The organism is Comamonas sp. UBA7528, from assembly GCF_002479375.1.
Taxonomy (GTDB): domain Bacteria; phylum Pseudomonadota; class Gammaproteobacteria; order Burkholderiales; family Burkholderiaceae_C; genus Comamonas.
Map to the genome: position 1 here is coordinate 1 of NZ_DLMU01000015.1, position 55,746 is coordinate 55,746.

The 55,746-nt window shown below is 64.4% G+C and carries 53 protein-coding genes and 1 tRNA gene (1 of these 54 only partly in view); 33 read left to right on the forward strand and 21 right to left on the reverse strand.

Features of this window, described 5'->3' with window-relative positions:
* Positions 1 to 230: 230 nt before the first annotated feature.
* The 8 genes from fusA to B3349_RS18410 all read right to left on the reverse strand — a co-directional run bounded on the left by fusA (position 231) and on the right by B3349_RS18410 (position 7,644).
* Positions 231 to 2,339, reverse strand: coding sequence for an elongation factor G (fusA, locus tag B3349_RS18375; RefSeq protein WP_291590916.1), 2,109 nt, complete (start codon positions 2,337 to 2,339; stop codon positions 231 to 233).
* 146 nt (positions 2,340 to 2,485) lie between these two features.
* Positions 2,486 to 2,959, reverse strand: coding sequence for a 30S ribosomal protein S7 (gene rpsG / locus B3349_RS18380; protein ID WP_066538882.1), 474 nt, complete (start codon positions 2,957 to 2,959; stop codon positions 2,486 to 2,488).
* A gap of 168 nt (positions 2,960 to 3,127) precedes the next feature.
* The gene (gene rpsL, locus B3349_RS18385; protein ID WP_003059441.1) at positions 3,128 to 3,505 is read right to left on the reverse strand and encodes a 30S ribosomal protein S12; all 378 of its coding nucleotides are present in this window, start codon (positions 3,503 to 3,505) and stop codon (positions 3,128 to 3,130) included.
* Positions 3,506 to 3,716: 211 nt separating this feature from the next.
* Complete coding sequence (locus B3349_RS18390) at positions 3,717 to 4,886, reverse strand: D-alanyl-D-alanine carboxypeptidase family protein (RefSeq protein WP_291590921.1); 1,170 nt, start codon at positions 4,884 to 4,886, stop codon at positions 3,717 to 3,719.
* A 66-nt stretch (positions 4,887 to 4,952) separates the two neighbouring features.
* Positions 4,953 to 5,597 carry an alpha/beta hydrolase gene (locus tag B3349_RS18395; RefSeq protein ID WP_291590922.1) on the reverse strand — a complete coding sequence of 215 codons (645 nt, stop codon included), beginning with the start codon at positions 5,595 to 5,597 and terminating at the stop codon, positions 4,953 to 4,955.
* Between the two features lie 84 nt (positions 5,598 to 5,681).
* Positions 5,682 to 6,041: a (2Fe-2S) ferredoxin domain-containing protein gene (locus tag B3349_RS18400; protein WP_291590924.1), complete on the reverse strand. Its 360-nt coding sequence runs from the start codon at positions 6,039 to 6,041 to the stop codon at positions 5,682 to 5,684.
* Complete coding sequence (locus tag B3349_RS18405; protein ID WP_291590926.1) at positions 6,038 to 7,153, reverse strand: VanZ family protein; 1,116 nt, start codon at positions 7,151 to 7,153, stop codon at positions 6,038 to 6,040. Before B3349_RS18405 ends, B3349_RS18400 begins: the two co-directional genes overlap by 4 nt.
* Before the next feature lie 74 nt (positions 7,154 to 7,227).
* Positions 7,228 to 7,644 (reverse strand): CopD family protein, encoded by a 417-nt coding sequence (locus B3349_RS18410; RefSeq protein ID WP_291590927.1) that lies wholly within the window; start codon positions 7,642 to 7,644, stop codon positions 7,228 to 7,230.
* 319 nt (positions 7,645 to 7,963) lie between these two features.
* On the opposite strand from B3349_RS18410, the gene hemB reads away from it, so the two are divergent.
* Positions 7,964 to 8,977, forward strand: a complete 1,014-nt coding sequence (hemB, locus tag B3349_RS18415) for a porphobilinogen synthase (protein ID WP_066538930.1) — start codon at positions 7,964 to 7,966, stop codon at positions 8,975 to 8,977.
* Between the two features lie 136 nt (positions 8,978 to 9,113).
* Positions 9,114 to 10,238 (forward strand): magnesium transporter CorA family protein, encoded by a 1,125-nt coding sequence (locus tag B3349_RS18420; RefSeq protein WP_291590929.1) that lies wholly within the window; start codon positions 9,114 to 9,116, stop codon positions 10,236 to 10,238.
* Positions 10,239 to 10,385: 147 nt separating this feature from the next.
* Here the strand turns inward: B3349_RS18420 and B3349_RS18425 are convergent, their stop codons facing one another.
* Positions 10,386 to 11,099 carry a dienelactone hydrolase family protein gene (locus B3349_RS18425; RefSeq protein WP_291590931.1) on the reverse strand — a complete coding sequence of 238 codons (714 nt, stop codon included), beginning with the start codon at positions 11,097 to 11,099 and terminating at the stop codon, positions 10,386 to 10,388.
* Positions 11,100 to 11,229: 130 nt separating this feature from the next.
* On the opposite strand from B3349_RS18425, the gene B3349_RS18430 reads away from it, so the two are divergent.
* Both B3349_RS18430 and B3349_RS18435 read left to right on the forward strand, forming a co-directional pair.
* Positions 11,230 to 11,988, forward strand: coding sequence for an SDR family oxidoreductase (locus B3349_RS18430; RefSeq protein WP_291590933.1), 759 nt, complete (start codon positions 11,230 to 11,232; stop codon positions 11,986 to 11,988).
* Between the two features lie 9 nt (positions 11,989 to 11,997).
* A complete protein-coding gene (locus tag B3349_RS18435; RefSeq protein WP_291590935.1) occupies positions 11,998 to 12,633 on the forward strand; it encodes a MarC family protein in 636 nt (211 codons plus the stop codon).
* Positions 12,634 to 12,757: 124 nt separating this feature from the next.
* On the opposite strand, the gene B3349_RS18440 is transcribed toward B3349_RS18435, so the two are convergent.
* The 5 genes from B3349_RS18440 to B3349_RS18460 form a co-directional block, all read right to left on the reverse strand.
* Positions 12,758 to 13,282, reverse strand: coding sequence for a hemerythrin domain-containing protein (locus B3349_RS18440; protein ID WP_291590936.1), 525 nt, complete (start codon positions 13,280 to 13,282; stop codon positions 12,758 to 12,760).
* Positions 13,283 to 13,436: 154 nt separating this feature from the next.
* Positions 13,437 to 14,084, reverse strand: coding sequence for an ABC-type transport auxiliary lipoprotein family protein (locus B3349_RS18445; protein ID WP_291590937.1), 648 nt, complete (start codon positions 14,082 to 14,084; stop codon positions 13,437 to 13,439).
* A gap of 16 nt (positions 14,085 to 14,100) precedes the next feature.
* The gene (locus tag B3349_RS18450) at positions 14,101 to 15,084 is read right to left on the reverse strand and encodes an MlaD family protein (protein ID WP_291590939.1); all 984 of its coding nucleotides are present in this window, start codon (positions 15,082 to 15,084) and stop codon (positions 14,101 to 14,103) included.
* Positions 15,084 to 15,932: an ABC transporter ATP-binding protein gene (locus B3349_RS18455; protein ID WP_291590941.1), complete on the reverse strand. Its 849-nt coding sequence runs from the start codon at positions 15,930 to 15,932 to the stop codon at positions 15,084 to 15,086. Before B3349_RS18455 ends, B3349_RS18450 begins: the two co-directional genes overlap by 1 nt.
* On the reverse strand, positions 15,932 to 17,059 hold the full coding sequence (locus B3349_RS18460) for an MlaE family ABC transporter permease (RefSeq protein ID WP_291590942.1): 1,128 nt from the start codon (positions 17,057 to 17,059) through the stop codon (positions 15,932 to 15,934). The genes B3349_RS18455 and B3349_RS18460 overlap by 1 nt, the downstream gene beginning before the upstream one ends.
* A 294-nt stretch (positions 17,060 to 17,353) precedes the next feature.
* Between B3349_RS18460 and B3349_RS18465 the strand changes: the two genes are divergently transcribed.
* The 7 genes from B3349_RS18465 to B3349_RS18495 all read left to right on the forward strand — a co-directional run bounded on the left by B3349_RS18465 (position 17,354) and on the right by B3349_RS18495 (position 25,284).
* Complete coding sequence (locus tag B3349_RS18465; RefSeq protein ID WP_291590944.1) at positions 17,354 to 19,090, forward strand: GMC family oxidoreductase; 1,737 nt, start codon at positions 17,354 to 17,356, stop codon at positions 19,088 to 19,090.
* 575 nt (positions 19,091 to 19,665) lie between these two features.
* Positions 19,666 to 20,427 carry a sulfite exporter TauE/SafE family protein gene (locus B3349_RS18470; RefSeq protein ID WP_272971780.1) on the forward strand — a complete coding sequence of 254 codons (762 nt, stop codon included), beginning with the start codon at positions 19,666 to 19,668 and terminating at the stop codon, positions 20,425 to 20,427.
* A gap of 298 nt (positions 20,428 to 20,725) precedes the next feature.
* Entirely contained in the window at positions 20,726 to 21,496 is a 771-nt protein-coding gene (locus B3349_RS18475) for an ABC transporter substrate-binding protein (RefSeq protein ID WP_291590947.1), read from the forward strand.
* A gap of 360 nt (positions 21,497 to 21,856) precedes the next feature.
* Complete coding sequence (locus B3349_RS18480; protein ID WP_291590950.1) at positions 21,857 to 22,618, forward strand: ABC transporter substrate-binding protein; 762 nt, start codon at positions 21,857 to 21,859, stop codon at positions 22,616 to 22,618.
* Positions 22,619 to 22,675: 57 nt separating this feature from the next.
* Entirely contained in the window at positions 22,676 to 23,458 is a 783-nt protein-coding gene (locus B3349_RS18485) for an amino acid ABC transporter permease (protein WP_291590952.1), read from the forward strand.
* The gene (locus B3349_RS18490; RefSeq protein WP_291590954.1) at positions 23,455 to 24,207 is read left to right on the forward strand and encodes an amino acid ABC transporter ATP-binding protein; all 753 of its coding nucleotides are present in this window, start codon (positions 23,455 to 23,457) and stop codon (positions 24,205 to 24,207) included. Before B3349_RS18485 ends, B3349_RS18490 begins: the two co-directional genes overlap by 4 nt.
* A gap of 153 nt (positions 24,208 to 24,360) precedes the next feature.
* Positions 24,361 to 25,284: a DMT family transporter gene (locus B3349_RS18495; protein ID WP_291590956.1), complete on the forward strand. Its 924-nt coding sequence runs from the start codon at positions 24,361 to 24,363 to the stop codon at positions 25,282 to 25,284.
* Between the two features lie 104 nt (positions 25,285 to 25,388).
* Here B3349_RS18495 and mrdA read toward each other — a convergent pair whose 3' ends face one another.
* The 4 genes from mrdA to B3349_RS18515 form a co-directional block, all read right to left on the reverse strand.
* Entirely contained in the window at positions 25,389 to 27,437 is a 2,049-nt protein-coding gene (gene mrdA / locus B3349_RS18500; protein ID WP_291590958.1) for a penicillin-binding protein 2, read from the reverse strand.
* Between the two features lie 58 nt (positions 27,438 to 27,495).
* Entirely contained in the window at positions 27,496 to 28,014 is a 519-nt protein-coding gene (mreD, locus tag B3349_RS18505; protein WP_066538841.1) for a rod shape-determining protein MreD, read from the reverse strand.
* Positions 28,011 to 28,985, reverse strand: coding sequence for a rod shape-determining protein MreC (gene mreC, locus B3349_RS18510; RefSeq protein WP_291590960.1), 975 nt, complete (start codon positions 28,983 to 28,985; stop codon positions 28,011 to 28,013). Before mreC ends, mreD begins: the two co-directional genes overlap by 4 nt.
* Positions 28,986 to 29,122: 137 nt before the next feature.
* Positions 29,123 to 30,166: a rod shape-determining protein gene (locus B3349_RS18515; protein ID WP_066538840.1), complete on the reverse strand. Its 1,044-nt coding sequence runs from the start codon at positions 30,164 to 30,166 to the stop codon at positions 29,123 to 29,125.
* A gap of 216 nt (positions 30,167 to 30,382) precedes the next feature.
* Here B3349_RS18515 and gatC point away from each other — a divergent pair, with 216 nt between their 5' ends.
* The 9 genes from gatC (at position 30,383) to B3349_RS18560 (ending at position 40,820) form a co-directional block, all read left to right on the forward strand.
* Complete coding sequence (gene gatC, locus B3349_RS18520; RefSeq protein ID WP_280012206.1) at positions 30,383 to 30,682, forward strand: Asp-tRNA(Asn)/Glu-tRNA(Gln) amidotransferase subunit GatC; 300 nt, start codon at positions 30,383 to 30,385, stop codon at positions 30,680 to 30,682.
* A 20-nt stretch (positions 30,683 to 30,702) separates the two neighbouring features.
* Complete coding sequence (gene gatA, locus B3349_RS18525) at positions 30,703 to 32,193, forward strand: Asp-tRNA(Asn)/Glu-tRNA(Gln) amidotransferase subunit GatA (protein ID WP_291590962.1); 1,491 nt, start codon at positions 30,703 to 30,705, stop codon at positions 32,191 to 32,193.
* Positions 32,194 to 32,218: 25 nt separating this feature from the next.
* Positions 32,219 to 33,676 carry an Asp-tRNA(Asn)/Glu-tRNA(Gln) amidotransferase subunit GatB gene (gatB, locus tag B3349_RS18530; RefSeq protein WP_291590964.1) on the forward strand — a complete coding sequence of 486 codons (1,458 nt, stop codon included), beginning with the start codon at positions 32,219 to 32,221 and terminating at the stop codon, positions 33,674 to 33,676.
* A gap of 255 nt (positions 33,677 to 33,931) precedes the next feature.
* Positions 33,932 to 34,795: a pyridoxal kinase PdxY gene (gene pdxY / locus B3349_RS18535; protein ID WP_291590966.1), complete on the forward strand. Its 864-nt coding sequence runs from the start codon at positions 33,932 to 33,934 to the stop codon at positions 34,793 to 34,795.
* Between the two features lie 405 nt (positions 34,796 to 35,200).
* On the forward strand, positions 35,201 to 36,016 hold the full coding sequence (locus tag B3349_RS18540; RefSeq protein WP_291591224.1) for a DUF817 domain-containing protein: 816 nt from the start codon (positions 35,201 to 35,203) through the stop codon (positions 36,014 to 36,016).
* 115 nt (positions 36,017 to 36,131) lie between these two features.
* Positions 36,132 to 37,673, forward strand: coding sequence for a sulfatase-like hydrolase/transferase (locus tag B3349_RS18545; protein ID WP_291590968.1), 1,542 nt, complete (start codon positions 36,132 to 36,134; stop codon positions 37,671 to 37,673).
* A 101-nt stretch (positions 37,674 to 37,774) separates the two neighbouring features.
* Positions 37,775 to 39,040, forward strand: coding sequence for a serine hydrolase domain-containing protein (locus B3349_RS18550; protein WP_291590970.1), 1,266 nt, complete (start codon positions 37,775 to 37,777; stop codon positions 39,038 to 39,040).
* 135 nt (positions 39,041 to 39,175) lie between these two features.
* Complete coding sequence (locus B3349_RS18555) at positions 39,176 to 40,624, forward strand: sulfatase-like hydrolase/transferase (protein WP_291590971.1); 1,449 nt, start codon at positions 39,176 to 39,178, stop codon at positions 40,622 to 40,624.
* A 121-nt stretch (positions 40,625 to 40,745) separates the two neighbouring features.
* Positions 40,746 to 40,820 (forward strand) — tRNA-Thr (locus B3349_RS18560).
* A gap of 178 nt (positions 40,821 to 40,998) precedes the next feature.
* Here the strand turns inward: B3349_RS18560 and serA are convergent.
* A complete protein-coding gene (serA, locus tag B3349_RS18565; protein ID WP_272971981.1) occupies positions 40,999 to 42,228 on the reverse strand; it encodes a phosphoglycerate dehydrogenase in 1,230 nt (409 codons plus the stop codon).
* 274 nt (positions 42,229 to 42,502) lie between these two features.
* On the opposite strand from serA, the gene B3349_RS18570 reads away from it, so the two are divergent.
* The 3 genes from B3349_RS18570 (at position 42,503) to B3349_RS18580 (ending at position 44,722) form a co-directional block, all read left to right on the forward strand.
* Positions 42,503 to 43,474 carry a hypothetical protein gene (locus B3349_RS18570; protein ID WP_291590975.1) on the forward strand — a complete coding sequence of 324 codons (972 nt, stop codon included), beginning with the start codon at positions 42,503 to 42,505 and terminating at the stop codon, positions 43,472 to 43,474.
* Between the two features lie 206 nt (positions 43,475 to 43,680).
* Complete coding sequence (locus B3349_RS18575; RefSeq protein WP_291590976.1) at positions 43,681 to 44,250, forward strand: nitroreductase family protein; 570 nt, start codon at positions 43,681 to 43,683, stop codon at positions 44,248 to 44,250.
* Positions 44,251 to 44,269: 19 nt separating this feature from the next.
* On the forward strand, positions 44,270 to 44,722 hold the full coding sequence (locus B3349_RS18580) for an IrmA family protein (RefSeq protein WP_291590978.1): 453 nt from the start codon (positions 44,270 to 44,272) through the stop codon (positions 44,720 to 44,722).
* Positions 44,723 to 44,865: 143 nt separating this feature from the next.
* Here B3349_RS18580 and B3349_RS18585 read toward each other — a convergent pair whose 3' ends face one another.
* A complete protein-coding gene (locus B3349_RS18585) occupies positions 44,866 to 46,254 on the reverse strand; it encodes an APC family permease (protein WP_291590980.1) in 1,389 nt (462 codons plus the stop codon).
* Positions 46,255 to 46,776: 522 nt separating this feature from the next.
* Here B3349_RS18585 and B3349_RS18590 point away from each other — a divergent pair.
* The 3 genes from B3349_RS18590 (at position 46,777) to B3349_RS18600 (ending at position 48,828) form a co-directional block, all read left to right on the forward strand.
* Positions 46,777 to 47,007 (forward strand): hypothetical protein, encoded by a 231-nt coding sequence (locus B3349_RS18590; RefSeq protein ID WP_291590982.1) that lies wholly within the window; start codon positions 46,777 to 46,779, stop codon positions 47,005 to 47,007.
* A gap of 264 nt (positions 47,008 to 47,271) precedes the next feature.
* Positions 47,272 to 48,219 (forward strand): DHH family phosphoesterase, encoded by a 948-nt coding sequence (locus B3349_RS18595; protein WP_291590985.1) that lies wholly within the window; start codon positions 47,272 to 47,274, stop codon positions 48,217 to 48,219.
* Between the two features lie 258 nt (positions 48,220 to 48,477).
* The gene (locus tag B3349_RS18600; protein ID WP_291590986.1) at positions 48,478 to 48,828 is read left to right on the forward strand and encodes a hypothetical protein; all 351 of its coding nucleotides are present in this window, start codon (positions 48,478 to 48,480) and stop codon (positions 48,826 to 48,828) included.
* Positions 48,829 to 48,943: 115 nt separating this feature from the next.
* Here B3349_RS18600 and pyrE read toward each other — a convergent pair whose 3' ends face one another.
* A complete protein-coding gene (gene pyrE, locus B3349_RS18605; protein ID WP_291590988.1) occupies positions 48,944 to 49,648 on the reverse strand; it encodes an orotate phosphoribosyltransferase in 705 nt (234 codons plus the stop codon).
* Between pyrE and B3349_RS18610 the strand changes: the two genes are divergently transcribed.
* From B3349_RS18610 to B3349_RS18640, 7 genes are all read left to right on the forward strand, one after another.
* The gene (locus B3349_RS18610; RefSeq protein ID WP_291590989.1) at positions 49,647 to 50,465 is read left to right on the forward strand and encodes an exodeoxyribonuclease III; all 819 of its coding nucleotides are present in this window, start codon (positions 49,647 to 49,649) and stop codon (positions 50,463 to 50,465) included. The two genes, pyrE and B3349_RS18610, sit on opposite strands and share 2 nt — an antisense overlap.
* Positions 50,466 to 50,866: 401 nt before the next feature.
* Positions 50,867 to 51,319, forward strand: coding sequence for an azurin (gene azu, locus B3349_RS18615; protein WP_066538922.1), 453 nt, complete (start codon positions 50,867 to 50,869; stop codon positions 51,317 to 51,319).
* 486 nt (positions 51,320 to 51,805) lie between these two features.
* Positions 51,806 to 51,997 (forward strand): hypothetical protein, encoded by a 192-nt coding sequence (locus tag B3349_RS18620; protein ID WP_291590990.1) that lies wholly within the window; start codon positions 51,806 to 51,808, stop codon positions 51,995 to 51,997.
* Positions 51,998 to 52,063: 66 nt separating this feature from the next.
* The gene (locus tag B3349_RS18625; protein ID WP_291590991.1) at positions 52,064 to 52,702 is read left to right on the forward strand and encodes an MBL fold metallo-hydrolase; all 639 of its coding nucleotides are present in this window, start codon (positions 52,064 to 52,066) and stop codon (positions 52,700 to 52,702) included.
* Positions 52,702 to 52,935 (forward strand): hypothetical protein, encoded by a 234-nt coding sequence (locus B3349_RS18630; protein WP_291590993.1) that lies wholly within the window; start codon positions 52,702 to 52,704, stop codon positions 52,933 to 52,935. The genes B3349_RS18625 and B3349_RS18630 overlap by 1 nt, the downstream gene beginning before the upstream one ends.
* A gap of 349 nt (positions 52,936 to 53,284) precedes the next feature.
* Positions 53,285 to 54,793 (forward strand): SLC13 family permease, encoded by a 1,509-nt coding sequence (locus B3349_RS18635; protein WP_291590995.1) that lies wholly within the window; start codon positions 53,285 to 53,287, stop codon positions 54,791 to 54,793.
* On the forward strand, positions 54,794 to 55,746 hold the 5' portion of the coding sequence (locus tag B3349_RS18640; RefSeq protein WP_291590997.1) for a lactate/malate family dehydrogenase. It continues 1 nt past the right edge of the window; 953 of the gene's 954 nt are visible here — the first part of the coding sequence; it begins with the start codon at positions 54,794 to 54,796; the stop codon is cut by the window's right edge — 2 of its three bases fall inside, at positions 55,745 to 55,746.

Consider the following 55,746-nt stretch of genomic DNA (forward strand, 5'->3'; position numbering starts at 1 on the left):
CCACGTTCACGTGGGGCTTGGTACGTTCAAATTTTTCTTTTGCCATTGCAAATTCTCCAGAGAAAAGAGCAAACCTGTGTGATGTTTAAGGTCTGCACCGCATTGCTGTTTCGCCCCGCACAGGTGACAGGGCGGCATGCAGTCGCAGACCGGCAACTTGTTTCAATCCGAGTTCGCCCGAAGACAGCGTCAGCTGTCTTCGGGCGAATTTCGGATTATGACCGAAATGCTTACTTAGCGCGAGCGGCCACGATGGCTTCGGCCACGTTACGAGGAGCTTCGGCGTAGTGCTTGAATTCCATCGTGTAGCTGGCGCGACCTTGGGTCATCGAACGCAGCGACGTGGCGTAGCCGAACATTTCCGACAGAGGCACTTCGGCCTTGATGGCCTTGCCGCCACCGACCATGTCGTCCATGCCTTGCACCATACCGCGACGGGAAGACAGGTCACCCATCACCGTACCGGCGTAGTCTTCCGGTGTTTCCACTTCCACAGCCATCATGGGTTCCAGGATGACGGGGTTGGCCTTGCGGGCAGCTTCCTTGAAACCGAAGATGGCGGCCATCTTGAACGCCATTTCGTTCGAGTCCACATCGTGGTACGAGCCGAAGGTCAGACGCACCTTGACGTCCACCACGGGGTAGCCAGCCAGCACGCCGGAAGTCAGGGCTTCGATCACGCCCTTTTCCACCGCAGGGATGTATTCGCGAGGAACCACACCACCCTTGATTTCGTCGACGAACTCGAAGCCCTTGCCGGCCTCTTGAGGCTCCAGCGTCAGAACCACGTGACCGTACTGACCCTTACCACCGGATTGGCGAACGAACTTGCCGTCCACGTCCTTGACCGTGTTGCGGATCGTTTCGCGGTAGGCCACTTGGGGCTTGCCCACGTTGGCTTCCACGTTGAATTCACGCTTCATGCGGTCAACGATGATTTCCAGGTGCAGCTCGCCCATACCGGCGATGATGGTCTGACCGGATTCTTCGTCGGTACGCACGCGGAAGGAAGGATCTTCTGCAGCCAGACGCGACAGAGCGATACCCATCTTTTCCTGGTCGGCCTTGGACTTGGGTTCCACAGCCTGTGCAATCACGGGCTCGGGGAAGACCATGCGTTCCAGCACGATGGGAGCGGCGATGTCGCACAGGGTTTCGCCGGTGGTCACGTCCTTCAGACCCACGCAGGCAGCGATGTCGCCAGCACGGATTTCTTCGACTTCCACGCGGTCGTTGGCCATCATCTGCACGATACGGCCGATACGTTCCTTCTTGCCCTTCACGGCATTCAGAACGGTCTCGCCCTTGCTCAGAACGCCTGAGTACACGCGCACGAAGGTCAGCTGGCCCACGAACGGGTCAGTCATCAGCTTGAAGGCCAGGGCCGAGAACTTCTCAGCATCGTCAGCCTTGCGCGACAGCTTCTTCTCTTCGTCATCGGGATCGGTACCGGTAACGTCAGGAATGTCCACAGGCGCGGGCAGGTAGTCGATCACGGCGTCCAGCATGCGCTGCACACCCTTGTTCTTGAAGGCGGTACCGCACAGCATGGGCTGAATTTCGGTGGCCAGGGTACGGGTACGCACGCCGAGCTTCACTTCTTCTTCAGTCAGAGTACCTTCTTCCAGGTACTTGTTCATCAGCTCTTCCGAAGCTTCGGCAGCGGCTTCCACCAGGTTTTCACGCCACTTGTTGGCGGTCTCCACCAGCTCGGCGGGGATGTCCTGGTATTCGAACTTCATGCCCTGGGAAGCTTCGTCCCAGATGATGGCCTTCATCTTGACCAGATCGACCACGCCCGTGAAGTTGTCTTCAGCGCCGATGGGGATCACCACGGGCACAGGGTTGGCCTTCAGGCGCAGCTTCATCTGGTCGTAGACCTTGAAGAAGTTGGCACCGGTACGGTCCATCTTGTTCACAAAGGCCAGACGAGGCACCTTGTACTTGTTGGCCTGACGCCACACGGTTTCGGACTGGGGCTGCACGCCGCCCACAGCGCAGTACACCATGCAAGCACCGTCCAGCACGCGCATGGAACGCTCCACCTCAATGGTGAAGTCCACGTGGCCGGGGGTGTCGATGATGTTGAAGCGGTGTTCGGGGTAGGACAGGTCCATGCCCTTCCAGAAGCAGGTCACAGCAGCCGAAGTGATCGTGATGCCGCGCTCTTGTTCCTGCTCCATCCAGTCGGTCGTAGCAGCACCATCGTGCACTTCGCCCAGCTTGTGGGTCACGCCTGTGTAGAACAGGATACGTTCGGTCGTGGTGGTTTTGCCTGCGTCGATGTGCGCCGAAATACCGATATTGCGGTAGCGCTCGATGGGGGTCTTGCGAGCCATGATGGATCCTTGATTGATCGTATGGGAGATCTGCTGGACCCCGCCTTGTGTGCAGGACCAGCAGTTCAATATGGGGACGCTCTAAATCGAGACAAGGCCGCAGCAAATTTTTGCGTGCGGCCCCGTTCGCGAGAGCGAAATTCCGATTAGAAGCGGAAGTGGCTGAAAGCCTTGTTGGCTTCGGCCATGCGGTGCACTTCGTCACGGCGCTTCATAGCGCCGCCACGACCTTCGGTGGCTTCCATCAGTTCGTTGGCCAGGCGCTGGGCCATGGACTTTTCACCACGCTTGCGAGCGGCTTCCTTGATCCAGCGCATGGACAGAGCCAGACGACGGACAGGGCGCACTTCCACGGGCACCTGGTAGTTGGCGCCACCCACGCGGCGGGACTTCACTTCCACCATGGGCTTCACGTTGTTGATGGCGGTGGTGAACACTTCCAAAGCGTCCTTCTCGGGCGACTTCTTGGAGATCAGTTCCAGAGCACCGTAGATGATGCGTTCTGCAACAGCCTTCTTGCCGCCTTCCATGATCACGTTCATGAACTTGGACAGCTCGACATTGCCGAACTTGGGATCCGGCAGAATTTCACGTTTGGGGACTTCGCGACGACGTGGCATTTTTTACCTCTATCTTTGCTTCAGTTGGCATCTTTTCAGACACCGCGAGAGCCAAAACTGGACTCCCACTTACTCGACCCACACAAAACATTTGTGCTTCGGGTCACTACGCTGAATCTCGCGCCACGCGGGATACAGCACCTACTTGTCTTTTCAAAAAACCAGGGCTTACTTGGCCTTAGGCTTCTTGGCACCGTACTTGGAACGGGCTTGCTTACGGTCCTTGACGCCTTGCAGGTCAAGCGAACCGCGCACGATGTGGTAACGCACACCAGGCAAGTCCTTCACACGGCCGCCGCGAACCAGCACCACGCTGTGTTCTTGCAGGTTGTGGCCTTCACCGCCGATGTACGAAATGACTTCGAAACCGTTGGTCAGACGCACCTTGGCCACCTTACGCAGAGCCGAGTTAGGCTTCTTGGGCGTGGTGGTGTACACACGGGTGCACACGCCACGGCGTTGGGGGCAGTTTTCCATAGCAGGGCTCTTGGATTTGACAACTTCGACCGTGCGGCCCTGACGCACGAGTTGGTTAATGGTTGGCATTAAAAACGTCCCTAAACGTGAATTTGCTTTTCAAAGCGAAAACGTGAAACCCTTCGGAAATTCCGAAAAGCCCTCAAATGTACCAGCTTGGTCAAGTGCAAGCAAGGGACGCTGCATAACCCCTTGCTAACCACCGGCTGCACAAGCCCCGTGGAATCAAGCACTTGCGCGCCGGCAGCGGCACGGGCCGCCGGCACCCTGCCCGGGTGGTTTACATGATCCAGAGGCGGATGGCATCCCACAGGCGGCCGAAGAAGCCGGCTTCCGGCACATCCTCCAGGGCCACCACAGGCACTTCAGCCACGGTGTCCGCACCCAGCAGCACCTTCAAGGAGCCGACGTTCTGCCCCTTGGCGATGGGTGCCACCAGCGGATCCTTGCGCACCACCTGGGTGGTCAGCTTGCCTGCGCTGCCGGCCGGCACGGTCACCACAATGGCGCTTTCCTGGCCGATCTTCAGCGTGTCCTTCTGGCCCTTCCACAGACGGGCTTCTTCCACGGGCTGGCCGGCATCGAACAGCTTGACGCCGTCGAACGCGGTGTAACCCCAGTTCAGCAGCTTCTGGCTTTCGCCCGAACGCGCGTTCTCGCTGGCCGTGCCCAACACGATGGACAGCAGGCGACGGCTGCCCACATTGGGCATGTCGCGCTTGGCCGTGGCCACCAGGCAGTAGCCGGCAGCAGCGGTGTGGCCGGTCTTCAGACCGTCCACCGAGGGATCACGGAACAACAAAGCGTTGCGATTGTTGCTATTGGATGCAGGCGTACCCGGGTAACGGTATTGCTTGGTCGAGTAGTAATGCATGTACTGCGGGAAGTCATGCATCAGGCGCGTAGCGAGGATGGACAGGTCGCGCGCCGTCGTCAGGTGACCCGGCTCGGTCAGACCTTCGGGGTTCTTGTACGAGGTGTTCTTCATCCCGAGGGCCTTGGCCTGCTCGTTCATGAGGCGCACAAAGTTTTCCTTGCTGCCGCCCACGCCTTCCGCCAGCGCCATGGTGGCATCGTTGCCCGACTGGACGATCATGCCATGCAGCAGGTCATCCACCTTCACCTGCATCTTGGGGTCGATGAACATGCGTGAACCCGGCATCTTCCAGGCCTGCTCGCTCACCGGCAGCGTCTGCTCCAGCGTGATCTTCTTGGTGCGCAGCGCGTCGAACACCAGATAGCCCGTCATCAGCTTGGTCAGCGAGGCTTGCTCGATGGCCACATCCGGCTCCTTGGAGGCCAGGATCTGGTTGGCCGTCACATCGATCAGCAGGTAGTTGCGGGCCGCGATCTCGGGGGGTTGGGGTTGGGCGATCTGCGCCAGACCCCAGACCGGCACCAGGGCCGCACTCAGAACCAGGGCTTGCAGGTGCGTTTTCACAGTTTTCATGGGAACAGAATGCTCAGACAAATAGACAAAACAAAAGAAAAAGGGTGAGTGATGGCCTTCCAGCCATCATGTTGCCGACAGCAGGTGGCGCACCACCAACCCTTTGAGCAACGGCAATTGTCCGTGGAAGAAATGCCCGCCTCCGGGCACGACGGTTACAGGCAGTATCTGTGGCCGCGCCCAGTCCATCACGGCGGACAGGGGCACGGTGTCGTCCTGCTCGCCGTGGACCACCAGCGTGCGCTCATGGGCCTCGGGCGGCACAGGCGCCACCTCGAAGCGGCTGGCCGCCGTCCCCACCAGCACCGCCTTGGCGATGCGGTCTTCGTGCCACAGCGTGGCCAGGGCATGGCTGGCCACAAAGGCGCCAAAGGAGAAGCCGGCCAGCGCCAGCGGCCCCGCAGGTGCCACCTGGCGCACCACGGCCAGCAGGTCATCCAGCTCGCCGCGACCTGCATCGTGCGTGCCGGCGCTGGCGCCCACACCACGGAAATTGAAACGCACCGTGGTCCAGCCGCACTGCACAAACGCACGTGCCAGGGTCTGCACCACCTTGTTGTCCATGGTGCCGCCGAACAGCGGGTGGGGATGTGTGATCACCGCCACGCCGCGCGGGGCAGGCAGCCCCCCGTCCAGGCTCGGCTGGTCACGCAAGGCCTCGATGGCGCCTGCTGCGCCAGTCAGGGTGAATTTTTCAGTCTGCACATTCACGTACTGCTATTCCATCAGGAGCTGCTCGCGCAATCACAGCGCGTCCAGCAGGGTAATTAGGCCAATGAAGCGTGTGAGCGCTTTTCAGCGCCCAAGTTCCGGCGGCACCAGCAGACGTTCCACCACCTGGCCATGTTTCAGGTGGGAATCGACGATTTCATCGATGTCTGCCTCGTCCACAAAGGTGTACCAAGTGCCTTCCGGATAGACCACGGCCACGGGGCCGGCCGCGCAGCGGTCCAGGCAACCGGCCTTGTTCACGCGCACCTGGCCTTTGCCGGCCAGGCCTTCTTCCTTGACCCGCTTCTTGCAATGGTCGAAGCCTTCCTTGGCGCCATGCAGGGCACAGCAGTCTTCGCCATTGGGGCGTTCATTGAGGCAGAAGAAGATGTGGCGGGCGTAGTAGCCGGCTTGCGCCTCGGGCGCGCGGGAGTGATCGCTCATGCCGCCATTCTAGGAGCGGCGGCGCGCTGCGCCACATACCAGCCCACATAGATGAGGGTCGCGTACGGCCACAGCCAGCCCAGCCACTGGGCCAGACCGTAGAAGCGGATGAAGCGCCCCTGCTCCCACACCTGCAGCGTCTGTGCAAAGTAGACATCGGTGGACGCCTGGTTGAGCCAGCTCAGGTGCATGGACAAGGCCACCAGCAGCAGCACGCCGCAGATGCGCCGCGGCACCGGCACCAGGGCCAGCGCCACCAGCCCCCCACCCCAGATGGCTGCACGCCCAGGGGCCTGCAGCCATTCCCAGGCATGGGCCGGCCCATAGGTCAGCGCCGCCGACAAGGCCGTCACCCCCACCCCCGCCAGCACGCTGCAGACCGCAAACACCGCGCGCCGCAGCTTGTGCGTGATGACGCAGTAGCCCAGCAGACAGGGGATCAGCAGGCCCAGCATCACGCACAGCAGCTCGGCGCCGGGCGTCAGCGGCGTCATGGGCGCATCCCACAGCGGCAGCCAGCTCATGAAAGGCGTGTCCTCCAACTGCTCGTCCAGCCACAGATCCAGCCGCTCCAGCACCTGGCCCAGCCCGAATGGCAGGGCCGTGGGGAACAGCAGCGCCGCCGGCCACAGCGCCAGCAAAGCCACCGCACCGCCGGACCCCGGCGCCAGCCAGCGCTCACGGAACTGCGCCCAACGCTGCAGGGCACCCAGGCGCTCCAGCAGCGCCGCCAGCAAAGCCCCCAGCAGCGCGCCGCCGGCGTTCAGCGACAGGTCCATATTCGACGGCACGCGCCGCGGCAGGTAGATCTGCAGGAATTCCATGCCCAGCGACAGCGATGCACCCAGCAGCGCCGCCAGTGGCACGGCCCAGCGTGCACGCCGGCCATCGCGCAGCATGCCCAGCGCCAACAAGAAGCCCAGCGGCACATAGCCGGCGATGTTGGTATTGACGTCGAACCAGGTCCAGTAGGGAGGCGGCAGCTTCGCCGTCAGAAACACCCACGGGTCCACCCCCTGCACGCGCCAGCCTTCGAACGGAAACAGGCTGGCGAACACAATCAGCGCGGCATAGATGGCCGCCAGGGTCCATGCGGAGCTGCGTGGCTGCATAAGGCGAAAGTTCTCCTCCTAGCGGCGCACCAGCGCAGGCACGGCCGCAGTGCTTTCCACGTGGAAAGCGGGGCTTAGAAAGGCTTGACCACCACCAGCACCACCGCCACGATCAGCAGCAGCACCGGAATTTCATTGAACCAGCGGAACCAGCGGTGGCTGTGGCGGCAGTCATCGGCCGCCAGCTGCTGCAGCAGCCGGGCGCACACCCCGTGGTAGACCACCACCAGCACCACCACAGCCAGCTTGGCGTGCAGCCAGCCGCCGGCAAAACCATAACCCAGCCACAGCCACAGACCCAGGCCCACGGCGGGCACCGCCAGCATGGTGGTGAAGCGCAGCAGTTTGCGTGCCATCAACAGCAGGCGCTCGCGCTCGGCCACGGAGCCGGGCGTCACCATGGCCAGATTGACGTAAATGCGTGGCAGATAGAAGAGGCCAGCGAACCAGCTGGCCACGAACACAATGTGAAAAGCTTTGACCCACAACATGGGGTCCAGTGTACGAGCCGTACGCAGCACAAAAAAGCCCGGCCGAAGCCGGGCTGGGAAATTCCTCGAAACGAGGACCTGCTCAGGGAGGTGAAGCAGGGGATCCAGCGAACCGGCTCCGGCATGCAATCTAGCGCTCAGTCATCAGCCAGCGCACACTGTTCGTCAGAAGCTGGCTGTTACACGCTCAATGGTCGTCACCAACGGAAAAACCCGCCGCCAGCGGCAGGACCAGCGGCATCCGATGGCTTGCAGTGCCTGCGGGTGTACCACGGTGGCACTGCATGACAGCACCCGCAGCCAGGGGCACAATGGCAGCATGCATTTGTCCAACCCCACCCCCTTTCCCCAGAACCGCCCCCGTCGCCTGCGCCGCGACGCCTTCACCCGCAATCTGGTGCGCGAGAACCGCCTGTCGGCCCACGACTTCATCTACCCGGTGTTTGTGCACGAAGGCACGAACCGCCGCGAAGCCGTGCCGTCCATGCCCGGTGTGGACCGCCTCAGCCTGGACCTGCTGTTGCCGGTGGCCGAAGAATGCGTGAAGCTGGAAATCCCGGTGCTGGCCCTGTTCCCCAACATCGACGCTGCGCTCAAGACGCCCGATGGCAAGGAGGCCCTGAACCCCGACGGCCTGATCCCCCGCGTGGTGCGTGCCCTGAAAAAGGAGTTCCCCGGCCTGGGCGTGATGACCGATGTGGCGCTGGACCCCTACACCAGCCACGGCCAGGACGGCATCCTGGACGAGACCGGCTATATCCTGAACGATGAAACCGTGGAAGTCCTGGTCGGCCAGGCGCTGAACCACGCCGCTGCCGGCGTGGACATGGTGGCGCCCAGCGACATGATGGACGGCCGCATCGGCGCCATCCGCGAAGCGCTGGAGCTGCAAGGCCATATCCACACCCGGATCATGGCCTACAGCGCCAAGTACGCCAGCGCCTTCTACGGCCCCTTCCGCGACGCCGTGGGCACCCGTGGCGCACTGGGCAAGGCCGACAAGAACGTCTACCAGATGGACCCCGCCAACACCGACGAAGCGCTGCGCGAAGTGGCCCTGGATCTGGCCGAAGGCGCGGACATGGTGATGGTCAAGCCCGGCATGCCGTACCTGGACGTGGTGCGCCGCGTCAAGGACGAGTTCAAGGTGCCCACCTTTGCCTACCAGGTGTCGGGTGAGTACGCCATGCTCAAGGCCGCGGCCGCCAACGGCTGGCTGGACCACGATGCGGTGATGATGGAAGCCCTGCTGGCCTTCAAGCGCGCCGGTGCCGATGGCATCCTGACCTACTTCGCCATCGACGCGGCCAAGAAGCTGCGCCAGCAGGCGTAAGCCGGGGCCACAGCACTCCACCCGGCCCCTGCGGCCACCGCCGCTGACCGGCTCCGCCAGCGCGCTGCACATCCATGGCCCCCATGGCTGCTGCAGCGCCTGCAGGGCCCATCATGCGGCCCTTTCGAGGCACGACATGCACCTGCTGCGCATCCACCCCGCTGCCCACCTGGTGGAAGACCGGGGCACCGCCCTGCCCTCCGCTGCGCCGGAGCCGGGCAGCTTCTGGTGGCTGGCCTGCGAGCGCACCGAGCTCGAGGCCCGGCTGCCGGAAATCCAGGCCATGCTGCAGGCCGTCTGCGGTGCGCCGCTGCTGGACCTGCATGTGTCCGACCTGCTCAACGCCCACATCCCGTCCACCTCGGACTACACCTCCCAGTACGACGTGATGCTGTTCCACCGCCTGGTGGACTCCGGCGCCAGCGACTCGCCCGCCGCCATCCGCGCCGCCGGCAAGGGTGGCACCGCGCCGCCGCCCACCCCGGTGCTGCAGCGCGTACGCACCCAGCCCATCGGCTTTGCGGTGTACGACCAGTTGCTGCTGACCGTGCACCCGCCCGCCTGTCCGCTGCAGCGGCAGTTCCAGCATCGGCTGGAGATGGCCCGCCAGGTACCCGAAGGCCGGCCCGGTGCCGCCAAGCTGCCGCACAGCCCGGCCGACCTGATGCTGCGCATGCTCAACCAGATGGTGGACGGCTACCTGGACCTGCGCCGCGTGATGACGCGCCAGCTGGACCACTGGCAGCTATCGCTGCTGCGCCCACGCGCCAAGTTCCACGACTGGAGCGCGGTGCTGGATGCCCGCCTGGCGCTGCACCAACTGGACGAAATCTGCGAAGACCAGCGCGGTGCCGTGCAGGACTGGATCGAGGCCATGGACAGCTGGCCCGACGACTCCGGCCACGACCGGCGCGAGCACGAACTGCTGCGCGTGCGCTCGCGCGACGTGCTGGAACACATCGAGCGCGTGATCCACCATGTGCGCCGCATCGAGCAGAGCGCCGAAGCGGCCGTGCAGATGCATTTCTCGTCGCAGAGCAACCGCGCCAACGACATCATGCGCACGCTGACCACCCTCACCGCCGTGTTCCTGCCGCTGAACCTGATTGCGGCCATCTTCGGCATGAACTTCGAATTCATTCCCTGGATCCACCAAAGCCATGGCTTCTGGTGGGCCATGGCCAGCATGGGGCTGATCGCCCTGGCGCTGCTGGTGTTCTTCTGGCGCCGGCGCTACCTGGACCGCAACAGCCTGCGCTGATGGCGCGTGGCGCAGGTGACACCGCAGACACCGGGCGCTGGCAGGACCGCTCCCCGGCCTCGCATCGCCGCAGTACCATGGCCCCGGCGCGTGGGGCACGGTCTGCCTGCCCGCGAGCACCCAGCAAGCGGCAGGCGCACACCGTCCTCAGCTTCGCAGCTGCGCATCCAGAAATGCCAGCGTCCTGTCCCGCGCCACCAGGGCCGAGGCATCGTCGTAGCTGGCACGCTGGTCACAGTTGAAGCCGTGGTCGGCGTCATAGACAAACACCTGGGCCTGGGGCTGGACCTGGTCAAAGGCCAGCACCGTGTCGACGGGGATGAAATGGTCGTGGCGACCGAAATGCGCCATCACCGGGCACAGCGGCTGCCGGCTGCGCTCCTCGGGCCCGGTCATGCCTCCGCCGTAGTAGCAGACGGCCGCCGACAGCTGCGGCAGGCTGCAGGCCGCGCGCCAGGCCAGCAGCCCGCCCCAGCAAAAGCCCACGGCACCCACTTTCTGGCCGGTGGTGGTGGCCAGCCAGTCCACGGCGGTGCCGATGTCCTGCGCCATACCGGGGGCGGGCAGGGCTTCGGCCTGGGCCTTGAGCTGGCGCCCCTGCTGCATGTCCGCCTCGCTGTAGCCCAGCTCCACGCCCAGCGTGTCGCCGGGAGCCAGCCGGTAGAACAGCGCCGGCGCCACAGCCGCAAAGCCCCGCGCCGCAAAACGCTCGGTCACGGCGCGGATGTGGCTGTTGACGCCGAAGATTTCCTGCAACACCACCACGGCCCCGCACAACGGGCCCTCGGGAATGGCCGCCCAGGCGGGCAGCACGCGACCGTCGGGGGTCTGCAGATTCAGGAGTTGGCCGGTATGGGGCATGGAGCTTCCTAGGGAGGGCGGGCGCCGAGGTCAAAGCGGGGGCGAAGCCACGGCACCCTGCGGGCAAGGTGCCGTGCTGTAATGCTTGGCGGTATTGCCAGACAACAGAGTAATTTTTACAGGAGACCGCATGTCGCCACCACCCATCGTCCTGATTACCGGTGCCAGCCGTGGTATTGGCGCCGCAACCGCCCGCCTGGCTGCCGCCCGGGGCTGGGCCGTGGCAGTGAACTACCAGCAGCGCCGCGATGCCGCCGATGCCCTGGTGCACGAGATCCAGTGCGCCGGCGGCGAGGCCATGGCCGTGCAAGGCGATGTGGGCGACGAAACCCAGGTGGTGGCGATGTTCGAAGCCATGGACCGCCACTGGGGCCGGCCGCTGTCGGCCCTGGTGAACAACGCCGGCGTGGTGGACCGCCCCAGCAAGGTGGTCGACATGTCCGCTGCGCGGCTGGAACGCATGTTCCGCGTCAATGTGCTGGGCAGCTTCTACTGCGCACGCGAGGCCGTGCGCCGCATGAGCACGGCACACGGCGGCCAGGGTGGCAGCATCGTCAATGTCTCCAGTGCCGCCGCCTTGCTGGGCGCAGCCCACCAGTATGTGGACTATGCCGCCGCCAAGGGTGCGGTGGATGTGATGACGCGGGGCCTGGCCAAGGAGGTGGCGGCCGAGGGCATCCGCGTCAACGCCGTGCGCCCGGGGCTGATCGACACCGAGATCCACGCCAGCGGCGGCCTGCCCGACCGTGTGCGCGAACTGCAACACCAGGTACCCATGCAACGCGGCGGCTCCGCCGACGAGGTGGCAGAAGCTATCCTGTGGCTGATGTCTCCCGCTTCCAGTTACACCACGGCCAGCTTCACCGAAGTCTCCGGTGGCCGGCACTGAAATACACCCATGGACCTCAAACCCCTGATCACGCTGGTGGCCATCGTCAACCCGCTGGCCATCGTCCCTTTTTTCATCCACTACACCCAGGGGTTTGACGAGACCCAGCGCCGCCAGACCATCCGCACCGCCGCCATCAGCACCTGTGTGGTGATCTGCGCCTGTGCACTGATCGGGCTGCAGGTGCTGGATTTCTTCAACATCTCACTGCAGAGCTTTCAGGTCGGCGGCGGCCTGCTGCTGCTGATCAGCGCGATGAACATGCTCAACGCCCGTCCGGCCGAAGACCGGCCCAACACCGGCACGCTGGAGGCAGGGGTTGAAAAAGCGGCCATGGGCAACAGCATCGCGGTCGTCCCCTTGACCATCCCGCTGCTGACCGGGCCGGCCGCCATGTCCACCGTGGTGATCTATGCCGATCAGGCACGCAGCATCTGGCAGCACATTGCACTGCTGGGTTATGGCGTGGTGGTGGCTGCGGCCGTGTGGGCCGCGTTCTCGCTGGCCGACCCCATCAGCCGTGTGCTGGGCAAGACCGGCATCAATGTGATGACCCGCCTGATGGGCCTGATCCTGGCGGCACTGGCCATCGAGGTGATGGCCGGCGGCCTGGTGAAAATCTTCCCGGCACTGGGCGCTCACTGACACCCACTGCCCGCCCGCGGACCGTGCCGCTGGTGGCAAGGCTGCGGGAAGGGCATTCCCCTTCCCGCGCCCGCTTCTTCTTGCTGCTTGCCTCCCTCGCTCCCCCTTGTATGTGCCTGGAAGCCTAGAGACTGCTGGCCACCTGTTCCGTGCGGGCCTGCTGGTCCACATGGTCATCGCCCGTGGAGCAGGCGCCGCCGCAGCCATGGATGGGGGCCTGCGGCAGTGATTGCGGCAGGTAGACCACCCCCGAGGCGGGATCGAAATTCACATCCTGGAGGTGCTTGGCCAGCGCAGCATCCATGGTCTGGGCATGGTGGGTGAACCAGGTCACCAGCTCGGCAGCCATGCCGCGGATCACATGCAGTTCCCCCTGGGCGCCACGCTCCGCACCCTCGCGCATGATCTGCAGCACGACGCGGTGCTGCAGGCTGTGGCAGTTGTCCGGGGCAAAGCCGGTGCTGACCATCCAGCGGTCTTCCTGGCCGAAATGGCCGTCGGTATGCTCCACCAGGGCCTGCCAGGCGGCCGGAAGGTCGGCATCGGGAGCCACTTCCACCAGGGCCAGCAGGTCGACAAACTCCTGGTGCGTGTCATCCATCGCAGCCATATCCAGCGCCAGTTCGTCGCTCCATTCCAGTGTGGCCATGTGCCTGCTCCGCAAATTGCAATGCAGGGCAGCTTACGGCGACACGGCGGCCCTGCAGGTTGAGCCACATCAAGGATTCACTGTCCTGGTGCAACCGCCCGGCGGATCCGGTGCGCGCCCCTGGCACACCGCCGCAGGCGGTGTGAAAACGGGTTCAGGGCGCTTTGGCGGGCAGCTGCGCCAGCCATTGCTGCAGCTGCAGCCCGACCTGGTCCACCGCCTGGGCCAGGGCCTGCGCACCTGCGGCCGCATTGGCGGCACTGGCGGGCTGCTGCAGTGCGAACAGCCGCTGCCCCAGCAGCACATCGCCTCCGCGCCGGGAATCGATCAGGGTGGCCCGCAAGCGCAGCACCCCCACGCTGGCCGTGCTGCCGGTGAACACCTGTTCGAACTCCTCCAGCGCCAACTGCAGCACTGGCGGTGTCTGGCCCTGCACACGCGGCGCCTGGGCCCCGCGCTCGGCGGACAGCACGATCCGGTCCTGGCTCAGGATGTCGCGCAGGCGCTGCTGCACCAGCACTGCTGGCGGCTGGCTCCAGCGGGCATAGGCATAGGCATGCTGGGCATTGGCATCGGCATAGGCCAGGCGGTAGAGCACGGAGGTGCTGTTCTCGTTCTGGGCACGCGCCTGGATATCGGCCAGTGCCAGCACCGGATGGACGCTGGCGGGGGCTGCTGCGGCCACCGCGGGCGCCGGCCCCAGATCGAAACGCGCCGGCTGGCTGGGCGATGAGGGCAGGTTGCTGCAGGCGCTCAACCCCGTCGCCAACAAGGCGGTCCCCAACAAAGTGCTTGCACGCATGGTGTTCTCCTTCTCCTTAGCGGCTGGCCGCAGCCGGTGCGGCAAAGCCCGGCTCGCCCGGTCCTGGCTGGACCCGGCCTTCGCCAAAAATCAGGGACTGGGGGTTGTTGGTAATGCCCGAGGCCGCCGCGCCCATGCCCCGCGCAGCGCGCGAGACATCGCTGGCCGCCTGGGTCACGGCCGGCAAGGTGGTGCGGGACAGCTGCTCTGCCGCCGCGCCCATGGACTGGGCACCGCGCTCCAGTTGGTCCATCGGACCGTCCGGATTCTGCAGGCGCTGCGCCAGCTGGCGCACCTCGGTGGCCAGTTGACCGGCCTCCTGCCCCGCCTTCTCCAGCGCCAGCATGCTGCGCCGGGCGTTCTCCGACAGCTCCGGCAGTTGGGCCGCCGCCGGGTCGATGCGCTCGGTGATGGTGCGGTTCAGGCTGTGGGTCAACTCGTTCACCCCCTTGGCCGCGCCAGCAATGTCACCCAATGCGGCCGAGAAGCGCTGCTGGTTCTCGGTGCCCAGCAGCTCGTTGATGCGGCGGGTCGCTTCGTCCACCCGCCCCATTATGAGCATGCCCTGGTCGGCCAGCACGGTCAGCGGCGAGGAGCGCATGGGCAGACGCTGCAGCCCGCTGGGACCGGTGGCCAGCACGCTTTGCGGTGTGTCGCTGTCGTCCAGCTGGATGTGGGCAATGCCGGTCACCCCCTGGTAACCCAGCTGGGCATAGGTGGTCTGGGGGCTGACCGGGGCATCCGCGTCGACCGCAATGCGGATCAGCACATTGCCGCTGCTTTGCGGATCAAAGCCGATGCGCGTGACCTTGCCCACCGACACGCCCTTGTAGCGCACCGTGGCCTGGGGCTGCAGGCCGCTGATGGCATCCTTGGTGGACATTTCATATTCCACATACTGGTGGCGGTCGCGTGTCAGCCACATGGCCAACCCTGCCAGCAAGCAGACCACGGCCACCACGAACAGGCCTGCGGCCATGGCATGGGACTTGTTTTCCATCATCGACCTCCCTCTGGGCCCGGCCCGGATGGTGCGGGTGCCATGGCCCTGCGGCCACGCTCACCCTGAAAGAATTGCGCAACAAAGGGGTGGGGAAAGACCGCCACCTCCTGCGGGGTGCCGGTGACCAGCACTTTTTTCTCGGCCAGCACGGCCACACGGCTGGACAGTGCGAACAGCGTATCCAGATCGTGGGTGACCATGACCACGGTCAGGTCCAGCTCGGCATGCAGCTCACGCAGCAGGGCGCAGAAATCGTCCGAGCCATTCGGGTCCAGTCCTGCCGTGGGCTCGTCCAGCAGCAGCAGCGGCGGGTCCATGATCAGCGCCCGCGCCAGCGCCACCCGCTTGATCATGCCACCCGACAGATCGGCCGGCATGCGCGTGGCATGCTCAGGCTTGAGACCCACCATCTGCAGCTTGACCAGGGCCGCGGCATCCACCAGCGCGCGCGGGAGCGTCCCCAGCTCGCGCAGCGGGAAGGCTACGTTGTCCAGCACGTTGAACGCCGAATACAGCGCCCCCTGCTGGAACAGCATGCCCACGCGGCTGGCCGCGCCTTCGCCCCCCATGGCCGCCGCCGGCTGGCCCAGCACCTCCACCGTGCCCTTGCCCGGCTCCAGCAGCCCCAGGATCTGGCGCAGCAGCACCGTCTTGCCGGTCCCCGAACCACCGACGATGGACAGCATCTCGCCGCGGTAGATGTCCAGGTCCAGGTCCTGGTGCACGGCGAACTGGCTCTCGCCTTCACCGAAGATGCTCCACAGCTTGTCGATATGCACCACGCGCTCGCCCTGCGCCCAGGGGGCTGCGGCCGCGGAAGAGGGAGAGACTGCGGTATCGGCCATCAGAAACCCACGTTGCGAAACAGAATGGCGAAGACCGCATCCACCACGATCACCATGGTGATGGCCGTGACCACCGAGGCCGTGGTGCCCTGACCCAGGCTCTGGGTGTTGGGCTCCACACGCAGACCCCAGTGGCAGCCAATCAGCGCGATGAACACGCCGAACACCACCGACTTGCCCATGGCCAGCCACAGATTGCCGACGTTGACCGCGTCCGGCAGCGACTGCAGAAAGTACGCGGCCGAGATGCCCATGGTCATGTCCGCAGCCAGCATTCCGCCGGCCAGCGCGGCCAGCGTGGTCCACAGGCTGATCAGGGGCATGGCCAGCGCCAGCGCCAGCGCACGCGGCATCACCAGGCGGTAGCCCTGGGGAATGCCCATGACCTGCATGGCGTCGAGCTCCTCGGTCACCCGCATCACACCGATCTGGGCCGTGATGGCCGAGCCGGTGCGGCCCGCCACCAGAATGGCGCCCAGCAGCGGCCCCAACTCCCGGATCAGCGAAATGCCCAGAATGTTGACGATGAAGGCCTCCGCCCCGAACTGGCGCAGTTGCAGCGACATCAGATAAGCCAGCACCACGCCGATCAGAAAACCCACCAGGGCCGTGATGGGCAGCGCCATGGCGCCCATGTTGTAGAGGTGGCCCGACACATCGCGCCAGGGTCCGCGCAGCGGTGCGCGCAGCAGGCGCAGCACATCCAGCAGCAATTGGCCGATCAGCTGCACCATGGCCAGCAGATGCTCACGCCCCTGGATGACCATGCACCCCAGGGACTCCACGGCCTCGCGCACCGGATGCGCCTTGGGCCTGGGCGCCGGAGGCGCGGTGAAGCGCTCCACCCGCTGCAGCATGGCCTTCTGCCCCGGCGTGGCCTTCAGGCGCGCAGGCCATTGTCCCTGCCAGTGCTGCCACAGCAGCTGGGCACCCACATGGTCCAGCCAGTCCACGCCGTGCAGATCCCAGCCCAGATCGGGCTGCGCCGGCACCGCCTTGAGCTGTGCCTGCACGCGCGCCCAGTGGGCGCGGTCACCGAAATCGGCGGCGCCCCATCGGCCCTGCAGCACGGCCCAGGCCCCTTCCGGGGTGTTCTGGCGTTGCAGCTGCGGCGGCAAGGAAGTCATGGGCAAGGTGATACGGCTACTCCGGCAACAGACAAGGCCACAGGATAACGGCAGCGCCGCGCCCTGGCACGGCCGCCCTGCATCGCAATCCGCTGCATCCGCAGAATGTGGCGCTGCAATATTTATCAAAAACCCGCGGCAAATCAAGTTCTGCGTGCCTATGCAGCTACATCTTTACAAGCAAGCTGCCGTTTTCCCTCTCGACAGTGGCAGGCCATTTCCCACAATCATTGCCATCCCATTGACCCCGGCTTCCAGCGAGCCGGACCTCTTTTCTTGCGGCCTGTGCACCCCATGAGCGACAACCAGTTTGACTACATCATCATCGGCGGCGGCACCGCCGGTGCCCTGCTTGCCAACCGCCTGAGCGCAGACCGCAGCCTGCGTGTGCTGCTGATCGAAGCGGGCCGCAAGGACGACTACCACTGGATCCACATCCCCGTCGGCTACCTGTACTGCATCGGCAATCCGCGCACCGACTGGCTCTACCAGACCGAACCCGACGCCGGCCTGAACGGCCGCCGCCTGCGCTACCCGCGCGGCAAGACGCTGGGAGGGTGCTCCAGCATCAACGGCATGATCTATATGCGCGGCCAGGCCCGCGACTACGACGGCTGGGCACAGATCACCGGCGACGACGCCTGGACCTGGGACAACGTGCTGCCGGCATTCCGCCGCCACGAAGACCACTGGCGCCTGGACCAGCCCGAAGGCGTGAACGAGAACTTCAAGCGCCTGCACGGCAACAAGGCCACCGGCAGCACCGGCGAATGGCGGGTGGAAAAGCAGCGCCTGCGCTGGGACATCCTGGACGCCTTCGCCCAGGCGGCGCAACAGGCCGGCATTCCCGCGACCGATGATTTCAACCGTGGCACCAACGAAGGCGTGGGCTACTTCGAAGTCAACCAGAAAGCCGGGCTGCGCTGGAATACGGCCAAGGCTTTTCTGCGCCCCACCTGCTACGGGCGGCCCAACTTCGAACTGTGGACCTGCGCCCAGGCCACGCGCCTGGTCACCCAGCGCCAGGCAGACGGCAGCCTGCGCTGCACCGGCGTGGAAGTGTGGACGGGCGATGAACGCCTGGTGGCCCATGCCAGCGAGGAAGTCGTGCTCAGCGCCGGCGCCGTGAACTCGCCTCAGCTGCTGCAGCTGTCGGGCATCGGCCCCGGCAGCCTGTTGCAGCAGCATGGCATTCCCACGCTGTGCGATCTGCCCGGGGTGGGAGCCAATCTGCAGGACCACCTGCAGATCCGTGCCGTCTACAAGGTGCGGGGGGCACCCACGCTGAACGTGATGGCCAGCTCCCTGTGGGGCAAGGCCAAGATCGGTATGGAATACGCCTTCAAACGCAGCGGCCCGATGAGCATGGCGCCTTCGCAGCTGGGGGCTTTCACGCGCAGCGACCCCCACCAGCCCCATCCCAATCTGGAATACCACGTGCAGCCCTTGTCGCTGGATGCGTTCGGCGAGCCACTGCACCCGTTTCCGGCCTTCACCGCCAGCGTCTGCAACCTCAACCCCACCAGCCGGGGCACGGTGCAGATCACCAGCGCCCATTTCAAGGATGCGCCGGCGATTGCCCCCAACTACCTGTCCACGCCCGAAGACCGCCAGGTGGCGGCCGACAGCCTGCGCGTGACGCGCCGGATCGCGGCCCAGCCAGCGCTGGCGCCTTACCAGCCCGAAGAATGGAAGCCCGGCCCCCAGTACCAGAGCGATGAAGACCTGGCCCGCCTGGCGGGCGACATTGCCACCACCATCTTCCACCCCGTGGGCACCACCGCCATGGGCCGGGACGACGACCCGAACGCCGTGCTGGACAGCCGCCTGCGCGTGCGCGACGGGCGGGGCGGCCTGGTGGCCGGGCTGCGCGTGGTGGACGCCGGCGCCATGCCCACCATCACCAGCGGCAACACCAACAGCCCCACGCTGATGATGGCCGAGAAGGCGGCCGAATGGATGCGCGCTGACCGGCAGGCGCGCCGCCAGCATGCAGAGGTGGCACCCGTACCGGAAGCGGCTACCGCCTGAGCAGCCCGAACCCGGCCTCTGGGCGCGGGGCGAAGGCGACACAGTCAGCCCGGACATCGGCGGTCCATGACCACCGCCGTCTGCACGGTGTCGGACAGCGTGGCATACGCACCAGTACGGTGCGTATGCCACGCCTCAAAAAATCAGAGCAGCGAGGGCTTATTCCATGCACAACCTGATCTCCATCAAGCCACCACAGCTTGGTGCGTGTAGGCTGTAAGCTCCTATTTTGTAAGTGCGCGCAAGCCGTTGCCTCCTACGCCATGCAGGCCGTGGCCGCCCAAACGGTTGCACCTGCTTGCAGTCGTGACAACCAACGGTCTTCCCGCTGCGGGAAATCCCCGATGCACCGCGTCAGTGCAAGTCTTACAGTAGTCCCACTTCTGAGCGCACCACGGTGCGACACGGAGGAGCCGAGGAGACGACTCGACACAACCAGACCAATATGCATAAAAAGCATCCGACATCGAGATTGCTTTCCCAGCGCCGGCACTGACCGGCGCTTTTTTATGGCCCGCTGATTCGGCCCCTGCAGCACGGCGGCAGCCCATGGCGGTGCGACAATCCGCGCCACTATGGAATGGATACTCGTCTCCCTCGCCTCGGCACTGGCCGGTTTTGTGGATGCCATCGTGGGGGGCGGTGGTCTGATCCTGGTGCCCGCCATGTTTGCGGCCTTTCCCACCACCACCCCTGCCACGCTGTTCGGCACCAACAAAAGCGCAGCCGTCTGGGGCACCGCCATTTCGGCCTGGCAGTACAGCCACCGCGTGCGCATCACCTGGGTCACGCTGGTGCCGGCCATTGGCACCACTTTGGTCGGCGCCTTTCTGGGGGCCTGGGCGGTCACCCTGATCAAGCCCGACTTCCTGCGCATCCTGCTGCCCTTCATCCTGCTGGGCGTGCTGCTGTACACCCTGGCCAAGAAGGAACTGGGCCGCGACCATGCGCCGCGCCTGACCGGCCGGACCGAGATGTGGGCCGCCAGCGCCATCGGCCTGCTGATCGGCTTTTATGACGGCTTCTTCGGGCCCGGCACCGGCAGTTTTTTTGTCTTTCTGTTCGTGCGCCTGCTGGGCTATGACTTCCTGAACGCCTCGGCCAGCGCCAAGCTGCTGAACCTGGCGTCCAACGCGGCAGCGCTGCTGCTGTTCTCGCTCAAGGGCCATGTGTGGTGGCATTTCGCGATCCCGCTGGCCGTGGCCAATGTGCTGGGCAGCATGCTGGGCACCTGGATGGCCCTGCGCCACGGCACGGGCTTTGTGCGCACCATTTTCATCGGCGTGGTGAGCCTGCTGATCCTGAAGACCGGCTGGGACGCTTTCAAGCTGCTCTGAGCCCGCACGCGCCGCAGCAAGCCCTCCCGTGCACGCGGGCTGCGAGGCCCGCCATCTGCGGCCACGGGGCCTCGCTTCTATAATTGCTGCTGCTTTCGCCTTAAAGCCGCGCACAACGCTGGTGCTACCGCACCGCAGCGCGACACAGCCCAGCCCACCGCCTTGCACGATGCCCTTGCGGCATCCCGCGGTCCGGCGGCTGTGGGCCCTCACTGTGGACCTGCTGAGCATGCAGGCGGCCCCGTCCATCCGGGGCCGGGGCACTTGTCCTGCGCGACGGCTGCTGGAACCCATTCCCATGAAACGCATTTCCCTGATTGCCATGGCCACCCTGGCCCTGGTGGGCGCGACCGCTGCCCAAGCCCGTTCGTTCGACGCCATCCAGAAGGACGGCACGCTGCGCCTGGCCACCGAAGGCTATTACGCCCCGTTTGCCTACTTTGAAGGCAAGAAGCTGGTGGGCTTTGAAGTGGATCTGGCCGAATTGATGGCCCAGAAGATGGGCGTGAAGTTCGAGTGGAAGACCATTCCCTTCGATTCCCTGCTGACCGGTCTGTCCCAGGACCGCTGGGATCTGGTGATCTCCTCGCACGGCATCACGCCCGAGCGCGAGAAGGCAGTGACCTTCACCCTGCCCCACTACTGCTCGGGTGCCCAGGTGATTGCCCTGTCCGACAGCATCAAGGGCGGCAAGGACCTGGCCGGCAAGACCGTCTCGGCCCAGACCGGCACCACCTACCTGGACTATGTACAAAAGCATGTGCCCGGCGTGAAGCGCGTGGTGAACTTCCCCACCAACGAAGCCGCCATGCATGCACTGATGTCCAAGCGCGCCGATGCCTGGGTCACCGAGCGCTTCCTGGCCAAGGAAATGCTGGCCAAAAACCCCAACATCCAGTTCAAGCAGGGCGAGATGCTGTTCGTCGAGCGCATTGCCGCGGCCGTGGCCAAGGGCAACCAGAGCCTGGTCGGTGCCTGGAACAAGGCGTTTGCCGAATCGCTGAAGGACGGCAGCTACGCCAAGATTTCGCAAAAGTGGTTCAAGGAGGATATCCGCTGCCCTGAATAAGCCCTGCTGCCAGCAGTTGCCCGCACAAAGCGCTGCTGGCCCGCACCAGCACGCTTTTCCCGTCGCGGGCGAATTTTCTGTGGGGTCTTGCGCACACCCGGCACCCGGGTATTGCCAAACTGTCAGGAATCTTGCGGCACACGGCATGCGTGCACTCACTCTCGCCACCCATGGCATGCAGCCATATTTCGCACGCCTTAGAGGCTGTAGGGCATAAGCATATATCTCCCTATAATTTTGCTAATGTGGGTTTAGGTACTTTGCGCTCTGGCGCCCCTGCTCCCCATAATCAATGACCGGCTGCCCTGCCTGCCGGTTTTTTGTTCAGAACAACATTCCACAAGGAAACGAGGAGTGCGTATGCAAGTGTTGAAGGCCGTTGCCGTGGCTGCCGCTTTGTGCGGTGCCGTTATTGCCCAAGCCCGTCCGCTGGAAGAAATCCAGAAAAGCGGCACCATCGTTCTGGCATCCGAAGGCCAGTACGCTCCCTTCAACTTCTTCAAGGGCAAGCAGCTGACTGGCTACGAAATCGAGGTCGGCGAAGCCGTGGCCAAGAAGATGGGCCTGAAGTTCGAATGGAAGACCGTGGGCTTTGACGCCCTGCTGACCGGCCTGGCCCAGGACCGCTGGGATCTGGTGATCGCCTCGCACGGCGTCACCGAAGAACGCGCCAAGGCCGTGACCTTCACGCTGCCCCACTACTGCTCGGGCGGCCAGATCGTGTCGCTGACACCGTCCATCTCCAAGGCCGGTGATCTGAGCGGCAAGGTTGTGGCCGTGCAGACCGGCACCAGCTACATGGACAACGTGAAGAAAGTGGCCGGCGTCAAGGAAGTGAAGAACTTCCCCACCGACGAAGCCGCACGCAGCGCCCTGGGCTCCAAGCGTGTCGACGCCTGGGTGACCGACCGTTTCGTTGCCAAGGAAATGCTGGCCAAGGCCCCCAAGGCCGGCTTCAAGGCCGGTGACATGCTGTTCATCGAACATATCGCCGCCGCCGTCTCCAAGGGCAACCAAGGCCTGGCCGATGCCTGGAACAAGGCCTTGAAGGAAGCGATTGCCGATGGCACCGTGGGCGCCATCTCCAAGAAGTATTTCCAAGAAGACATCACCTGCAAGTAACCCCCTGACGGCCAGGCCCTCCCCCGGCCTGGTCGTTTGCTTTTTCCCCATTCGCCCATGTTTCTCGCCCTCTGGCCCGCGCACTGGAGCCGCACCCAGCGCAGCAATGCCACGCTGATCGCCGCCCTGCTGCTGATGGTGCTGGTGCTGTCCCTGCTCGGTCAGTTCCTCTCGTATTTCCCTGAACCCATTGGCTCCAATGCCGAACTGTTCGCCGAAGGCGCGCTCACCACGCTGTCCCTGACGCTGGTCTCCGGCGCCGTGGGCCTGCTGCTGGGCACCGGTGCCGCACTGGCCCGCACTTCCCGCCTGGCCTGGCTGCGCTGGATTGCCAGTTTCTATATCTGGGCCATCCGCGGCACGCCGCTGCTGGTGCAGATCCTGTTTGTCTACTTCGCCCTGCCCGTGCTGGTGCCCGGCCTGAACCTGCCGGACTTCGCCGCAGCCGTGGTGGCCCTGGGCCTGAACGCCGGCGCCTACAACGCCGAAGCCATCCGCGCCGGTCTGCTGGCCGTGCCCCGTGGCCAGACCGAAGCCGCCCGAGCACTGGGCCTGCCCAAGACCCGCGTGTTCCTGGATGTGGTGTTCCCCCAGGCATTCAAGATTTCGCTGCCGCCGCTGGTGAGCAACTTTGTGGCGCTGCTCAAGGATTCCTCGCTGGCCTATGCGATTGGCGTGGTGGAGCTGACCAACGTGGGCAACCGCATCCAGTCGGCCACCTTCCAGCCGGTGCAGACACTGGTGACGGTGGCCATCACCTACCTGATTCTGACCACGCTGGTGACCCAGGTGACGCACGCCATCGAGTACCGCTTTGACGTGGAAGGACGCGCCAAATGAGCACCACGCAAACCGGCTCCCCCTATATCGTTGCGCAGAATGTGCGCAAATCCTTTGGCAACCACGAGGTGCTCAAAGGGGTGTCCACGGTGTTTCGCACCGGCGAGGTGACCGTGATCATCGGCGCCTCCGGCTCCGGCAAGAGCACGCTGCTGCGCGCCATCAACCGGCTGGAACCGCATGACAGCGGCTCCATCACCATCGGCGGCACGGAAGTGACCGACGACGAAGCCACGCTGCTCAAGCAGCGCAGCGAAGTCGGCATGGTGTTCCAGCAATTCAACCTGTTCGGCCACATGAGCGTGCTGGACAACGTGACGCTGGCGCCCCGCCGCATCCACAAGCTGCCGCGCGCCCAGGCCAACGAGAAGGCCATGTCCCTGCTCAAGCGCGTGGGCATGGAAGCCCATGCACACAAGTACCCCTGGCAGCTGTCCGGTGGCCAGCAGCAGCGCGTGGCCATCGCCCGTGCGCTGGCCATGGAGCCCAAGGTGATGCTGTTTGACGAACCCACCAGCGCACTTGACCCCGAGATGGTGCAGGAAGTGCTGGACGTGATGCGCCAGCTGGCCAAGGCCGGCATGACCATGATCGTCGTGACCCACGAAATGGGCTTTGCCCGTGAAGTGGCCGACCGCGTGATGTTCTTCGACCAGGGCTGCATTGCCCACGATGCGCCACCCGCCGAGTTCTTCAGCAACCCGGCCAACGACCGTATCCGCGCCTTCATCGGCCGCATGAGCGCCTAAGCGCATCGAAAAAGGGTGCACGCGGTGTGCGTGCAGCATCGGTCTTCTTCTGCAATGCGGGATGGACTGCCGCTGCAAGGGCACGGCTTGCGCCTGTTGGGTTTGGACCGCCTGTGGCCTCGCCTGGCCGCAGGCACTGAAAGTGGGTTGCGTATGCGCACCGAACGCTGGGGCCTGGCGGCCCTGCTGACCGTCACCGTTGTCTGGGGCACAACCTTCCCGGCCATGAAGCTGCTGTCCGGTCACCTGTCGGCACTGGAAATCATCTGGCTGCGCTTCATCATCGCCAGCGCCGTGCTGCTGCCGCTGTGGCGCGGCATGCGCCGCAGCGAACGCCGCTGGGGCCTGCTGCTGGGGGGCTTGATGTTCATCGCCTTCTGGCTGCAGGTGGAGGGCCTGGCCCACACCAGCAGCAACCGCAACGCCTTTGTCACCGGCATGAATGTGCTGGTGGTCCCCATCCTGGCCATGGCCGTGCTGGGGCGGCGCTACGGCTGGCAGCTGTGGGTCGCCTGCGCCATGGCACTGGCCGGCATGTTTTTCATGTTCTTTGAAGACGCGCCCTGGAACTGGGGGGACTCCCTGACCCTGGCCAGCACGCTGTTCTACGCCATCTACATCCTGGCACTGGAAGAAGCCGCACGCCGCACGGCCTCCACACCGCTGCGGGCCACACGCATGGCCGCGGCCCAGGCCACGGTGATGCTGGGCTGCGCCACGGTGGCGCTGGCCGTGCAAGGCGGCTTTGGGGCCCTGTGGGAAGGCGCCGCCGCGCTAGAGCCCCATGCCTGGATCGCCGTGGTCTACCTGGGGCTGATTGCCAGCGTGATCGTGGTGACGCTGCAAGCCTGGGGCCAACAGCGCGTGGATGCCATGCGCAGCGCCATCGTCTTTGGGCTGGAGCCGGTGTTTGCTGCGCTGACGGCCTGGGTGCTGATTGGCGAGCAGATGGGCCCCGTGGCCATGGCCGGTGCGGCCCTGATCGTGGTGGCGCTGATCTTCAGCCAGTGGACGCCAGCCGCGCCGGCCCGGCCGGAGGAGGACGCGGGCGCACTCCCCGACGCTGCCAAGCCCTGAGCGCCCCAGGGCTCTCGGCACATCCCATCAAAAAGGCGCCCTGAGGCGCCTTTTTTCATCTCCGTTCCCGCCTCTGGCGATCCACAGGCCCAGGCCCGCAACGCTCAGTCCTCTTCGACTTCCACCGGCCCGCTCGGTACTGCCACCGCAGCGGCACCGTCGGTGCGGTAGTCGGGCAGCGGATGCACTGGCAGACCCGCCAGCGGCAAGGTCTCGCCCGGCAACGGGATGTCGTTGGCATTGCGCGAAGGACCAATCGGCGTGGAGGCCTGGCCTTTGCGCATGGCGGCAATGTCTTCCTCGCTGGGGTAGCGGCCCAGCAGCCAGTAGTCCATCACGCGGCGGGCGATGGGGGCGGCGGCGGCGGCGCCAAAACCGGCGTTCTCCACGATCACGGCCAGGGCGATGGTGGGGTTGTCCACCGGCGCATAGGCGATATAGAGCGAATGGTCACGCTGGTATTCGGTCAGCCTGGAGGCGTTGTACTTCTCGTTCTGGCGCACGCCCACGGCCTGGGCAGTACCGGTCTTGCCGGCCGACTGGTAGGAAGCACCCATGAACACACCACGCGCCGTGCCCTCCACCGTCACCGCGGCCACCGCGCTGCGCACCGCCTCGACATTGCTGGCCTTGTAACCCATGGGCTGGGCGGCATCGCGCGGCAGGGGCTGGTATTCACGGCTCACCGCGTCCACCCGCCCCAGCCCCAGCTGCGGCTTGTTCTTGACGCCATGGTTGGCCAGCATGGCCATGGCATTGGCGATCTGCAGAATGGTGAAATTGTTGTAGCCCTGGCCAATGCCCAGGGAGATGGTTTCACCGGCGAACCACTTCTTCTGCTCGGGACGCTTGTAGGTGTTGCGCTTCCACTCCTGGTTGGGCAGCACACCGCGCACCTCACCCTTCAGGTCCACCCCCGTCAGCTGGCCAAAGCCCATGGGCGCCAGCCAGTCGTGGATGGACTCCACGCCCATGTCGTTGGCCAGCATGTAGTAGTACACATTGGACGACTTGATGATGGAGCGGCGCAGATTGGTCGGACCGTTCGGGTGGCCGGAACGGAAGGTGTGGCCGCCGAATGTCCAGCTGCCGTTGTCCATGATGGTGGTGTCCGGCGTGCGCTTGCCGCTTTCCAGACCGGCAATCGCCATGAACGGCTTGAAGGTGGAGCCCGGCGGGTAGGTGCCGCGCAGCGCCCGGTTGAGCATCGGCCGGTCGATGGACTCGTTGAGCATGGCCCAGTTCTCCGTGTCGATACCGCCCACAAACAGGTTCAAGTCATAGGTGGGCTTGCTGACCATGGCCAGCACCTCGCCATTGCGCGGATCGATGGCCACCAGCGCGCCACGGCGGTTGCCATACAGCTCTTCCACCATCTTCTGCAGGCGGATGTCCAGCGACAGCACGATGGAATCCCCCGGCGTGGCGGGCCGACTGTTGAGGCGGCGCACGGCATAGCCACCGGCCGAGGTTTCCAGCTGCTCCCAGCCCGTCTGGCCGTGCAGCTCCTTTTCGTAGCTTTGCTCTATACCCAGCTTGCCGATGACTTCGGTGCCACGGTAGTTGGCCGCATCTTCCCACTCCTCAATGGCTTCTTTTTCCCGCTGGTTGATGCGGCCGATGTAGCCTACGATGTGGCTGCCCACGTTCTCCAGCGGATAGGAGCGGAACAGCCGGGCCTGGATGTCCACGCCCGGAAAGCGCCAGCGCTGGGCGGCGAACTTGGCCACTTCCACATCGCTCAGGCGGGTGCGGATGGGAATGGACTCGAAGCTCTTGGAGTCCTCCATCAGCCGTTTGAATTTGCGGCGGTCGCGCTGGCTGATCTCCACCACCTCGGCCAGCTGGTCGATGGTCTCTTCCAGATTCTCGACCTTGGAGCGGGTGATTTCCAGCGTGTAGGCGGAATAATTGGAGGCCAGCACCACGCCGTTGCGGTCCAGGATCTGACCCCGGTTGGGCACGATGGGCACCACCGCCGTGCGGTTGCTTTCCGCACGCTCGGCATAGGCGTCATGGCGCACCACCTGCAAGACCACCAGGCGGGCCCAGACCACCCCCAGCAGCAGCATGACCACCACGCCGATCACCCAGACGCGGACGCGGAAGTCCATCAGCTCGGATTCGGTATTGCGTACGTCCAGGTTCACCATGGTCGTTCCGTCCTTGCATGCGCCCGCACCGGGCTGCGGCTGTGCATGGCGCAGCTCCTCACAGCGGGCGGTTGCTGTCCCGGTCCGGGGGACGGCGTTGCGGTGCCAGCAGAATCCAGCTGGCCACCGGCCACAGCAGGGCTTCGATCAGCGGAGCAATCAGCACCCAGGGGCCGGGGAAGATCCCTCCGGCCACCATGCGGACCACCACTTCCACCGCATGGGTCATCACGAAGACAGGGGCCATGTACATGGCCTGGATCAGCACGTTGAACCACAGCACACGGCGGCTGGCCTGGCGGCAGGCGAACATCAGCAGCACATAGGACAGCGCATGCTGGCCCAGCAGTGCGGACTGGTGCACGTCCATGCTCAGGCCCAGGAAAAAACCGATGCCCATGCCCACTTTGCCGGACTGGTGCACGCCCCAGAAGGCCAGCACCAGCAGCAGCCAGTCCGGCATCCAGACCCAGCCGCCCCAGGGCAGCATGTTCAGGGCCAGCGCCACGACGATGGTCAGCGCGATGAACAGCGGGTTCACCGGCATCATCAGCTCTTGGCCGCGGGGCATGATCATGGCTTGGCCTCCTTCTGTCCCGGCAGGCGCACGTCCGTGGAGCGGCGGCTGGCGGACTTGTCATCGCGCTTGGCGGTGGGAGGCTCGGGCGCATGCGGGGTGTCCGGCAGCACCTTGTCCATGGGTTCCAGAATCATCACGTGGCGCGCGCCTTGCAGGCGGGCCACAGGTTCGCAATAGATGCGGGCAAAGGCCGATTCGGCGCGGCGCTCCACCTTGGAGACCTTGGCCACCGGCAGGCCCGAAGGGTAGACCCCGTCCACACCGCTGGTGGTCAGCAGGTCGCCTTCCTTCACATCGGCATTGCTGGGCATGAAGCGCAGCTCCATGGCGTCACTGCGCAGCGACGACGGATCGCCATAGGCCACGCTGCGTTCGCCGGTGCGCTGGTTCAGCACGGGAATGGCCTGGTCGCGGTCCACCAGCAGGCGCACCTCGCTCAGGAAGGGCTGCACACGCGTCACCTGGCCCAGCACGCCGCGCTCGTCGATGACCGGCGAGCCGGCCAGCACGCCCGCCACCTGGCCTTTGTCGATGACCACGCGGCGCGTGTACGGATCGGGGGTGTCGTAGATCACCTGTGCCGCCTTGGCCGGCACGGTCACGCGGTCCCGCAATGCCAGCAGCTGGCGCAGCTGCTCGTTTTCCTGCAGCAGCTGATCGGACTGGGTCGCGCGCTGTGCCATGGCCAGCATGGCCTGGCGGGCCTCCTGGGCTTCTTGCTGCGCGCTTTCCAGGTCGTCGAAGTACGTCACGCCGCCGCTGAAGAAGCGGATCGGCTGGACCATGGCCCACTGCACCGGATACAGCACGGTGGACACCACCTGGCGCACCGGCTCCACCACTTTGAAGCGGGCATCGGCCACCATCAAAAACAGCGCCAAAGCGCTGTAGGCCACCAGCTGCGACAGGGCGGAAGGCCCCTGCTTGAACATGGAAGGAGCGCTGCGCTCCAGCGTGCCCATGCTCATGCGCGGCCTCCCGGCAGACGAGCGGCCACCTGCGCGGCGTCGGCAACGCCGCACACAGCGGAATCCAGAGCGCGTGTGCTGTTCATGACAGGGTGAGGGCAACGCCAGGACCGGAGGCCCCGGCCATGGCGAAAAGATTACTCGCTGGTAAAGATGCTGCCCTGGCGGTCCATGGACTCCAGAGCCATGCCGCAACCGCGTACCACACAGGTCAGCGGCTCTTCGGCCACCAGCACGGGCAGACCGGTTTCTTCGGCCAGCAGGCGGTCCAGGTCACGCAGCAGCGCACCGCCACCGGTCAGCATCATGCCGCGCTCGGCAATGTCGGCACCCAGCTCCGGAGGGGTCTGTTCCAGCGCGTTCTTCACGGCGGAGACGATCTGGTTGAGCGGATCGGTCAGCGCTTCCAGTACCTCGTTCGAGGAGATGGTGAAGCTGCGCGGCACGCCTTCCGACAGATTGCGGCCCTTGACTTCGATTTCCTTGACTTCGGAGCCGGGGAAAGCGGAGCCGATCTGCTTCTTGATCAGTTCGGCCGTGGGCTCGCCAATCAGCATGCCGTAGTTGCGGCGGATGTAGTTGATGATGGCTTCGTCGAACTTGTCGCCGCCCACGCGGACCGAGCCCTTGTAGACCATGCCGCCCAGCGAGATCACGCCCACTTCGGTCGTGCCGCCGCCGATGTCCACCACCATGGAGCCCGACGCTTCGGACACCGGCAGACCGGCACCGATACCGGCAGCCATCGGCTCTTCAATCAGATAGACCTGGGCGGCGCCGGCCGCTTCGGCCGCATCCTTGATGGCGCGGCGTTCGACCTGGGTGGAGCCGCAGGGCACGCAGATGATGATGCGCGGGTTGGGCGCCAGCACCGAGCGGGGGTGCACCATCTTGATGAACTGCTTGATCATCTGCTCGGTGATCACGAAGTCGGCAATCACGCCGTCCTTCATGGGGCGGATGGCCTCGATATTGCCGGGCACCTTGCCCAGCATGGCCTTGGCCTCGGCGCCGACGGCCTGGATCACTTTCTTGCCGTGCGGACCGCCTTCATGGCGGATGGCGACGACGGAAGGCTCGTCCAGAACAATGCCCTTATCGCGGGCGAAAATCAACGTATTGGCAGTGCCAAGATCGATGGCGAGGTCGGTGGAGAAGTACCGACGGAAGGCTCCGAACATTCAAATTCCTCTCAGGCACAGCATGCGCTTCGGCCTGCCATCGCCGGGATATGTGACTTGCAATCAGGGAAGAACGGGGGTGGATCTTTGCACAATGACGTCTTTGCAGGTGTCATTACGGCAAAGCCGAGATAATACCGTATCCCCTGTGAATAACTTATGTCCGGACGCAGTGCACCACTGCATTGCATCGGGTTTCTGATCGGCATTTTTTCTATGGCACTCACCTCGCACGACATCGACCGCATCGCCAATCTGGCGCGGCTCGAGCTCTCGACCCCTGAAAGTGAGCGCATGCTCACTCAATTGAACGGATTTTTCGGCATCGTCGAGAAAATGCAGGCTGTGGATACCTCCGGCGTCCAGCCCCTGGCACACCCCGTGGCGGCCATCCAGGATGTGGTGCTGCGCCTGCGCGACGACGTGGTGAGCGAGTGCAACAACCGCGAAGCCAATATGCAAAACGCCCCGGCAGCGGACAAGGGTATGTTCCTGGTGCCCAAGGTCATCGAATGAACGCGCACAGCCACACAACCATGAGCAACACCGAACTGCACCACCTCGGCGTCGCCGAGCTGGCCGCCCAGCTGCGCGCCAAGCACGTCTCCGCCACCGAAGCCGCCCAGCACTTTCTGGCCCGCGCCAAGGCCCACCAGAACCTGGGCGCCTTCGTGTCCCTGAATGAAGACGCCACCCTGGCCCAGGCCAAGGCGGCCGACGCCCTGATCGCCGAAGGCCGTGGCGGCAAGCTGGCCGGCGTGCCCATTGCCCACAAGGACATCTTCGTCACCAAGGACTTCCCCACCACCGCCGCCAGCAAGATGCTGGAAGGCTACCGGTCGCCGTTTGACGCCACCGTGGTGCGCAAGCTGGCCGACGCCGGTGTGGTGACCCTGGGCAAGCTGAACTGCGACGAATTCGCCATGGGCGGCGCCAACGAGAACTCGGCCATTGCCCCGGTCGGCTTCGACAGCGCCCAGCCCGTGCGCAACCCCTGGGACACGAACCGCGTGCCCGGTGGCTCGTCCGGCGGCTCGGCTGCGGCCGTGGCCGCCCGCCTGGCGCCCGCCGTGACCGGTACCGACACCGGCGGCTCCATCCGCCAGCCCGCATCGTTCTGCGGCATCACCGGCATCAAGCCCACCTATGGCCGCGCCAGCCGCTACGGCATGATCGCGTTTGCCTCCAGCCTCGACCAGGCGGGCCCCATGGGCCGCAGCGCCGAAGACTGCGCCCTGCTGCTGTCCGAGATGTGCGGCCCCGACCTGGACCGTGACTCGACCAGCCTGGATGTGCCGGCCGAAGACTTCAGCGCCACGCTGGGCGACAGCATCGACGGCCTGCGCATCGGCATTCCCGCCGAGTTCTTTGGCGAAGGCCTGAGCGCCGACGTGCGCACCGCCGTCGACGCCGCCTTGAAGGAATATGAAAAGCTGGGCGCCAAGCTGGTGCCCGTGAGCCTGCCGCGCACCGAGCTGTCCGTGCCCGTGTACTACATCCTGGCACCGGCCGAAGCTTCGTCCAACCTGTCGCGTTTTGACGGCGTGAAGTTCGGCCACCGCGCCAAGGACTACGCCGACCTGAACGATATGTACAAGAAGACCCGCGCCGAAGGTTTTGGCGACGAGGTCAAGCGCCGCATCATGATCGGCGCCTATGTGCTGTCCGAAGGCTATTACGACGCCTATTACCTGCAAGCCCAGAAGATCCGCCGCATGATTGCCGACGACTTCCAGGCCGCCTTCAAGGACTGCGATGTGATCGCCGGCGCCGCGGCGCCCACCACGGCCTGGGCCATTGGTGGCAAGGCCGACCCGGTCAGCAACTACCTGGCCGACATCTTCACCCTGCCCGCTTCGCTGGCCGGCCTGCCCGGCATGAGCCTGCCCGCCGGTTTTGGCGAGGGCGGAATGCCCGTGGGCCTGCAGCTGATCGGCAACTACTTCAGCGAAGCCAGGCTGCTCAACGCGGCCCACCGCTTCCAGCAAGCCACCGATTTCCACCTGCGCACGCCCGCCGGTATTTGAGAAGCGCAGGAAGGACGAGATACATATGACAGTGAAACTGATCAATGGCTACGAGGTCGTCATCGGCTTCGAAACCCACACCCAGCTGGCCACCCACAGCAAAATCTTCAGCCGCGCCAGCACCGCTTTCGGTGCCGAACCCAACACGCAGGCCTGCCCGGTCGATCTGGCCCTGCCCGGCACCCTGCCGGTCATGAACCGCACCGCCGTGGAATGCGCCATCAAGCTCGGCCTGTCGCTGGGTTCGCACATTGCGCCGCGCAGCATCTTTGCCCGCAAGAACTACTTCTACCCCGATCTGCCCAAGGGCTACCAGATCTCGCAGTTCGAGATTCCCGTGGTGCAAGGCGGTGAAGTCAGCTTCTATCTGGAAGAAGGCAAGGAAAACGTCCTCAAGACCGTGCGCCTGGTGCGCGCCCACCTGGAGGAAGACGCTGGCAAGTCAGTGCACGACGAGTTCATCGGCCAGTCCGGCATCGACCTGAACCGCGCCGGCACGCCGCTGCTGGAAATCGTGACCGAGCCCGATATCCGCAGCACCGCAGAGGCCGTGGCCTACGCCAAGGAGCTGCACAAGATCGTCACCTGGATCGGCATCTGCGACGGCAACATGCAGGAAGGCTCGTTCCGCTGCGACGCCAACGTGTCCGTGCGCAAGCCCGGCCAGCCGCTGGGCACGCGCCGCGAGATCAAGAACCTGAACTCGTTCCGCAATATGCAGATCGCCATCGATTACGAAATCCTCTGGCAGATCGAGCAGATTGAAGACGGCCACAAAATCCAGCAGGCCACCGTGCTGTTCAACCCCGACACGGGCGAGACCCGCGCCATGCGCACCAAGGAAGACGCGGCCGACTACCGCTACTTCCCCGACCCCGACCTGCCCCCGCTGGTGGTCGCGCCCGGGTGGGTGGAACAGGTCAAGGCCGGCATGCCCGAGCTGCCCCGCGCCATGGCCGCCCGCTTTGTCGAGCAGTATGGCCTGCCCGCGTACGACGCCACCACGCTGACCCAGAGCCAGGCCATGGCGGCCTACTTTGAAGACGCTGCCAAGGCCTGCGGCCAGCCCAAGCTGGTCAGCAACTGGGTGATGGGCGAAATCTCCCGCCGCCTGAACACCGAGGAAATCGGCATGGACGCGGTGAAGGTGTCCAGCACCCAGCTGGGCGCCATGATCGGCCGCATTTCCGACGGCACCATCAGCAACAACGCTGCCAAGCAGGTGTTTGAAGCGCTGTGGACGGGCGAAGGTTCGGACGTGGATGCCGTCATCGAAGCCAAGGGCCTCAAGCAGATGAACGACACCGGTGCGCTGGAAGCCATCATCGACGAGGTGATCGCCGCCAACCCCGCCAATGTGGAGCAATACCGCGCCGGCAAGGACAAGGCATTCAACGCCCTGGTCGGTCAGGTGATGAAGGCGTCCAAGGGCAAGGCCAATCCGGGACAGGTGAATGAGCTGTTGAAGGCGAAGCTGGCGTAAATATTCGGACCGCTAAGCCGTCCCTGCCATGCAAAAAGCCTCCTTCGGGAGGCTTTTTGCATGGATACATCAGACCCACATCTGCTGGAGCATCGCCCGCTCTGCGGATCTCTTGCCCACGACCTAGTGCGAGAAAGCCTGCCGCAACGCTTTAACGCATTGGCCCACAGCGCTACCATTCCCGCCCATCGCCGCCCAATGTGGCCAGTGCGCGCCCGCCATCCTGGCCACGCGAATGCCCTCTTGCAACCCGCCATGAACATCCTCTCCATCCAATCCCATGTTTCCTACGGCCATGTCGGCAACTCGGCCGCAGTGTTTCCGCTGCAACGCCTGGGGCACGAGGTGTGGCCGGTCTACACCGTCAACTTCTCCAACCACACGGGTTACGGCCAGTGGGGTGGATCGGCCATTCCCGCCAGCGAGGTGACGGCCATCGTGGATGCCATGGAGGCGCGCGGCGCCCTGGCGCAGGTGGATGTGGTGCTCAGCGGCTACCAGGGCGGTGCTGACATTGCCGACGCCATCCTGTCCACCGTGGCGCGGGTGAAGGCGCTCAACCCCCAGGCCACCTACACCTGCGACCCGGTGATGGGCAATGCCAAGTCCGGCTGTTTTGTGAACCCTGCCATTCCGGTGCTGCTGCGCGAACGCGTGGTGCCGGCCGCCGACCTGGTGACGCCCAACCAGTTTGAGCTGGGCTATCTGGCGGGCACCGAGGCCAGCACGCTGGACAGCACCCTGGCGGCGGTGGATACCGTGATGGCCATGGGCCCGCGCGCGGTGCTGGTGACCAGTGTGCACCGGCCCGATGCGGCGTCCGGCAGCATCGAGATGCTGGCGGCCGATGCCACGGGTGCCTGGCTGGTGGCCACACCGCACCTGCCGTTCAAAGCCAATGGCTCGGGCGATGTGACGGCGGCGCTGTTTGCCGCCCACTACAGCCAGCAGTTCGGCGCAACGGGCTCGGCCCGGCAGGCACTGGAGCGGACCACCGCCAGCATGTTCGAGCTGCTGCAGCGCACCCAAGACAGCGGCCAGCGCGAGCTGCAACTGGTGCAATCGCAGGACAGCTATGTGCAGCCCCGGGCCGCATTTGTGGCGCAGCAGGTGCGTTAAAGCCCTGTGTCTGCGGCTGACACGGGTTGCAAGGATTCTTCCAATATCAGCCGCAGCCAAGCGCTGCACAAGCATGTCTGACGCCGCACAGGACCACGGCGCCTGCCCATCGCTTTCCACATCGGCACGACCCGCGGTGGGTGGCGCGGTTGCCGCAGGTGCCCCAGCACCGGTCAGGCCGCCCTGCGCAACGCAGTGCGCAGACCGAGCAAGGCACATGTCTGTGACGGGCCTGGCCCAGCTGCAGCGCCCAGGCATACTCGCAGCGTTCTCATCCCCTTTCCTTGCGCGCGCCAGCGGTGGCGCGGCTCTCCATACCCCATGCCTGCTTCTTCTGCCACGACGGCCGCCGCGCCGCCCTCCCGTTCATCCCTGCAGCGCCTGAACCGACTGGACGCATGGCTGATGCACCGTCCGGTGCCCGATGGCCTTGCGGGGCTGCAGCGCTTTGTGTGGGAGTTCTGGTTCTTCGGCCTGAAGAATGCGCGCAGCTGCCTGTTTGTGGGCCTGTTCTTTGCCGCCGTGTTCGTCACCCCGCGGGCCGGGCTGTGGGGGGTGCCGCGCTATGACCTGCTGCTGATCGCTGCACTGGCCATCCAGATCGCCATGGTGGCGACGCGGCTGGAGAGCTGGGATGAACTCAAGGCCATCAGCCTGTTCCACGTGGTGGGTTTTGCCCTGGAGGTGTTCAAGACCTCCAGCGGCATCAAGTCCTGGGCCTACCCGGACTTTGCCTACACCAAGCTCTGGGGGGTGCCACTGTTTTCCGGCTTCATGTACGCGGCCGTGGGCAGCTACATCATCCAGGCCTGGCGCCTGTTTGACCTGCGCATCCTGCACCACCCGCTCTACCCCATGGCGGCGCTGGTGGCGGTGCTGATCTACGCCAACTTCTTCACCCACCACTACATCGGCGACTACCGCTGGTATCTGGCCGCCTGCGCTCTGGGCCTGTATGCGCGAACCACGGTGGTCTACCGCCCGCTGGACCGGGACCGCCGCATGCCGCTGCTGCTGGCGTTTGTGCTGATCGGCTTTTTCATCTGGCTGGCCGAGAACATCAGCACGTTCGCCGGCGTATGGGCCTACCCCAACCAGCTGGGCGCATGGTCCACGGTGCATGTGGGCAAGTGGAGTTCCTGGTCGATGCTGGTGGTGATGACCTTCACCATCGTCGCCCACCTCAAGCACATCAAGCGGCACATCCACGTGCCGGCGTGAACGCACAGACCGGTGTTGCAGCGCTGACTGCTTTTGCCAGCGTTTTGTAACACCTCTACAATTGAGCAACGTTCTGTAAGACGCCCGTCCACCGGGCGTCTTTGCTTTTTGCGCCATGCTTGCTCGACCCGCCTCTCTCCTTGCTGCGTTCGCAGTCTGGACCATCCTGTTTCTGCCCTCCATGCTGGCAGGAGCATCTCCCCGTGCGGTGTTCCTGCTGGCGCTGTCTGCCCTGCTGTTCTGGCCCTTTGCCGTGTGGCGTCCACTGCGGATCGTGAGTGTCCTGTTTCTGGCCATTCTGGGTGCCGCCAACATCGTGCATGACGGGTTCTTCGGCTATCTGATCGATGAATTCTTCATTGCCTCTTCCTTGCGCACCACCAGCAGCGAAACCCGGGAGTTTCTGACCTCTCTGCCCATGGGGACCATGGTCTGGTGTGCCGTGTGGCTGCTGCTCTGCGCGGGCATCGTACGCTTCATGCTGCGCAAGGCCAATGAACCCTGTCTGCACGGGCGGGCCAGCCAGCGCCTGGCGACAACGGCGCTGCTGGTCTGGGCCGGGTTCCTGGGCTACAGCCACTGGACAGGCCCCCTGGATACCACCACCGCACTGCGCAAGCTGCACATCGTGTACCCCCTGCACATTGCCAATGCCGGCTGGCGCCAGTACCAGATCACTGACGCACTGCTGTACACCCCCCTGCTGCCAGAGCCAACACCGCTGTCCCCGCAATCCCAGGTGGATACCGTGGTCGTGGTGCTGGGTGAAAGCGCATCGGCCCATCGCTGGTCGTTGCTGGGTTACCAGCAGGCTCCGACCAATGCCTCACTGCAGGACATTCCCGGGCTGCAGGTGGCACGCGTGCTGGCCAACGGACTCAATACCGCTGCTGCCTTGCCCTATGTCTTGACGGGGCTGTCCGCGCTCGACAGCGTGACGCACCAGGCTCCCAGCTTCATCGACCTGGCGCAGCACGCAGGGTACAAAACCATCGTGCTCAACAACTCGCGCTATCTGCGCACCGGGGAAGATTTTCTGACCCACGCACTGCGCCGCAGCGCCAATGCCTACCTCAAGGTAGGTGATGGCGATTACGACGAGGTACTGACGCCGGCTTTGCAGACCGCATTGCAAGATCCCGCTCCCCACAAGTTGATCGTGCTGCACACCTACGGCAGCCATGTCACCGCAGCCAGTCGCTATCCCAAGACAGCCCACCAGTTGGCCGACAGCTATGACACCTCCATCCGCTACACCAGTGATTTGCTGGCGCAATGGATCCGGATGCTGGACGCCAGCAGCCCACAGCAGCCCGCCCTGCTGCTCTATGCCAGTGACCATGGTGTGGTGGTGCCGCCCTGCAGCGGCTCCTCGCGCAGCGGAGGCAGTCTCAGCAGCTACGAGATTCCCGCGCTGGCCTGGGCCAACCCGGTGTCCCTGGCACAGAATGCCCAGCTGCTCACACCGCTGCGCCAGCAGGATCCGGCCCAGGTGCACATCAGCAATACGGTGATACCGGAAATGGCCACCCAGGCACTAGGCTACTCCCTGCAGGCCTTGAGCCCGGCACACCGCCCGCGCCAGGTGTTGCTGGATGCCGAAGGCCACCCCTGGGAGCGCAGCAAGGCACAGCTGTGCCAGGGCCAAGGCACATAACGCCCCTTACCCCTGCACCGTTGTCCCGCAAACAACAGCTTGCGGCGCGGTCACTGGCAACAATGGCTGCACCGTTCACCGTTGTTTGCGCAGGAGCCGCCATGTCCGCTACCCCCCGCTTCCATATTCCCGGTCTGCCCTGGGCAGATTCGCCCGAAACGCTGGGACTGGGCAGCAACCGGCTGCAACGCCTGTCCGAGCGCCTGCAGCAGGGCGTGGACCGTGGCGAGATCCCCGGCGCCGTGGCCCTGGTGGCCCGGCGCGGACAACTGGCCTACCTGGAAAGCTTCGGGCACCTGAACCCCACCGAAGGCACGGCCATGCGGCCGGATGCGATTTTTCGCATTGCCTCCATGACCAAGCCCCTCACCTCCCTGGCCATCATGATGCTGCTGGAGCAAGGCCAGCTGGCCCTGCTGGACCCGGTGGCCAAATACCTGCCGGAGCTGGCCCAGCTGAAAGTGGGCCGGGTGCCGCCCGCTGCCGATGGCAGTGCGCCCCAGGTGGTGCTGGAACCCTTGGCCCGCCCCATCACCCTGCACGATCTGCTGCGCCACACGGCGGGCATCACCTATGGGGTGCCAGGCAGTCCCAACCCGCTCAAACAGGCCTATATCAGCGCCAAGCTGGGCCACAGGAACGACAGCAACGCCCAGTTCATCACCAAACTGTCGCAGCTGGCCCTGCTGGACCAGCCCGGCACGGTGTGGGAATACGGCATGAGCACCGATGTGCTGGGGCGCGTGGTGGAAGTGGTCAGCGGCCAGACCCTGGCCGAATTCATGCTGCAGCACATCACCACCCCGCTGCAGCTGCACGACACGGCTTTTCACGCGCCAGACAGCGCAGCCAATCGTGCCGCCTGGCCGCAGCCGGAAGGCCCGCAGATGCAGCTGCCGCCCGTGCCGCCGGTCACGCAGGCCATGGCCTTCCAGTCGGGCGGCGGCGGCATGGTCTCCACCATCAGCGACTACGCCCGCCTGTGCCTGTTCTGGCGCAACGGCGGCAAGCTGGACGGCGTGCGCCTGCTGTCACGCAAGACCGTGGCGCTGATGACGGCCAACCACCTGCCCGCCGGCGTGCGCATGGGCCCGGACATGGCCTACTTCGGCGCCCAGCTGCCCTCGCCCGATGTGGGCCAGGGCTTCGGCCTAGGCTTTGCAGTACGCACGGCATCCGGCCTGAACCCGCTGCCCGGCAGCGTGGGCGATTTCTCGTGGAGTGGCATCTACGGCACGTTCTTCTGGATCGACCCGCAGGAAGACCTGTTCGCCATCCTGATGATGCAGTCCATGGCCCAGCGCATCCCCTACCGCACCGTGATGCGCCAGGGCGTGTACCAGGCTCTGGTGGATACAGCCGCGTAGCGGCCGCAGCGCACTGGATACGTCGGCAGCGCATGGGAAACCCAAAGAAAGCCTGCAAACGCTTGCTGCTTTGATGTGCCACAGTGATTGGCAATTCGCACACGAAATATATATTTCGTGTGCGAATTGATATCATTGGACACATTTGCATCCATTGGTATCAAAGTTGCTGGCAAAAAAATAAATATGCCCCAGGTCTCGGCATTCATTGCCTGGTCTTTTCTCTTCACCCCTGCATTGCTACATTACAGCAGTTGGATCGCCTGGATTCTGGTGCCCGCTTCCGCGCTGCTCATCTGGCCTTTGACAGCGACAAGAATCGTTCTGATTCCTGCAATGTTCACGCTTGGGCTGCTGGGCGCCATCAATATCTTTCATATTGGTTTTTTTGGCTATCTCGCCGATGAATTCTTCATCGCCACCGCACTGCGCTCCAATCAGAACGAGATGAAGGAGTTTTTCCAGACACTCCCCGCTCTCCAAATCGCCCAGGTATTAGCTTGGTGTATGGCTGCATTTTTCGCCAGCAAAACCATCATCCGGGCCCGTTCCCATGGGTCCTATACAGCCCCTCGCACCAGCTATTTCTGTGCCATGCTCATATGGGCCGCATTGGCAGCGTGGGGGGTCAGCAAAAAGATGGATTCCACCACCTTCTTTCAGAAAATGCACCGCGTGTACCCGATGCACCTGGTACAGGCATCATTCCGCCACCATGAAATGGAACAGGGCTTGTTCTACAACCCGCTGATCCCCGTGCAACCACCTGAGCAAGTGCTTGCAAAAACCATCATCGTAGTCCTGGGCGAGAGTGCAACCGCGCAGCGCTGGTCGCTGCTCGGCTACCAGGATGCAGACACCAATGCCCCGCTCAGAAACAAGGCCGGCGTTGCGGTCACTCAGGTGCGTGCGGAAGGGCCCAATACGGCCAGCGCTCTGCCATTCATGTTGACCGGATTTTCTGCCAGCGAGAGTGTTGTACGGCAAGCTGCATCGTTCATTGATCTCGCCCATCATGCTGGGTACAAGACTTTTGTCTTCACCAACTCCCGCTTCAATAATCAACAGGAAGATTTCTATTCCTTGGCCCTGAGGCGTTCGACGGACGTCTATAAAAAAGTGGGCGATGGCGATTTTGACGAGGTACTCACGCCGTTTCTGCACACGGCACTCAGCGATACCGCAGAACACAAGCTGATTGTCTTGCACACGTATGGCAGCCACCCTGGCGTCAATCAGCGCTATCCAGCGACACGCTACCAACTGCCCGACCCCTACGACAATTCGATTCTCTATACCAGTGATCTATTGGAACAATGGATATCCATTGCCCAGCAATCCAACCCGTCCTCGTCTTTGCTGCTGTATGCGAGCGACCACGGGTTGGTCATGCCACCTCTGAGCCAGACCGATGCGCCGAGTACCTATGAAGTACCGCTGCTGCTGTGGAGCGGGGCGCCTGACGCCTCCCCACTCGGGGCCTTGCGCACTTCCCTGCCCACCCTGGGGCCTGGCAGCAACGCCGTGCTGCAACAGCTGGCCGTACGGGCAATGGGCTATGCACCTCCCGATGGGAAGCAGTGAATTCGCCATCGATGACGCTCCTCCAGCTAATGCCCACCACCAGGACGGCGGGGTCTCCTGCGTATGAGCAACTTCGCCGATTCACCTCAGGCTAAAAAAACGTATTAGAATCGCAGGCTTCGCCCATGTGGCTCAGTGGTAGAGCACTCCCTTGGTAAGGGAGAGGTCGGCAGTTCGATCCTGCCCATGGGCACCACACACCAAAGGCCCGCTACCATGTAGCGGGCCTTTTTCATTCCCTGCGGCCAGTCTGACTGCGGCTGCCAGCCGTGGCCCAGAACCCAGGCTTCAGAAACCCATGCGCCGCAGCGACGCACGCCGCCATCAAAAAAGGAGACCCGGGGTCTCCTTTTTTGCATTCCAGCAGATGCCGTTCAGAACAGCACGCGGCAGCGGATGGTGCCCGGAATCTGCGACAGCTTGGCCAGCGCCAGCGCCGACGATTCGGCGTCGATGTCGATCACCACATAGCCCACCTTCTCGTCGGTGCGCAGGTACTGGCCGGCGATGTTGATGCCGTTGTCGGCAAACACCTGGTTGATGGCCGACAGAATGCCGGGGCGGTTTTCGTGGACATGCAGGATGCGGTTCTTGCCTGGGTGCTCGGGCAGCGCCACTTCGGGGAAGTTCACCGCCGAGGTGGTGGTGCCGTTGTCGCTGTACTTGACCAGCTTTTCCGCCACTTCCAGGCCGATGTTGGCCTGGGCCTCCATGGTGGAGCCGCCGATGTGCGGGGTCAGGATCACGTTGTCCATGCCACGCAGCGGCGACTGGAACTCATCCTTGTTGCTCTTGGGCTCGACCGGGAACACGTCAATCGCCGCACCCAGCAGCTTGCGGGCCTGCAGCGCCGCTGCCAGCGCATCGATGTCCACCACCGTCCCGCGCGAGGCATTGATCAGGATGCTGCCCGGCTTCATGGCGGCGATCTGCTCGGCGCCGAGCATGCCGTGGGTGGAGGCCAGCTCGGGCACATGCAGCGTCACGATATCGGCCTGGCCCAGCAGTTCCTGCAGATTGGCGGCCTGGCGCGCATTGCCCAGCGGCAGCTTGGTGACCACGTCGTGGAAGATGACCTGCATGCCCAGGCCTTCGGCCAAGACCGACAGCTGGGTGCCGATGGAGCCATAGCCCACAATGCCCAGGGTCTTGCCACGGATCTCGTAGGAGTTGTCAGCACTCTTCTTCCAGCCGCCGCGGTGGGACACGGCGTTCTTTTCGGGGATGCCGCGCAGCAGCAGAATCGCCTCGGCCAACACCAGCTCGGCCACCGAGCGGGTGTTGGAGAACGGCGCGTTGAACACGGCAATGCCGCGCTCACGCGCTGCGTTCAGGTTGACTTGGTTGGTGCCGATGCAAAAGCAGCCCACGGCCACCAGCTTTTGCGCTGCTGCAAACACGTCCTCGGTCAGCTGGGTGCGCGAGCGGATGCCCACAAAATGCGCGTCGGCGATCTTGGCCTTCAGCTCCTCGCCTTCCAGCGCACCGGCCAATGATTCGACGTTGGTGTAACCCGCGTCCTGCAGCACTTTCAGCGCGGAAGGGTGAATGCCCTCCAGCAGCAGAAACTTGATCTTCGACTTGTCCAGCGATGTTTTGGCCATAGGGCATCCTTCGATCCGTGAATACCCCATTACAGCGGATTGCCCATAGTGCCACACCGGGTGTGTGCTCTCCGTCCAACGCCGGGGCTACCGATTGCAGCCAGATGCCACACGGAATCTGAATTAGCACAGAAGTATGCGCACCCACTCACTTTCTCGTACTTGTAAAAGAGTATGACGCCAAGCCCCCCTGCCTAGAATCCGGCGCCATCCTGCGGCGCTTTCATATTCATAGCAACCTGTGCCGCAATAACAGTTACTGGAAAGGGTTTGGATGATGCTGACGATATTGCGACGCCTGGAGGATGTGCTGGTGCAGGTGGTGCGTGTGGTGCTGCTGGCGTTTGCGCTGGTCGTGCTGCTGGCCCTGGCGCTGTGGGTGTGGGACAGCTGGCGCGGCAGCAGCAAGCCGGCCAGCGCCGAAGCGGCACAGCCCGCCGCGTTGAACTGGAAGGACGCCAAGCTGGACCTGGACTATGTGGTGAGCGAAACCGGGCGCGACCTAGGCCAGGCCGGCAATCAGGTTCCGCTGACCCAGCGCCTGGCCGACGCGCAACTGCGCCCCAGCTTTCAGAAAGCGGACCAGTTGATCCGCGCCTTTGTCAACCAGGACCCTGCTGCGCGGGCCCGCGTGGAAAAGGACAACAGCAGCCGCGGCCTGGCCGCTGTGAACCCGCTGTTAGAAGGGGCCGGAGCACCCAGCGCGTCCCTGGTGCAGCGCCTGCTGAAGGCCGAGCAGGAAAACGGCTGCAATGCCGCCGTCAGTGCTGCGGCGGAGTCAGCCGCAGCGGCAGCCGCTGCCAGCAGCACGGAGGACGAAGACAGCAGCTGGTTCAGCGAGCCCTTTGACATTCCCTGCGCCATCCACGAACGCGCGCAGATGGCCGAGTCTGAACATGGCACAGGCTCCTACGCAGCCTATGTCCAAGGCTTGCCGGCTGCGCTGGAGCAGGTGCTGGGCCACGCCGACCTGGGCCCCCGGCTGCAACAACAGGCCGCCAGCCACATGGTGGGCACGGTGCTGACCAACTACACCATCAGCTTTGACCAGGCCGCCCGCGCGCTGCGCGGCGATGCCGAGGCCGAGGCCGACAGCGACGACAGCCTGCTGAACCTGTACAGCAAGGCTGCAGAAACCGCGTTCTGGAGCATGCTGATGTCCTTGCTGGTGCTGGTGGTCATGGTGGTGGTCTTCATCCGCATGGAACGGCACCTGCGCGTGATCAGCGAACGCGCCGTGCGCTGAGACGGCAAGGCCCTGCGGGCGCAGCCGGTGCGTGCTGCGGTTTCGCCCCGACAGACCGGATGACACGGGCGGCCCTGTGCCCTCTGCCTGCCTCCGCAGTGGTAGCGGGCGCCGCATTCCGCCACAATGCACACACACCGTGCATGCCCACGCCGGCATGCACGGTGTTTTCATCTGGCCTTTGCAATTTTGTTTGTGCACCTTCCATGAACCACTCCCGCACCGCCACCGTCCCCATCGAGCCGCAGTTTCTGACCCGCACCTCGCCCCGCGCCTTCACCCCGAAGGCCGTGACCCGCACCCAGCTGGAGCAGATCGTGGAAGCCGCCCGCTGGGCACCCTCGGCCAGCAATCTGCAGCCGTGGCACTTTGCCTATGCGCTGCGTGGCGATGCGCACTGGGAGGCGTTCAGTACCATCCCCAATGAATTCAACCGCCGCTGGTGCCTGAACGCCGGCGCGCTGATCGTGCTGTTGTCCAACCCCGAAGCTTCGGCCGGCAAGCATGCCTTCGACACCGGCTGCGCCTGGGGCTTCATGGCGCTGCAGGCCCAGGCCCTGGGCCTGGCCACCCACGCCATGGCCGGGATCGACACCGAAGCCGCCCGCCGCGTGCTGCAACTGCCCGACCACTGGACAGTCCAGGCCCTGGTGGCCGTTGGCCAGCGCGGCGATGCCGCGACCCTGCCCACCGACCTGGCCGAGCGCGAAGTGCCTTCCCCGCGCAAGCCATTGGCCGACATTCTGACGGCGGGCCCAGGCCCCTGGACCGCCTGAGATCCACCGGGACTGCAGCATGCGCGCGTCTTTTCACGGCCTAACCACCACCTGGCGCTGCCTGGCCATCGCCGGCCTGTGCAGCGCCAGCAGTGCCCAGGCGCTGGAGTTGTGGCACTACGGCACGCTGCGTCTAAGCCCCCAGCGCTGTGAAGCCACCTTCATGTTCGATGCCGGACGCGCCACCTACCGGGAAGTGCGCGTACAGGCTATTGCCAAGGACCGCCAGGGCCAGCACCTGGCCCGCTTTGCGCTGGCCCCCGACGACATGGGCGTGGAAGGCCGCAACCGCTTTGCCAGCGCCACCTGGATCAGCCCGCACGCCTGCAACCCGGAGGTGGTGGTGCTGTTCAAGACTGCCACCGCCCAGGTGGATGGCATGGCCACGGACCTGCTGGCCACCCAGCAGCTGCGCCTGCGCCGCCACGAGCCTCTGGAGCTGCGCCTGCCACAGTCGCGCGAGCGGCCGTAAGCCCCCATGGAACGTCACCGCGCTCCGGGTGTGCTCCGACCCGGGTGACGGCAGCCGCTTGAGCGGGGACGAAAAAAAGCCCGCCTCCAGGAAGCGGGCTACCGGCCACAGGCACGCCGTGAGAGCGTGTGTCCTGTGGAGGTTCAGATTTCCTCGTGCAACTGGGGAGCCGAACGCCTGAACCCCTTGGTCAGCCAGGCCAGATAGAGCAGGCCCACGGCCGCCCAGGCCACACCAGCCTTGAGCGAGGTGTCCTCCACTTCCAGCCACAGCGCACCAATGGAGATGAAACCGCACAGCGGCAGCACAAAGAAGCGCACGATGTCGCGCAGCGTTTTCAGGCGCCCGTCACGGAAGCCGTAGCTGCAGATCACCGAGAGGTTCACAAAGCTGAAGGCGGTGAGCGCACCGAAGCTGATCAGCGCCACAACGAACTCCAGGCTCAGGAAACCCGCCGTCAGGCAGATCACGCCCGCCAGCCAGATGTTGTAGGAAGGGGTGTGGCTGCGCGGGTGGATGTGGCCGAAGAACTTCTTGGGCAGCACACCGTCGCGGCCCATCACATACATCAGGCGCGAGACACCGGCGTGGGCCGAGATGCCCGAGGCCATGACGGTGACGATGGCAAAACTTAGCACCACCGACTGGAAGAAGGCGCCGCCCACCAGCAGCAGGATTTCGGGCTGGGTTTCGTCCACCAGCTGGAAGTAGCGTGTAGGGTCGCCCGGGAAGTACAGCTGCATGAAATAGGTGGCAAACACGAAGACCAGGCCGGAGATCAGCGCAGTCAGGAAGATGGCGCGCGGCAACGTCTTCTTGGTGTCCTTGGTTTCCTCGGCCAGCGAGCTCAGCGAATCAAAGCCGGTGAACGAGAAGCACAGGATGGTAGCGCCCGTGATCAGCTTGCCCAGATCGGCATCGGGGCTCCAGAAGGGCGAGAAGCTCCACAGCCCGTCATGGCCGTCCTGGACAGAAATGGCACCCAGGGCGTTCTGGCCAGCCGACAGTTTGCTGAAGATCAGGTAGGTGAAGAAGCCGATCACCAGAATCTGCAGCAGCACGATCAGGCTGTTGAAATTGGCCACAAAGCGCACGCCGCGCAGATTGACCGCCACCATGATCAGTGACAGGCCGATGATCCACACCCAGTGGTTCACCTCGGGGAACATGTCGGTCAGGTAGATATTGGCCAGCAGGATGTTGACCATCGGTGACAGCAGGTAGTCCAGCAGCGAGGACCAGCCCACCATGAAGCCCGCGTTCGGGTGCACGGACTTCTGCACATAGGTGTAGGCCGAGCCCGAAGACGGGTACTTGCGGATCATGTGACCGTAGCTGATGGAGGTCAGCAACACAGCGACCAGCGCGATCAGGTAGGAGGTGGGCACATGCTGGACGCTGTCACGCGACACCATGCCAAAGGTGTCCAGCAGCGTCATGGGCTGGATGTATGCCAGCCCGATGATGATGACCTGCCACAGCACCAGTGTCTTTTGCAACTGGGCCGTCTTCTGTGCGTCAGCAGCCTGCATCTGAATTTCCGTCCTTTTTACAGAGAGCCATACCCCAGGCCTGCCACAGCAGCGTCCCCCACACCCTGTCACACCGCCGCGCGCGACCATCCCACCGCCACGCGCAGGCGCGCAGCGGGCCGCAGTGCGACAGCACATGGGGGAATGGCGACAGCAGCCAGCAATTGGCCGCAGATGTATGAAATAGGTGGCACGAAAAACGCCCCAGCCTGGGGCAAGCCGAAAAAAGCGCCCGATGATACGTGCAGATGGTCCTGCCGCATGCCCCGCAGGCACTTGCACGACCCGCCTTCGTGGACATAGTGCCGCGCTGCAGCACTTTGGCCACAGTCCAGTCGGGCATGGCATTTGCTGCACACCCATGCCGTGCCCGCCGGTGCGGGCGTTCTGCCACAGACCCCGCCTGCGCCATGCAGCCATTGCCGGTTGGGCCTATTGCGCCCGCTGCCGTGCTCATGCACATTGGCTGCATGGCCTGCCGCATGCGCGGGCTCCCTTTGCCAACTTGCCGGAGAAGCGACCATGAACACTGCCCACATCAACCTCGACAAGCTGCGCAACATCGTCCAGAAGTTCGGCAACCACAGCTTCACCACCTCCCAGGTGGCCACGGACTACCTGCAGGGCGACAACGCCAGTGCGCTGGAAGCCCACCAGTTCGAAGACCTGCTCAAGCGCCACGCGGCCCTGCTGGCCATCCGCCCGCTGCCGTCCAGTGCCGGCGGTGACACCGTCTGGGTGAGCGCGATGTAACCCTGGACCCACACGCTGAAGCCTGTTTGCACACGCCGCCTTGCGCGGCGTTTTTCATGGTTAAAAGCACGATCGTGCTGAACTGCACGTCGCAGTGCGCTATATTTTCAATAGCTAACATACGGGAATCCCTGGGGCCCGCCTCGGCCAATCGGCGGTTGTATCCGACAGAGCTAGGTATCATGTGTCGGAATGTTTCCCGCCGGCCTGAGCGTGCCGGCCCTGCAAAGCAGTGTTCCACTGACTTTTTTACCGCCGACCGCCATGAGCCAGAAATACCGCCTCGTCACCCGCAGCGATTTCGATGGTCTTGTCTGCGCCATGCTCTTCAAAGAGCTGGACATGATCGACGAGATCTCCTTCGTCCACCCCAAGGACATGCAGGATGGCAAGGTGCGCATCACGCGCAACGACATCACCACCAACCTGCCATTCGTGCCCGGAGCGCACCTGGTGTTCGACCACCATGCCTCGGAAGTAGTGCGCAACCGCGCTTTCCTGGGCAACTACATCATCGACCCGCACGCCCCCTCGGCAGCCCGCGTGGTCTACAACCACTACGGCGGCAAGGCCCGCTTCCCGGCCATCACCGACGAGCTGATGGAAGCCGTGGACAAGGCCGACTCCGCCCAGTACAGCCTGGACGAGGTCCTGCACCCCACGGGCTGGACGCTGATGAACTACCTGATGGACGCCCGCACCGGCCTGGGGCGCTTCCGTGAATTCCGCATCAGCAATTACGCACTGATGATGGAGCTGATCCAGCACTGCCGCGATCTGTCCGTGGAGCAGGTGCTGCAGCTGCCCGATGTGCAGGAACGCGTGGAACTGTATTTCGAGCAGACCGCGCGCGCCTGCGAACAGATCCAGCGCTGCGCCACGGTGCACGACAACCTGGTAGTCCTGGATCTGCGCGGTGAAGAGACCATCTGGGCCACCAACCGCTTCATGGTCTATGCCCTGTTCCCACAGTGCAACATCTCCATCCACGCCATGTGGGGCAAGGCCAAGGCGAACTCGGTCTTTGCCACCGGCAAGTCCATTCTGGACCGCAGCTGCACCACCAATGTGGGCGAACTGATGCTGCAGTACGGCGGCGGCGGCCACCGGGCAGCCGGTACCTGCCAGATCGACAATGACCGCGCCGAACAGGTGCTGAAAGAGCTGGTGGCGTGCATCACGGCCGACCACCGCCAGGCCGTTCCGGCCTGAGCGCAAGCGCCCGCTGCGCAAAGAGGATGCCTTCGCGTCCTCTTTTTTTGCCTGCTTCCCTGCGCGCGCGGAAAGGGGGAATGGCAGAGCGGCTGTCATCGCTCCACCACGGCGGTTCACCTGGACCTTGCCTGGCGCCCAGCGCCTGTGGCCCCTCTGCGTGATTCGGGTGCGCTCCAGTGCGATGCCGGCGGCCAGGGCATTGCAAACCCGCTATCGTCACGGCCTATGCTGAATGACTGGATTTCATGGGGGCCCTTGGCCCTTTCCATGGCCGGTGCCGTGGCGGGTGTAGGGTGGGCAGTGGGCCGTGTCTGGTGCATGCAGCGCCGTGTTGCGCCGCCCCACCTCAATGCCCGCACCGCGCGTTTTTGGTCCCAGGGCTTTGCCCTGGCGGCCGCGCTGTGGCTGGCCTATGGCCTGTACACGGGCTACGCCCGCTTTCTGCCCCCAGCCGACCGCGCCTGGCAACTGGCCGTGCATGCCAGCGCCCTGTGGTCGGTGCCACTGTTCATCAGTGCCATCGCCTGGGCCGCCAGCATGGCCATGGGCTGGGTGATGCGCCTGCTGCAGCGCGAAGGAGAGGACGGCGCACGCCCCCTGCGCTGATGTGCCACAGCGCGGGAACACCGCCCGGAAGCGGCACGCCTTCATCCGGGGCTGGATACACGCTCCACGCACCGCGCATCCAGATACCGGCGCGTGCGGACCCCAGGGAGATGAATTAGACTTGGTTGTCCACGCCGTAGCGCTGGCGGTAGGCCAGCACACGTGCGTGGTGGGCCTGCATCTCGCCTTCGCCCCCATGGGTCTGCAGGTACTGCAGCAAATCCGCCAGGGTGGCGATGGTCGCCACCTGCAGCCCCAGCTGGTGGCGCACGTACTGCACCGCACTGTGGTCGACATCGTGGCCGTTTTCGGTGGCCTTTTCCTGGCGGTCCAGGGCAATGGCGACCGCATGGGGGGTGGCACCTGCCGCACGGATCAGGGCAATGGATTCACGGGCGGCGGTGCCGGCCGACATCACGTCGTCAATGACCAGCACCCGGCCCTTCAACGGTGCGCCCACCAAGGTGCCGCCTTCACCGTGGTCCTTGGCCTCCTTGCGGTTGTAGGCAAACGGCACGTTGCGGCCCAGCCGCGCCAGTTCCACGGCGACGGTGGCGGCCAGCGGGATCCCCTTGTAGGCAGGGCCAAAGACCATATCGAATTCCATGCCACTGGCCAGGATGGCTTTTGCATAGAATTCCGCCAGGCGTCCCATTTTGGCGCCGTCGTCGAACAGACCTGCGTTGAAGAAGTACGGGCTCATGCGCCCGGCCTTGGTCTTGAATTCCCCAAAGCGCAGCACGCCCGCATCCACGGCAAACTGCACAAACTCCTGCGCCAGACGGTCCTGATCCTGTTGCTGCGCGCCATTGACTACCATGGATTCTTCCTTATTCAAATTAACCAGCCTCAACCTCAACGGCATCCGCTCCGCCACGTCCAAAGGGGTGGAGGCCTGGGTTGCTGCGACCGGTCCGGATTGTATTTGCGTACAGGAAATCAAGGCACAGGCGCCTGATATTCAAGACCGTTTCGAACAGCTGGCAGGCCTGGATGGTTATTTCCACTTTGCCGAAAAGAAGGGCTATTCCGGCGTGGGGGTCTACACCCGCCATGCGCCATCGGATGTGATCGTCGGCCTGGGCTCGCCCGAATTCGACCCCGAAGGCCGCTACGTGGAAACGCGTTTCGACACCGCAGGCCGCAAGCTGTCCATCATCAGCGCCTACTTTCCCAGCGGCAGCTCCGGCGAAGACCGCCAGCAGGCCAAGTTCCGTTTCCTGGCCGAGATGCATGACCACCTGATGCGCATGAAGGGCGAGCGCGAATTCATCCTGTGCGGCGACATCAACATCGCCCATCGCAAGGAAGATCTGAAGAACTGGCGCGGCAACCAGAAGAACAGCGGCTTCACGCCGGAAGAGCGCGCCTGGATGGACATGCTGCTGGACCCGGCGGCACCGACCGGCGGCATCGTCGATGTTTACCGCGTGCTCCAGCCCGACACCACCGACGCCTGCTATACATGGTGGAGCAACCGGGGCCAGGCCTATGCGAACAATGTGGGGTGGCGGCTGGACTACCACCTGGCTACGCCCGCACTTGCGGCACTGGCGCGCCAGGAGTCAATCTACAAGGGCGAAAAGTTCAGCGACCACGCGCCCATCACCATCGGCTACGACCTGAAGCTGGGCTGAAACCGCCGGGCACGGGCATGATCGGCCGTGGCTGGCCCTGTCCGCGCATGCAAAGTGCGCGGAGCTTGATGCAAGACAAGTTTTTGCACTGCCGCAACAGCGCTGCACGGCCCTGACCAGGGACGGTGTGGGGCGCACGCCAGCATGCCTCCACCCTCCGGACTGCACACAAGTCATTGAAAACAAAGGACTTCATCTTCTCTGCGCGCGCGCTTGCAGGCTCCGGCAAAGCGGCCACAGATGGCGGGTTTTGACAAGCAGCAGCCTGGATTGCCCGCGTCAATGACATCTGTACCTATTCTGATTCTGCTGATTTTTCAGAAAATCGTGAAAAGAGCAGCCGCCAATCCCGGTTCGTGGTGCTCTCCATTTGTTTTGACCTTGTGAAGGAGTTTCCGCGCATGAAGAAGATTCTGATGACCGTGGCCCTGTGTGCTGCCGGTGCCATTTCCGCTCCCGCCATGGCGGCTGACTGCGCCCTGACCGTCGAATCCAACGACGCCATGCAATTCAACGTCAAGAACATCGACGTGCCCAAGGCCTGCAAGAAGTTCAGCGTCACCCTGAAGCATGTGGGCAAGATGCCCAAGACCTCGATGGGCCACAACATGGTGGTGACCACCACCGCTGACGTGGCCGCTGCCGCTGCCGACGGCATGAAGGCCGGCGCTGCAGCCGACTATGTGAAGGCCGGTGACACCCGCGTGCTGGCCCACTCCAAAGTGATCGGCGGCGGTGAGTCCACCACCCTGGACATTGATGTGGCCAAGCTGAAGGCCGGCACCGACTACACCTTCTTCTGTTCCTTCCCCGGTCACTACAGCATCATGAAGGGCAGCCTGAAGCTGATCTAAGCTTCTGCGGCGCACTTTCCAAGCCCCGGTTCCGCAAGGAGCCGGGGCTTTCTGCTGTGGCCTGCGGCAACCCCGAGCGCGGACCGCACCGTACCATCCTCACTGCCACCCCGTTCTGCCACCTGGCTCCCACGGGGACCGTTCCACGCCTCTCCAGCGTTCCGCCTCGGTGGTCTCCTCCGTCTTCACCCTGGCTGTCGCTGCCGCCTTGTCTTGACTGGAAATCCACATGGTTTCCTTCGCACCCAGCCGGTGCCGCCATCGCAGCAGATCCAGACCTCCTGTCGCCTGCGCCCTGTGACTGCTCTGCCTGCCGGCCTCGGCCGAGCCCTGCGTCACCGAGCGCGCCATGCCCCATGGCTCGGACTGCATGGCCTTTGATCCTGCCCAGCGCCGAGCAGCAGCCCGGCTCCAGTTGCGCCTGACCACCCCCTATGCGCATGTGCGGCGGCAGATGGAGCGCAACGGCTGGCAGCTGGACCCTGGATGCGAGCGGAATACGCCACCGAGGCGCGGCGAGGCCAACCGGCCTGCGGCAGTGGCTGGGATGCCGTCTGCCACACGGTGATGCGCAAGGGCTCCGCCACCGTGGCGCTGCACTTCAGCGGCACCAACCCGGGCCGGCCTTTGATCGGCATCGCATGGCTGCGCGGAGCGGGGCGTGCCACTACCCCATAATTTGGCAACTACGCCGTGCGGCACCGACCCGGTGTCTGCCTTGAGCCATTTTCCTTTCGCTTTGCCATGCTGCACTACCAGACCATTCCCGTGACCGCTTTCCAGCAGAACTGCTCCCTGGTGTGGTGCGACCAGACCCAGGATGCCGCCGTCATCGACCCCGGCGGCGATCTGGAAGCGATCCAGTGGGAAGTGGAACGGCTGGGCCTGCGGCTCCAGGCCATCTGGCTGACCCACGCCCACATCGACCATGCGGGCGGCACGGCCGACCTGGCCGAGCAGCTGGAACTGCCCATCATCGGCCCTCATCCGGGAGACCAGTTCTGGATCGATGGCCTGCCGCAGCAGGGAGCCATGTTCGGCTTTCCGCCATCGCGCCCGTTCACGCCCACGCGCTGGCTGGCGGATGGCGACAACGTGCAAATCGGCCATGAAACGGTGCATGTGCGCCACTGCCCCGGTCACACGCCGGGTCATGTGGTGTTCCACGCGCCACAGATCGACCGCTGCTTTGTGGGCGATGTGCTGTTTGCCGGCAGCATCGGCCGCACCGACTTTCCCCAGGGCAACCACCAGCAATTGATTGACTCCATCACCCAGCGTCTGTGGCCCATGGGTGACCAGACGGTGTTCATTCCCGGCCATGGACCCGAGAGCACGTTCGGCCGTGAGCGCAAGACCAACCCCTACGTGGGCAATACCTGATGGGCGCCACCACGCGGCACTGTCTGGTGTTGCTGACCGCCATGGCGGTCGTCTTCCTGGTGGCATGGCCGGCCGTGGCTGCCAGTGCTGCCGCATGGCAAGGCCAGCCGTGGACAGCCGACTGGCCGCTTTATCTGCGCTGGTGGGGCCTGGCCAGTGCCACGCTGGGCAGCGTGCGCCTGCTGCTGGCCGGGGCAAACTGGCTGTTGCGCACCATGCTGCGCAACTACTAGGTCAGCTCCACCTTCTTCCATCAAAACGGCTGTAGATGTCTGTATTTATTCCACAGCATGCTCACTTTTCTGCAGCAAATTTTGCGACCCCGCCGTGCGCGGTCTTGCACCGGAATGCCAGCGCAGCGGATGCCCAGGCTGTATGTGGCGGATGCACCACCCTTGATGCGAATCAAGTGATAGGTAAAAACACTTACGGGTTTTCACCAAATCACTCTCACTGCGCCTAGCATGGTTCCATTGCGTAACGAAGTACGCATCCTGGCAAGGGCCGCAGCCCTATCGGCGCGCCTTGGCAGGAACTAGTATCGATCCGTTACGTAACGATTCATTCTTGCGAGGAGCACTTATGGCGTCTACGCCCGCAACCGAAACCGGCCCGATCACCTCCAAACCGGAGCCCGATTCCAACAAAAAACTGGCTTTCCTGCTGCTGGCTCTGGTGCTCTACGGCATCGTGCTAGCCCTGCCGCAGCCTGCCGGCCTCACCGATTCAGGGCAGGTGGCCCTGGGTCTGCTGGTGCTGGTCGTGGTGCTGTGGATCAGCGAATGCGTCTCGCCCGCCAACAGCGCCGTGGTGCTGACCGGTGCCGCGGTGCTGGGACTGATGGGAACCTCGATGACCGCCGGCGGCAAGCCCATGGGTTCCTCGGCCGCACTGACCACCATGCTCAGCGGCTTCTCGTCCACCGCGGTGCTGCTGGTCGCGGCCGCACTCTTCCTGGCCGTGGCACTCAAGCACACGGGGTTGGACAAGCGCATTGCGCTGCTGGTCATGAGCAAGATCGGCGTTTCGCCCGCCCGCCTGGTGCTGGGTGCGATGATCGTCGGCTTTGTGCTGGCCTTGTTCATTCCCTCGGCCACCGCCCGCGTGGGCGCGGTGATCCCCATCATGATCGGCATCACGGCCGCCCTGGGCCTGGCAGTGAACAGCTCGCTGGGGGCCACGCTGATGATCGTCACCGCCAGTGCGTGCTCCATCTTCAACATGGCGGTCAAGACCGGCGCGGCGCAGAACATCATCAGTTTGAACTTCATGCAGCAGGCTTTTGGCCACTCCATCACCTGGAGCCAGTGGTTCATCACCGCCCTGCCCTTCACCATCGGCATGTGCGTGGTGCTGTTCTTTGCGGCGCTGTGGATTCTGCGTCCCCAGGTGCCGGAAGGTGAGGACATGCCGGCCAAGCTGCGCCAGCAACTGGCCGAACTGGGACCGGTCAGCAGTTCCGAAAAGCGCCTGATCGCCGTGGCCGCACTGCTGCTGGTGATGTGGTCCACAGAAGGCGTGCTGCACCCGTTCGACACCACCACCACCACCCAAATCGGTATTGCGCTGCTGCTGATGCCCAAGATCGGTGTGATGCACTGGTCGCAGGCCGAAAAGCTGGTGCCCTGGGGCACGATCGTGCTGTTTGCTGCTTCCATCTCGCTGGGTAATCTGCTGTCCAAGACCGGCGCCGCTGGCTGGCTGGCACAACAGACGCTGGGCCAGATGGGCCTGTCGGCCTTGCCCGTGGTGGCCGTGATCGGCGCGCTGTCGGTGTTCAGCATCGTGCTGCACCTGGGCTTTGCCTCGGCCACCGGTCTGGCCAGCACGCTGATCCCCATCATGATCGCCTTCACACAGACGTTGCCTGTCAGCCCCGAGACGGCCTTCGGCATCGTGATGATCCAGAGCTTCGTGGTGTCCTTCGGCTTCATCCTGCCGACCAACGCGCCGCAGAACATGCTGTGCTACGGCACCAATGCCTTCAGCACCATCCAGTTCGCCAAGGTGGGCATCGTGGTCACGCTGGCCGGGCTGGGCCTGATACTGCTGCTGTCCGCAACGCTGTGGCCTGCCATGGGGGTGCTGTAAATGGGAGCACGCATTGGCATCATTGGCGCCGGCCAGGTCGGAGCGGCCGCCGGTTACCTGCTGTCGGCCACGCCTGGCATCAGCCAGATCGTGCTGGTAGACCAGAACGAGGCCCGCGCAGCGGGTGAAGCCGCCGACATCGGCCACGCCGCCGCCTTTGGCACAGCCGCCCGCGTCAGCGAAGGCGACTACGCCGATCTGGCCGGTGCCTCGGTGGTGGTCATCACCGCCGGCGCCAGCCTCAAGCCCGGCCAGACCCGGCTGGAGTTGCTGCACCAGAACCTGAAGATGACGGACACCATCATCGGCCAGGTGCTCAAGGTCGCTCCGGATGCAGTGCTGCTATTTGCCACCAACCCGGTGGACGTGATGCCCTCCATTGCCGTGCACCGCTACGGCCTGCCACCAGGCAGGGCGATTGGGACCGGCTGCTCGCTGGATTCCATCCGCTTTCGCGACCGGCTGGCCGATTACCTGGGCGTGGCCGCACCGTCCATCCACGCCTATGTGCTGGGCGAGCACGGAGACTCCTCCGTGCCCCACTGGAGCAGTGCCCAGATCGCCGGCATGCCGGTGACGGATTTTGCGGCACAGCATGGCCGCCCCATCGACGCGGCCATGCAGGCGCAGATTGCCGAAGAGGTGCGCACCTCGGCGTACCGCATCAAGGCGGGCAAGGGCGTGTCCAATTTCGGCATCGGCGGTTGCATTGCACGCCTGGTGAAAGCCATCGTGGCCGACGAACAATCGGTGTTTGCCGTGTCCACCTGCATGCCCGAACTGCTGGGCGTGCGCGACACCTGTGTGTCCCTGCCCCACCTGATCGGCGCACGCGGTGCCTCGGCCCCCTTCATGCCCCGGCTCAATGCCGAGGAAACCGAGGCCCTGCGCGCCAGTGCCGCACTGCTGTCCAGCACCATTGCCGACGGGCTGCAGTCCTTGCAGAAGGCCTG

Bases quoted from the DNA above. Each gene is read 5' to 3' on its own strand.
- fusA (WP_291590916.1), bottom strand. From the start codon at position 2,339: ATGGCTCGCAAGACCCCCATCGAGCGCTACCGCAATATCGGTATTTCG.
- rpsG (WP_066538882.1), bottom strand. From the start codon at position 2,959: ATGCCACGTCGTCGCGAAGTCCCCAAACGTGAAATTCTGCCGGATCCC.
- rpsL (WP_003059441.1), bottom strand. From the start codon at position 3,505: ATGCCAACCATTAACCAACTCGTGCGTCAGGGCCGCACGGTCGAAGTT.
- B3349_RS18390 (WP_291590921.1), bottom strand. From the start codon at position 4,886: ATGAAAACTGTGAAAACGCACCTGCAAGCCCTGGTTCTGAGTGCGGCC.
- B3349_RS18400 (WP_291590924.1), bottom strand. From the start codon at position 6,041: ATGAGCGATCACTCCCGCGCGCCCGAGGCGCAAGCCGGCTACTACGCC.
- B3349_RS18405 (WP_291590926.1), bottom strand. From the start codon at position 7,153: ATGCAGCCACGCAGCTCCGCATGGACCCTGGCGGCCATCTATGCCGCG.
- B3349_RS18410 (WP_291590927.1), bottom strand. From the start codon at position 7,644: ATGTTGTGGGTCAAAGCTTTTCACATTGTGTTCGTGGCCAGCTGGTTC.
- hemB (WP_066538930.1), top strand. From the start codon at position 7,964: ATGCATTTGTCCAACCCCACCCCCTTTCCCCAGAACCGCCCCCGTCGC.
- B3349_RS18420 (WP_291590929.1), top strand. From the start codon at position 9,114: ATGCACCTGCTGCGCATCCACCCCGCTGCCCACCTGGTGGAAGACCGG.
- B3349_RS18425 (WP_291590931.1), bottom strand. From the start codon at position 11,099: ATGCCCCATACCGGCCAACTCCTGAATCTGCAGACCCCCGACGGTCGC.
- B3349_RS18430 (WP_291590933.1), top strand. From the start codon at position 11,230: ATGTCGCCACCACCCATCGTCCTGATTACCGGTGCCAGCCGTGGTATT.
- B3349_RS18435 (WP_291590935.1), top strand. From the start codon at position 11,998: ATGGACCTCAAACCCCTGATCACGCTGGTGGCCATCGTCAACCCGCTG.
- B3349_RS18440 (WP_291590936.1), bottom strand. From the start codon at position 13,282: ATGGCCACACTGGAATGGAGCGACGAACTGGCGCTGGATATGGCTGCG.
- B3349_RS18445 (WP_291590937.1), bottom strand. From the start codon at position 14,084: ATGCGTGCAAGCACTTTGTTGGGGACCGCCTTGTTGGCGACGGGGTTG.
- B3349_RS18450 (WP_291590939.1), bottom strand. From the start codon at position 15,084: ATGGAAAACAAGTCCCATGCCATGGCCGCAGGCCTGTTCGTGGTGGCC.
- B3349_RS18455 (WP_291590941.1), bottom strand. From the start codon at position 15,932: ATGGCCGATACCGCAGTCTCTCCCTCTTCCGCGGCCGCAGCCCCCTGG.
- B3349_RS18460 (WP_291590942.1), bottom strand. From the start codon at position 17,059: ATGACTTCCTTGCCGCCGCAGCTGCAACGCCAGAACACCCCGGAAGGG.
- B3349_RS18465 (WP_291590944.1), top strand. From the start codon at position 17,354: ATGAGCGACAACCAGTTTGACTACATCATCATCGGCGGCGGCACCGCC.
- B3349_RS18470 (WP_272971780.1), top strand. From the start codon at position 19,666: ATGGAATGGATACTCGTCTCCCTCGCCTCGGCACTGGCCGGTTTTGTG.
- B3349_RS18475 (WP_291590947.1), top strand. From the start codon at position 20,726: ATGAAACGCATTTCCCTGATTGCCATGGCCACCCTGGCCCTGGTGGGC.
- B3349_RS18480 (WP_291590950.1), top strand. From the start codon at position 21,857: ATGCAAGTGTTGAAGGCCGTTGCCGTGGCTGCCGCTTTGTGCGGTGCC.
- B3349_RS18485 (WP_291590952.1), top strand. From the start codon at position 22,676: ATGTTTCTCGCCCTCTGGCCCGCGCACTGGAGCCGCACCCAGCGCAGC.
- B3349_RS18490 (WP_291590954.1), top strand. From the start codon at position 23,455: ATGAGCACCACGCAAACCGGCTCCCCCTATATCGTTGCGCAGAATGTG.
- B3349_RS18495 (WP_291590956.1), top strand. From the start codon at position 24,361: ATGCGCACCGAACGCTGGGGCCTGGCGGCCCTGCTGACCGTCACCGTT.
- mrdA (WP_291590958.1), bottom strand. From the start codon at position 27,437: ATGGTGAACCTGGACGTACGCAATACCGAATCCGAGCTGATGGACTTC.
- mreD (WP_066538841.1), bottom strand. From the start codon at position 28,014: ATGATCATGCCCCGCGGCCAAGAGCTGATGATGCCGGTGAACCCGCTG.
- mreC (WP_291590960.1), bottom strand. From the start codon at position 28,985: ATGAGCATGGGCACGCTGGAGCGCAGCGCTCCTTCCATGTTCAAGCAG.
- B3349_RS18515 (WP_066538840.1), bottom strand. From the start codon at position 30,166: ATGTTCGGAGCCTTCCGTCGGTACTTCTCCACCGACCTCGCCATCGAT.
- gatC (WP_280012206.1), top strand. From the start codon at position 30,383: ATGGCACTCACCTCGCACGACATCGACCGCATCGCCAATCTGGCGCGG.
- gatA (WP_291590962.1), top strand. From the start codon at position 30,703: ATGAGCAACACCGAACTGCACCACCTCGGCGTCGCCGAGCTGGCCGCC.
- gatB (WP_291590964.1), top strand. From the start codon at position 32,219: ATGACAGTGAAACTGATCAATGGCTACGAGGTCGTCATCGGCTTCGAA.
- pdxY (WP_291590966.1), top strand. From the start codon at position 33,932: ATGAACATCCTCTCCATCCAATCCCATGTTTCCTACGGCCATGTCGGC.
- B3349_RS18540 (WP_291591224.1), top strand. From the start codon at position 35,201: ATGCACCGTCCGGTGCCCGATGGCCTTGCGGGGCTGCAGCGCTTTGTG.
- B3349_RS18545 (WP_291590968.1), top strand. From the start codon at position 36,132: ATGCTTGCTCGACCCGCCTCTCTCCTTGCTGCGTTCGCAGTCTGGACC.
- B3349_RS18550 (WP_291590970.1), top strand. From the start codon at position 37,775: ATGTCCGCTACCCCCCGCTTCCATATTCCCGGTCTGCCCTGGGCAGAT.
- serA (WP_272971981.1), bottom strand. From the start codon at position 42,228: ATGGCCAAAACATCGCTGGACAAGTCGAAGATCAAGTTTCTGCTGCTG.
- B3349_RS18570 (WP_291590975.1), top strand. From the start codon at position 42,503: ATGATGCTGACGATATTGCGACGCCTGGAGGATGTGCTGGTGCAGGTG.
- B3349_RS18575 (WP_291590976.1), top strand. From the start codon at position 43,681: ATGAACCACTCCCGCACCGCCACCGTCCCCATCGAGCCGCAGTTTCTG.
- B3349_RS18580 (WP_291590978.1), top strand. From the start codon at position 44,270: ATGCGCGCGTCTTTTCACGGCCTAACCACCACCTGGCGCTGCCTGGCC.
- B3349_RS18585 (WP_291590980.1), bottom strand. From the start codon at position 46,254: ATGCAGGCTGCTGACGCACAGAAGACGGCCCAGTTGCAAAAGACACTG.
- B3349_RS18590 (WP_291590982.1), top strand. From the start codon at position 46,777: ATGAACACTGCCCACATCAACCTCGACAAGCTGCGCAACATCGTCCAG.
- B3349_RS18595 (WP_291590985.1), top strand. From the start codon at position 47,272: ATGAGCCAGAAATACCGCCTCGTCACCCGCAGCGATTTCGATGGTCTT.
- B3349_RS18610 (WP_291590989.1), top strand. From the start codon at position 49,647: ATGGATTCTTCCTTATTCAAATTAACCAGCCTCAACCTCAACGGCATC.
- pyrE (WP_291590988.1), bottom strand. From the start codon at position 49,648: ATGGTAGTCAATGGCGCGCAGCAACAGGATCAGGACCGTCTGGCGCAG.
- azu (WP_066538922.1), top strand. From the start codon at position 50,867: ATGAAGAAGATTCTGATGACCGTGGCCCTGTGTGCTGCCGGTGCCATT.
- B3349_RS18620 (WP_291590990.1), top strand. From the start codon at position 51,806: ATGCGAGCGGAATACGCCACCGAGGCGCGGCGAGGCCAACCGGCCTGC.
- B3349_RS18625 (WP_291590991.1), top strand. From the start codon at position 52,064: ATGCTGCACTACCAGACCATTCCCGTGACCGCTTTCCAGCAGAACTGC.
- B3349_RS18630 (WP_291590993.1), top strand. From the start codon at position 52,702: ATGGGCGCCACCACGCGGCACTGTCTGGTGTTGCTGACCGCCATGGCG.
- B3349_RS18635 (WP_291590995.1), top strand. From the start codon at position 53,285: ATGGCGTCTACGCCCGCAACCGAAACCGGCCCGATCACCTCCAAACCG.